Genomic DNA, 56,811 nt, shown 5'->3' on the forward strand with positions numbered 1-56,811 from the left:
TTAGTGGTGCAGGAAGCGTTAGAAACGATGTCCTGACCTTCGTATTTGTCAAAGTTAGCGCCTTTAACAAACATCGGAGTGTTATCTTTGGACGGACCAGTCAGAACCACTTTTTTCGCGCCAGCAGTGATGTGCTTACGAGCGGTTTCATCTGTCAGGAACAGGCCAGTAGCTTCAGCTACTACGTCAACACCAACTTCGTCCCATTTCAGGTTAGCCGGATCACGTTCAGCGGTAACACGGATTTTTTTACCGTTTACGATCAGATGACCGTCTTTCACTTCAACGGTACCGTTGAAACGGCCGTGAGTGGAGTCATATTTCAGCATGTAAGCCATGTAGTCAGCGTCTAACAGGTCGTTGATTGCAACGATCTCGATGTCAGAGCGTTCTTGAGCAGCACGGAAAACAATGCGACCGATACGGCCAAAACCGTTGATACCTACTTTGATAGTCATATATTCCACCAGCTATTTGTTAGTGAATAAAAGGTTGCCTGTAAAATTACAAAAACCTTACGCAGCGTCAAGCGGAATCGTGTCAATCATTGCGACAAATCAATCTGCTGCTTAAGCTTTGCGCAACTGACTCGCCTCACTCTTCCTTTGGGCTTGAAACCACATGGGGTCGGCGGCCCGAATTTTAAAGGGCAATCAAGATAAAAACGTGATTGTGATCACGAATTGCAGGCTGCCATTTCGCACGGATCAAGTTTAGAACAAAAGTTCGCACTCTGGTGTTAATGTTTTGTTAGAATCTGTCTCGCGATGTGAGTTTAGATAAAGCGAGATGTGAGCAAATGGCTAATCAACCTTCTCCAGAAGAACTAAAAAAAAATTTAACCGAAATGCAGTTCTACGTGACGCAGAATCACGGGACAGAACCGCCATTTACCGGGCGTTTGCTGCACAACAAGCGTGACGGCATCTACCACTGTTTGGTCTGCGACAAACCGCTATTTCGTTCCGAGACAAAATATGACTCTGGCTGCGGCTGGCCCAGCTTTTACGAGCCTGTCAGCGCAGAGGCTATCCGTTACATTAAAGATACTTCACACGGCATGCAGCGCATTGAAATCCGCTGTGGTAACTGTGATGCGCACCTGGGACACGTCTTCCCGGATGGTCCGCAACCTACCGGTGAACGTTACTGCGTTAACTCTGCCTCTTTGAACTTCACCGATGGTGAAAACGGTGAGCAGACCAAAGGCTGAAGAAACGATTCAGCAAATTATTCTACGGAGAGTGGATTTAACATGAATCTTGATGAGATGATCAACAGCATGACGCCGGAAGTTTATCAGCGCTTATCAACTGCCGTTGAACTCGGAAAATGGCCGGATGGCGTGGCGCTAACGGCAGAACAAAAAGAGAACTGCTTACAGCTGGTGATGTTATGGCAGGCGCGAAACAATATTGACGCGCAGCATATGACGATTGATACCAATGGTGAGATGGTGATGAAGAGTAAGCAGCAGTTGAAAGTGGAGTTTGGTATTACGCCCGAACCCATTGCGACGTTTAAATCCTGATTACTCAGGCCCGGCAAACATCTATGTCGGGCCCGCAGTTGAAGTTATTTCTTGTTCATCATCGCCTTCAGATCGGCGAACGGATTATATTTCGCTTCGCCCACCGCTTTCTGCGCATCTTCGCCTGCAACCACCGTTGAACCATACTGGTCCGCTTCCGTATATTTGGAATGTTCGTGATCGTGGCAGTACAGGCACAACATTTCCCAGTTGCTACCATCTTCCGGGTTATTGGAGTGATCATGATCGATATGGTGTACCGTCAATTCGCGCAAATTTGAATATACGAACTCACGGGAACAACGTCCGCAGACCCAGGGGAAGAGTTTAAGCGCCTTTTCCCGGTAACCGACTTCCAGACGGGCGTAATTTTTAGGGATAAAAGCCATAAAGCTCATGCCTCCAGTAGAAAATGAAAAGCTGCGCCAAAAGCTGGCGCAGCAGAATGCGATAATCATAACCTATTGTGTCAGGCGTTGGGATCAGTGTTTGATGCCTAACGAATCGGCTAACTGCTTAGCCAACTGGTTTTGGTCATCCGCACCGTATTCCCAGAACATGGCGCCTCCCAGCCCCTTGCTCTTGATATAGTCAGCCTTGATCGCTACCGAGCGCGGGTTTTCATAAGAGAGGGCAAAGAGCGCGTTTCCCTCCACAGACTGCACTGACAGCCACGGTACTTTTGCTTCATCATCCCAATGCTGGCTAAAGCGCTTCTGCGGATCGTTGATCAATTTCGCCACGATATCGTTGTACTTCACATAGGTATCTTTGCTCAGATCGATGCCCAGTGATTTGAACAATTCAATTTGCGCGGGCTCGAAATAGGGCTGGGTAACAGGATTTTTCTGTGCGTCAGGTTTGCTCCAGTCAATGCCTGGCTCAACAGCGCGTTTCGGTACGCGACCATAAAAACCAATGCCCAGGTTCATCTGACTCGCTTTTAGACCGGCAGCAAGATAGTTGTTGACCACAAAATCAGCGCTGTACTTATCCGCCGCGGCGACTGTCGGCCATTGTGTCGAATCGTACAGGTTCGAGTTGAAATACTGCGTACCGTAAGCCATGTCATAGGTCATCAGGTTTATGTAGTCGAGCGATGGCGCAATGGCTTTCACATCCACCCAGCTTTTCGGGCTTTCCGCATTTGCGCCCACGGCGATGGTCAGTAGTTTTTTATGCCCCAATGCGGCGCGGAGCTCTTTTAACAGCGCGGTAAAGTTAGCTCGGTCGGCCGGTTGACTTTCGACCAGTCCCCAGGCGCCGTTGACCGGATATTCCCAGTCGAGGTCGATGCCATCAAGGCCATATTTCGCAATTATCTCCTGAGCAGACTGAATAAACACCGCGCGCGATTCTTTCGTTGCTGCCGCGCCGGAGAATCCACGAGCCCCCCAACCACCGACGGAAAGCAATACTTTCAGGTTCGGATTCTGTTTACGCAGCTGTGGAATTTTCAGTAAATCATCCTGCACTTTCGGTGAAAGCCAAATCTGATGCAGCTTACTGGCGTCTTTTAAGGCGTCATTGGTCTCGTCTTTTTCGTTGTTGTAGACAAGGCCAAACGAATAGTTGAGATGGGTTATCTGACGAACATCCAGTTTATTGATGTCACCACCAGGACCGGCAGTGACGTCGCCGCCACCATTGAAGTAGCCAACTGACATCAGTGAACTGGCGGAAACAACGCTGGCGCAAAGCAGGGGTAATGCTGCCAACAAAGGCAATAGTTTCATCGGTGTTCCTCTTTGACATTTAAACAAGCAAACACGCCACGGAAATGGCGTGGCGAAAAAAACAGCACCTGCAGGTTAACAGTTTCATAACAGGAAAAATGCGAAGGTGTTCACGTCATGTTGGCGAAGCGGCAAACCATTTCTGGTAGGTTGTATCGGTTGGGGCAAACATTACTGAGTGTTGACGCAAGTCCCTTTTCTGGCCTACAGATTTGCATACATGCACAAATTCAATAGGCCGGATAAGGCGTTTTAAAGTATTAGCGATGGGTTTCCAGCCAGTCATCAAGCGTATACAGCGTTGCGCCCGCTGCGGCCATTTCCATAAACGCCTCTGCACTGTCCTGGGGTTGAATATTGACGCCACGGCAGCCGTCGGTAATAACGCTGACGGTATAACCAAGATCGAGCGCATCCAGAACGGTGAATTTAACGCAATAGTCGCTAGCCAGACCCATGATAATAAGCTCAGCAATACGGTGTTCGAGCAGCCAGGCGTTCAGCGCGGTTGCCTGACGACGACCGTTATCAAAAAATGCACTGTAACTGTCGACCAGCGGGTTCTCGCCTTTGGTGAAGGTTTTCGCTATTGCACGCTGGTTCAGCAGCGGATGCAGGGCCGCCCCTTCGCTGTTTTGCACGCAATGATCGGGCCAGAACGTTTGCGCCAGACCATCCAGTTGTCCCTGACTGTAGGGGGCGACCTGATGCTGGCTGGCAAAACTACCGTGATTAGCCGGATGCCAGTCCAGACTGGCAACAACCGTGTCGCCGCGTAGGGCGCACCAGTCAATCAGACGGTTGGCAATCTCGATTGTGCTGTCGCCTTGCGGAACAGCGAGAGCGCCGCCGGCACAAAAGTCATTTTGTAAATCGACCAACAGTAAGGCTCGGGCCATGGGCATAGACTCCTTTATTCGTCCGGGGTGAGCTCGCCGCGCAGATTTTGCGTCATTGCTTCACGAATGCTCTGCACATCCAGTCCCTGACTGAGTAAATAATGCAATTTGGTGAGCGTGGCTTCGACGGTCATATCCGCGCCGCCAATCACGCCAGCGTGGGCGAGGGCATTACCCGTCGCATAGCCACCCATGTTTACCTTGCCGGACATACACTGGGTCAGGTTCACCACCACAATGCCCCGCGAGCTCGCATCTTCAAGTTCTTGCAGAAACTCTTTATTTTGCGGTGCATTGCCCACGCCGTAGGAGCGCAAAATTAACGCTTTTACCGGCTGGCGCAGGAAGTTACGCACCACATCAGCGGAGATACCTGGGTAAATGGTGACTACGCCAATCGGTTGTGGAGTAATAGGATGAACAATCAGTTCACCTGCGCCGTGCGGTGCTGGCGGAGTTCCCAGTCGACGGATGTGGATCCCGGCTTCCAGTAGCGGCGCAAGGTTGGGTGAGGCAAAGGCGTCAAAGCCATCGGCGTGCGCTTTAGTGGTACGGTTGCCGCGAAACAGTCGATTGTTGAAAAACAGGGTTACTTCATTAATCGGATAATTTGCCGCAACGTACAGCGCGTTGAGCAGATTGATTTGCCCGTCTGAACGTAGCTCTGCCAGCGGAATTTGTGACCCTGTCACAATGACCGGTTTACCCAGGTTCTCCAACATAAAAGAGAGCGCCGAAGCCGTAAACGCCATGGTGTCGGTGCCGTGCAGAATGACAAAACCATCGTAATCGTAGTAGTGTGCTTTAATGTCTTCCGCAATATGCTGCCAGTCTTCCGGCGTCATGTCGGAGGAATCCATCAACGGGACGTATTCGTGGATGGTGAAGTCTGGCATCTCCGGGCGGTGGAATTCAGGCATCAATGCCAGTTGACGCTGGAGATGACCAGAAACAGGAATATAACCCTGTTCTGAGCGCTGCATACCAATGGTGCCGCCGGTATAGGCAACGTAAATCGATTTCTTTTGCATGACTTTTCTTCTGTCTCAATGAAAACCCCTCTTCATCCCGAAGAGGGGGCAATTGTTAGCGAACGTTGGCGCAGGTCAGGCAAAACGCATATCGGTTTTGCGGATCGTTAAACGCGGCCAGCTTATCGCTTTCCGCTTTAACTGCACTGGCCGCAGAAGCAAGCGGCGCCGGGAGCATGGCCTGAATAGCTTCGGGCAGCATGGCGCGAACGGAGCCTGACATGCTGTCCATTACCATATCGACGAATGTCGGTTCATCCTGATAATACGCAATGTGCCACTGTTTCAGCTTGGCAAGCTCAGCCGCTTTCGCGATGGCGTCGTCAAAATCACCGAGGCTGTCTACCAGTCCGTTGGCTTTCGCATCCTGACCGGTCCAGACGTGACCCTGCGCGATTTTGTCAATCTGCTCAGGGGTTGTCTTACGTGCATCCGCGACCAGCGTGATAAAGCGCTTATAGCCATTTTCAATGCTCAATTGCATCATTTGCTGCACTTCAGGCGGTAACGCTTTGGTGATGGAGATATCCGCCAGCGGGGAAGTGGCCACGCCATCGGTATGTACACCAATGGAATCCAGGCTGTTTTCTACGGTGTTGATCACACCAAAGATCCCGATTGAACCGGTCAACGTGCTGGGGTTTGCCACAATGTAACTGGCTGGGGTGGAGATCCAGTAGCCACCGGAGGCCGCCATGCCGCCCATGGACACGACAACCGGTTTACCCGCCGCTTTTGCCGCAGCCAGCTCAGCACGAATGACTTCCGAGGCGCTGACGCTGCCGCCAGGACTGTTCACGCGCAGTACAATAGCTTTCACTTTCGGATCGAGACGTGCTTCGCGGATTTGTGCGGCAGTGGTGTCGCCCCCCACATTTCCTGGGGTTTCTTCACCGTCCATAATCGCGCCGTTCGCGAAGATAACGCCAATGCTGTCTCCGGTATCCGCCGGTGTTTTCAGCGAATAATCGTAATAGCTGACGGCGCGATAGTTTTTATCCGCTTTGCTCCAGCCAAACTGTTTGGTCAGCATTTTTTCGACTTCGGCGCTGGAGGCGAGTGCATCCACCAGTTTGTTATCGAGCGCATATTTCGCCGTATCTCCATCGACCTTCGTCAAACCGTCCAGCATCGCCTGTGCGCCTGGGAACACCTGCTGAGCTGGGATCTGGCGGTTGGCGGCGACCGTGTCGAGATAGTTCTGCCACAGCTCGCCGATCCAACGACTGTCGGCTTCACGCGCGGCAGGAGACATATCATCGCGGATAAACGGCTCTACGGCAGACTTATAGGTCCCGACGCGGAATACGTGCGTGGAAACTTTCAGCTTATCGAGCAGGGACTTGTAGTACAGACCGTTGGTGGCAAAGCCGTGCAGATCAACGGAACCCTGCGGAGAGAGGTAAATTTTGTTAGCAAAACTGGCGAGGTAATACTGCCCCTGGCTGAAGTTATCGCCCACGGCAAAGACCGGTTTACCGCTGTCGCGGAATTCCCGCAGTGCTTTGCCGATATACTGCATGGAAGGCTGGTCTGCCCCGGCAAAATTTTTCAGATCCATCACGATGCCGGTGATGTTGCGATCATCTTTTGCCTGGCGAATCGTATTCACGATATCGAACAGGGAGTTTTCCTGCAGACGATCGGAACTGGCGCCAAACAGCTGACGACCAATAACGCTTAAACGACTGGTGCTCGAAGGCTTATCGACAATCACCCCAGAGATATCCAGCAGCAGCGCGCCTCGCTCAGCGTGTTCGCTGGTGTTGCTGCTGCTGACCTGCATCCAGATGCCCACGCCAACCAGCACCAAAAAGATGAAGAACAGGTTAAGCACAAATTCACGGACGAAATTGAGTAATCGCCATGTCCATTTAAAAAATCCGGCAATAAATTGCCACAGGGTTCGCATGTATTCTCCCTACCAATTAACAACACGCCACCCCGAAATCCCGGAGAAAGGCGATAAGATGAGGCTATCGTAATGACCCGACAGGCACTTGTCAGCAGGAATCACCGCCTGTGCTGTAACAAAATCCGCTCACGTGTTAATTTTGTGAACAAATTTCATTGTTGGAGTTAAGCAAATGGATGCACTCGAATTACTTATGACCCGTCGTAGCGCCTCTCGTCTCGTCGAACCGGCCCCGGCAGGAGAGCAACTGCAAAATATTCTGCGCGCGGGAATGCGCGCGCCGGACCACAAAACGCTGCAACCGTGGCAATTCTTTGTCATTGAGGGCGAAGGGCGTGAACGCTTTGCCGCCGTGCTTGAAAAAGGCGCTATTGCATCTGGCAGCGATGAGAAGGCCCAGGAAAAAGCGCGCAGCGCGCCGTTTCGCGCACCGCTGATTATTACCGTGGTGGCGAAATGTGAAGCAAACGACAAGGTTCCGCTATGGGAACAGGAAATGTCTGCCGGTTGTGCGGTGATGGCCATGCAGATGGCTGCCATTGCCCAGGGCTTTGGCGGTATCTGGCGCAGTGGCGCATTAACCGAAAGTGAGGTCGTCCGCGAAGCGTTTGACTGTCGCCCACAGGATAAAATCGTCGGTTTTCTCTATCTGGGCACACCACAGTTGAAAGCATCCACGACGATTACCCTTGCCGATCCGAGCGCATTCGTCCGTTATTTCTGATATCAACGGCAAAACTGTCTGGATTATGAGCAAAGGCACCCGAATTCAGACAGTCACTCTTACCACATCATGGAATGAGCGCTACCATATCCGGATTGCAATGACAGGAGATGTCCATGAGCGAGCAAGCTATTCGTTTAACGCAATACAGCCACGGAGCCGGTTGCGGTTGTAAAATTTCCCCAAAAGTGCTGGAAACCATCCTGCACAGCGAGCAGGCGAAGTTTGTTGATCCAAACTTACTGGTGGGTAATGAAACCCGCGACGACGCGGCTGTATACGATCTGGGAAACGGCACCAGCGTAATCAGCACCACCGATTTCTTTATGCCGATTGTCGATAATCCGTTTGATTTTGGCCGCATCGCCGCCACCAACGCCATCAGCGATATTTTCGCCATGGGCGGCAAACCGATTATGGCAATTGCTATCCTGGGCTGGCCGCTTGATAAGTTGGCGCCGGAAATTGCCCGCGAAGTAACCGAAGGCGGACGCTTTGCCTGCCGTCAGGCGGGTATCGCGCTGGCGGGGGGGCACTCTATCGATGCGCCTGAGCCTATCTTTGGTCTTGCGGTAACCGGCGTTGTTCCAACTGAGCGCGTGAAGAAAAACAGCACCGCCGAGGCGGGATGCAAGCTGTTTTTGACCAAGCCTCTGGGTATTGGTGTCCTGACCACCGCAGAGAAAAAATCGCTGCTGAAGGACGAGCACAAAGGGCTGGCGACGGAAGTGATGTGCCGGATGAACATTGCCGGGGCGGCATTTGCCGATATCGACGGCGTGAAAGCCATGACCGACGTTACCGGTTTTGGGCTGCTGGGGCATCTGAGCGAGATGTGTCAGGGGGCCGGCGTTCAGGCGCAGATCGTCTACCAGGCTATTCCTAAGCTACCAGGTGTTGAAGAATACATCGCGCAGGGCGCGGTGCCGGGCGGTACCCAGCGTAACTTTGCCAGCTACGGACACCTGATGGGTGAAATGCCGCAGTCGGTTCGCGATCTGCTCTGCGATCCGCAAACTTCCGGTGGTCTGCTGTTAGCGGTAACGCCGGAAGCTGAAGCCGAAGTTAAAGCGGCAGCGGCGCAGTTTGGCATCGACCTCACCGCGATTGGTGAGTTAGTGGAAGCTCGTGGCGGTCGCGCCATGGTTGAGATCCGTTAACTCGATGCGATTGTTTATTGCCGAAAAACCGAGTCTGGCGCGCGCTATCGCCGATGTGCTGCCGAAGCCGCATCGCAAAGGTGACGGTTTTATCGAATGCGGAAACGGGCAAGTGGTGACCTGGTGTATTGGTCACCTGCTTGAACAGGCGCAGCCAGATGCCTACGACAGTCGTTATGCTCGCTGGAGTCTGGTTGATCTGCCGATTGTCCCGGAAAAGTGGCAACTGCAGCCGCGTCCCTCGGTGACCAAACAGCTCAACGTTATTAAGCGATTTTTGCATGAGGCCAGTGAAGTCATTCACGCAGGTGACCCCGATCGTGAAGGACAACTGCTGGTGGATGAAGTGCTGGATTACCTGCAACTGGCCCCTGAAAAGCGCCAGCAGGTGCAACGCTGCCTGATTAACGACCTCAACCCGCAGGCCGTCGAGCGGGCGATTGAGCGTCTGCGCGCCAACAGTGAGTTCATCCCCCTTTGCGTGTCGGCACTGGCGCGAGCGCGGGCGGACTGGCTGTACGGTATCAACATGACGCGCGCTTATACCATTCTGGGGCGTAACGCGGGCTATCAGGGCGTACTTTCGGTCGGGCGCGTGCAAACGCCGGTGCTCGGACTGGTTGTGCGTCGCGATGAAGAGATTGAAAACTTCGTTGCCAAAGACTTCTTCGAGGTAAAGGCGCATATCGTGACGCCCGCCGATGAGCGGTTTACCGCTATCTGGCAGCCGAGCGAAGCGTGTGAGCCGTATCAGGATGAAGAAGGGCGCTTGCTAAACCGCACGTTGGCTGAACACGTGGTAAACCGCATTAACGGTCAGCCGGCGATCGTCACCAGCTATAACGATAAACGGGAATCAGAATCCGCGCCGCTGCCGTTTTCGCTGTCGGCGTTGCAGATTGAAGCGGCGAAACGCTTTGGCTTAAGTGCGCAAAACGTTCTGGATATCTGCCAGAAGCTGTATGAAACCCATAAACTGATCACCTATCCGCGTTCGGATAGCCGTTATCTGCCGGAAGAACACTTTGCCGGACGTCACGCGGTGCTGAACGCGATTAGCGTCCATGCGCCGGATCTGCTTCCGCAACCGGCGGTCAATCCCGATACGCGAAACCGCTGTTGGGATGATAAAAAAGTGGATGCGCACCACGCCATCATTCCAACAGCGCGCAGTTCGTCCATCAACCTGAACGATAATGAAGCGAAGATATACAACCTGATTGCCCGTCAATATCTGATGCAGTTTTGCGCGGATGCGGTATTCAGGAAGTGCGTTATTGAGCTGGATATCGCGAAAGGTAAGTTTGTCGCCAAAGCCCGTTTTCTGGCAGAGGCCGGATGGCGTACGCTGCTTGGCAACAAAGAGCGCGACGAAGATAACGACGGGACGCCGCTGCCGGTGGTGGCAAAAGACGACGAGCTGCTGTGCGAAAAAGGCGAAGTGGTTGAACGACAGACTCAGCCTCCGCGGCACTTTACCGATGCCACGCTGCTGTCAGCGATGACCGGAATCGCGCGCTTTGTGCAGGATAAAGATCTGAAAAAGATCCTGCGCGCAACGGACGGACTGGGAACGGAAGCGACGCGCGCCGGGATTATCGAGCTGCTGTTTAAGCGTGGTTTCCTGGTGAAGAAGGGGCGCTATATCCATTCTACCGATGCCGGAAAAGCGCTGTTTCATTCGCTGCCTGAAATGGCGACGCGCCCGGATATGACCGCGCACTGGGAATCTATCCTGACCCAAATCAGCGAAAAGCAGTGTCGATATCAGGATTTCATGCAGCCGCTGGTGGGGACGCTGTATCAGCTAATCGATCAGGCGCGCAGCACGCCGGTACGACGCTTCCGTGGTATTGCCGCACCGGGTAGTAGTGGTGGTGACAAGAAAAAGAGCGCGCCGCGTAAACGCACGGCGAAAAAAAGCCCGCCATCTGAAGAGGCGGGCCTGTAATGCGCTCTTAGGCTGGATAAGGCATGTGTGCCGCATCAAGCCTACGGGAACAACAGATCTGAATTAAATCACACCCTGGCCCAACATCGCGTCGGCAACTTTCACGAATCCCGCGATGTTGGCGCCACGTACGTAGTTGGTTTGCTTGCTTTCGCCGCCGTACTCGACGCAGGCATGGTGAATATCCAGCATGATGTGGTGCAGGCGTGCATCCACTTTCTCCGCTTTCCAGCCCAGACGTGCGGCGTTCTGCGCCATTTCCAGACCGGATGTCGCTACGCCTCCCGCGTTGGCCGCTTTACCCGGCGCGAACAATACACCCGCTTCCAGGAACAGATCGGTGGCCTCGATGGTGGTAGGCATGTTTGCCCCTTCGGCGACAGCCTTCACGCCGTTGGCGATCAGCACGCGTGCCGCATCGACATCAAGTTCGTTCTGGGTGGCGCACGGCAGGGCGATATCCACCGGAACCGACCACGGCTGTTGGCCTTCCAGATAGGTCAAGCCAAATTCGCGGGCGTAATCCGCCACGCGGCCGTCGCGGCTGTCTTTGATCGCGCACAGACGCGCCAGTTTTTCTTTGGTAAATCCGCTTTCGTCGACCACGGTACCGCTGGAATCGGAGGCTGTGACTACTCGCGCGCCAAACTCCATGGCTTTCTCAATGGCGAATTGCGCCACGTTACCGGAACCAGAGACGGCCACGCGCATGCCTTCAAAGCCCAGGCCATGGCGTTTGAGCATCGCTTCGGTGAAGTACACCAGACCGTAGCCGGTAGCTTCCGGGCGAATCAGGCTGCCGCCGAAAGAGAGACCTTTACCGGTAAAGACGCAGGCGCTGTTGTTGGACAGTTTTTTCATCATCCCGGCCATAAAGCCGACTTCACGACCGCCTACGCCGATATCGCCCGCCGGAACATCGGTATCGGGCCCTAAATGGCGGAACAGTTCGGTCATCAGCGCCTGGCAGAAACGCATGATTTCGCCTTCGCTTTTACCTTTCGGATCGAAATCGCTCCCGCCTTTACCCCCGCCCATTGGCAGCGTGGTGAGGGCGTTTTTAAATGTTTGCTCGAAGCCAAGGAATTTCAGGATCGACAGGTTCACGGAAGGGTGGAAACGCATTCCGCCTTTGTATGGGCCAATGGCGGAGCTAAACTGCACGCGCCACGCGCGGTTGACCTGCACCTGATTGCGATCGTCCAGCCAGACGACGCGGAACTGGATCACGCGCTCCGGTTCAACCAGACGTTCCAGCAACGACATCTGACGATAACGCGGGTTTTGCTCAAGGAAGGGCCACAGTGTCGTCATTACCTCACGAACGGCTTGCGCGAACTCGGTCTGATTCGGGTCGCGCTTTTGCACATGGTTAAGGAATGACTCCAGAGAACGTGTCTGATCCATAGATATAAGTACCTCTTATGTATTGATATGGTTATATTTTTGATTTTTGTGTTAAGTGTTTTGCAGTTTTTGACTATAACATCAGCAGTGTGACGGGACGCAAGAAAAAATTAACCGCGCTAAGTAAATTAATATTGCGGCGTGGGTCATAACCAAAAGCGATGATGGCAAGGGCTAAAGTTTCTGCCGGTTTATACCGTTATACTGAGCATAACTGTCAGTCAAAAAGGAAAGAATATGCGCCGTATAATCATGGCAGGAGCGTTGGCACTGGTGTCCAGCGCGACGCTGGCAAATCAGCTTTATCGCCCGGACGTGCAGGTGAATGTCCCACCGGAGGTGTTCAGTTCCAGCGGTCAGCGGGCGCAACCCTGTAGTCAGTGCTGTATTTATCAGGATCAAAACTACTCAGAAGGGGCGGTGATTAAAGCGGATGGCGTTTTGCTTCAGTGCCAGCGCGATGATAAAACGATCAGCACGAATCCGCTGGTCTGGCGTCGCGTAAAAGGATAAACGCTTCTAATAGCGGGATATCGGCAGGCGCCAGCGGATAACGCAGCGCCTCTTCGGGTGAACACCAGACGATATCCTGATGTTCATACACTTTCAGCTCCCCCTGATATGACGGTACATGCCAGGCATGTAAGTGAATGAGTCGGCCTGAAACCTCGCGTTGATGGCTGGCAATGTAGCGCCCAACGACCGCCTCGATGCCCAACTCTTCACGCAGTTCACGGACCAGCGCCTTTGGCTGACTTTCCCCCGGCTCAACCTTACCGCCAGCAAACTCCCACATACCTGACTGATCCGCATGCTCCGGGCGTTGAGCCAGTAAAATTTTGCCATCACGTTCAATGATAGCGGCGACCACGTCGAGGGTTTTCATTATATTCATCAAGATCTAACGGTAGAAAATGACATACTATCGTTATCTTTGTTTTATCTAAAGTATTCAGGAGCCACCGTTGAACGATCCTCAGTCGTGGGTAAAACCGTTAACGCGTATCCCTTCCAGTTTGCAACCGCTTGTTGCTACGCAGAAAAAACATTATGGCGATGTGCTGCATCCCACGCGCTGGTGGGGGCGGATGCCGTTCCTGTTCTGGCTGGTGGCGCTGTTTGTCGGGTATCTGGAGCGTAAAAAGGCGCGCCTGTCGCCGGTGATGCGCGCGCTGTTGATGACCCGCGTTTCTCAGGTGTGCCACTGCGCTTTCTGCGTTGACGCCAACAGTTTACGGCTGGCTGAACGCTGCGGCGCGCTGGATAAAGTCTTACAGGTTGCCAACTGGCAAGAATCAACGCTATTTAGCGCAGAAGAACGTGTAGGGCTGGCCTATGCTGATGCGGTCACCGCAACGCCACCACAGGTTGACGATGCGCTGAAAGCGCAGATGAAGCAATATTTTACCGATGACGCCATTACTGAAATGACCGCGCTGATTGCGTTTCAAAATCTCTCGGCGCGTTTTAATGCCGCTCTCGATATTCCCTCCCAGGGACTGTGCGACAGTTTTAAAGGACGCCCGCATGCTTGACCGCCATCTTCATCCGCGATTAAAACCGCTTTTGCATCGCTGCGTGGGCATCATTGATCAACCGGCGATTACCCCGGACGGACTTACGCTGGTCGGTTTTGCTATTGGCGTGCTGGCGTTGCCATTTCTGGCGTTAGGCTGGTATATGGCGGCGCTGGTGGCCATTGTACTCAATCGGCTGTTTGACGGGCTGGATGGGGCGCTGGCACGGCGCAGAGGGCTAACGGACGCGGGAGGATTTCTCGATATCTCGCTCGATTTTCTGTTTTACGCCTTAGTGCCGTTTGGTTTTATTCTTGCTGCGCCGGCGCAAAATGCGCTGGCAGGCGGTTGGCTGTTGTTCGCGTTTATTGGCACCGGCAGCAGCTTTCTGGCCTTCGCCGCGCTGGCGGCAAAGCATCAGATTGATAACCCCGGTTATGCGCATAAATCGTTTTATTATCTGGGCGGACTGACCGAAGGAACCGAGACGATTTTGCTGTTTGTGTTGGGATGTCTGTTCCCGGAATATTTTGCCGTAATGGCGTGGGTCTTTGGCGCGCTGTGCTGGATGACGACGTTCACCCGGATCTGGAGCGGATATCTGACGCTGAAAGCGGTCCAGCGTCCGGAGTGACGTAGTGCGTTGCCGGATGCGCTTCGCTTATTCGGCCTACAACGATGGTTTATGTAGGCTGGGTAAAGCGTTCTCGCTGCATCCGGCAACAATGACAATCTTACTTGCTGGCGTCCGGACCCCGTTCACCGCTGGCGATCGGGTTTTTCGGAGAGCTGCTCCACTCATACCAGCCACCGTCGTAGACGGAGACGTTTTTCCAGCCCATTGCGCGGGCATACATAAACGTTTCCGAAGCACGCCAGCCGGTACCACAATAGAATGAGACCTGTTGCTCTGGCAGGATATTCCATTGCTTCCACATGGCGGCGATGTCATCGGCGCTGCGCATGGTGCCATCCGGATTATGGAAATCTTCCATGTGGGTGGAGTCGCTGCCTGCATGGCCCCAACGCGCCCCTGCGATCTCACCTTTTGGCTTAATGTAGCTATAGCCGCTGGTCGTACCGATAAATTCCGGCCATGAACGAATGCTCACCAAAGACGCATCCTGGCGATGCAGCAGACCGCGAGCCTGTTCCATATCCAGCATCAGTTGCGGTTGGGCAGGGATCGTCACGCCGAAATCAGGTTCAGGCTTCACCGTTGGTGCAGTACCGCGTTCGACCGGTAAACCTGAGTCAGACCAGGTCTGCCAGCCGCCGTCGAGCAGACGAACATCTTTCACACCTGCATACAGCATAATTTGCGCCACGCGCGCGGCGGCGTAGACATCGCGGCCGTATAAAATCACCGTGGTGTCGTGGCGGATGCCGTGTTTCGCCAGCATCGCTTTGAGCTGCGCGTCGGACACTTTATTCCACAGCGGTTCGCTTTCGACTTCGTTGGTATCAATATAGCCCGCGCCAGGGATATGGCTGAGCAGATACAACTTCGGCGCGCCCCAGGCGGCTTCAATCACTTTCCAGTCACCGGCCGGTTTGGCGGTTACCTCTTTACCCTGCTGAAGGTCGTGCAGCCACTGCGGGTAAACCAACTGTTCGAAGTGCGGCAGACGTTGCAGGCGGGCAGGGTCCGTAAGCGCATCGCTGAGGGTTGAGATAGCGTTAAAGCCGACTTTCTGCAGGCGGGATTTGACGGCCTGCATGTCAGTATCGCTGCCATACAATGCCACCGGCGCGTCGGTTTTCAGGTGATGTGCCTTAACCCAGGCGCTGAGTTGTTCATCATTCATCTTGTCGAGCCAGGCGGCAGACAGGTTCAGTGCGGAAGGCTCGTGTCCTGAAGGACCATTAAGCGATTGCGGCCAGCCGTTGTAAAAAGCGCTCTGACGGGTATCGATCGCCGCGCCTTGCTTTTGCTGTAACTGGTTGAGGGTGAGCGTCTGTGCTGTTTCAGCAGCCCAGGAAGAAGCGCAAGCGAGCCCTAAAGCCAGTGCCAGCGCGGTCATTTGAGAAACACGTTTCATCGAATAGCCCGACGTTGAAAAAGAGGACGACATTCTGTGCCGCCAGTTAAGTAAAAACCTTGCGTTAACGCAGCATATCGCCACATTCACGCCCAGTTTTCCATCTGTAATACGCGACCTGCTGGCGGAACGTCCTGCGCATCGTGGGTAACCTGGACCACCGGAATACCCAGTTTACGTACTTCGGTGAAGACCCACTGGCGAAAGGTATCGCGCAGCGACGCATCCAGCCTGCTAAAGGGTTCATCGAGTAACAGCGCCTGGGGTTGCGCCAGCAGCGCGCGAAGCAGGGCGACACGCGAGCGTTGCCCGCCGGAGAGCGAAGCCGGATCGCGTGAATAAAATCCTGCCAGGCCCGCGCGTGCGAGGGCGCTTTCCACCGCATGGCGTCTGGCGGGACCTTGCACGCTGGCGGGTAAGGCCAGCAGTAAATTCTGCCCAACGCTGAAATGGTCAAACAGCAGCGCATCCTGAAACAGAATGCCAATCTGGCGCTGCGCAGTAGGCAGTGTGTCTACGCGCTGTTCGTTGAGCCACAGTTCGCCTGACGCCTGAAACTGAGGAGACAACGCCCCGATCATCCATGAAAATAGCGAAGACTTACCGCTGCCGGAAGGTCCCATAATGGTGACAATGTCACTTTTATTAACCTGGAAATTAACGTCCTTCAGTAGCGCTGTCGTACCCTGGTACAACGAAACGCTTTGTACAATGAGCATTAGCGGAGTCCTTGTCGAAAGCGGCCAATCCACGCAGCGAGAAACGCCGCCAGTGCGAAAATTATAAGCGGTAACAGAAGCTGCCATAGCGCCTGGGTTGCCAGAATGGCGGTGCTACCGCCGCTGCTTAATGCCACCGCTTCGGTGGTCAGCGTGGGATAGCGCCCGGCGCCTAACCACAGCGTCGGCATATACTGGGCGATACTGACTGAGAACCCTACCGCGAAGGCAACCAGCGCCGGGCGCGCCAGCTGCGGACATTTTACTTGCCAGAATATGCGGCCCCGGGTCCAACCCAGCGTTTGCGCAATCAAAATCAACCGTGGGTCAATGCGTTGCCACGCCGGTTTGAGCACAAACAGCATCCATGGCATCACCCACAGCAGGTGTCCCCAGACAATGGTTATCATCAGCCCATCCTGTCCGGCATATAACGCCAACAGATACTGTCCAGTTACCAGCGGCAGCGCAGGCAAAATGAGCGGTAGCCAGACCCAACGGTGTCCGGTTTGCGGACCCCATTCCAGCCAGGCAAAAAGTATCAGCAGCGCCAGCACGCTGGAGATAAGCCCCAGTTGCAGGCTAGTGCTGAGCGCCTCGCTATTTAGCGACGAATAGCTGGCGATCAGCGCCAGAACCAGCGCGCACACCACACCGCCAAAGGGCAAAAGTTGTACCAGCGAACGTCCGATTGTACAGGATGAAAAACGCAGGCGTTCCCCGTTTACTGCGGGAATAGTGCGTTGCCAGGCGCGCCAGAGCAGATACCCCGCCAGCGCGATGATGAGTAGCAGCAGTACCAGCAGCAGGCTGGCGAGTGCTCCTTTAGCCTGTTGCTCGGCATCGCCCTGACTGAGCCATTGCCAGCTCAACACGGCAAGCGTTGGTGGGTTTCCGGGACCAAGGACGATTGCTACATCCACTACCGAGAGCGACCAGGCGACGATCGCCAGCATGGCTTTGCCTAACACGGGGGCGAGAGAGGGCAGAACCAGCCAGTTCAGGCATTGCAGTCGGCTGTAACCCAGCGAATCCAGGACGATAACCTGCTGCGAAAGCTGTTTTTCACTCAGCAGAGCTGAGAGGATCCATAACAAAAAGGCACTCTCTTTTACCGCCAGCGTCACGCCAAGCCCAATGCCGTAGCGGTCAGGCTGGGAGCTGAGAAACGGGATCCATTGCCAGAGCATGCCGCCTTCGGCAAAAACCAACAGCACGCTGGTGGCGAAGGCAACATGTGGAATCGCCAGCAGCCACGGAAGACGCGTGCACAGACGCGCCCAGCCTGCGCCGGGCCATAAGGCGAGGATCGCCAGCAGGGCGATGATCAGCGCGCCGCCAGCCGCGAGGCTTACGGAAACCAGCGTTGCCAGTAACGCCTGCGGGAGTTGAGGATCGCTAAATAGCGCCAACCAGTGTCTGGTGTTCAGCGCCGGCGTTATCAGAGAAAAAGCCGCTGGCGCCAGCGGCAGATAAACGCCCGCCATGATGGCCCAGAGTAGCAGAATTAATGTGTACCGTAGCGGCGTAGCCATTCTTGTTCCAGAGCGTTTACCCATGCAGCATGCGGTTCTGGCAGTACGGCAGGGAGCCCTTGTGGGATCCGCGCCAGCAGCGCATTACGCTGGTCGACAGGCAATTTTTGTGGATCAAGCACCGAAGGATCTCCCCAGACTGACGGGTCGGCTTTACGCAGCTGCGCTTCGGGTGAAAGCAGGAAATTTGCCACGACTTTCGCTCCGGCGCTGGCACGCGCATTCGCTGGAATGGTGACAAAATGCACGTTGCCGAGCATGCCCTGTGAGAAACCAAAACTATAGCTGCTTTTGGGTAATTCACCGCTGGCCACTTTTTGCTGCGCGTGGGCAGGATTAAAGGTCATTGATAAACGCAGGGTGCCACCGTTGAGCAGCGCATCCATTCGCGCGGGCGTGGGCGGAAAATCTTTACCTTCGCGCCACAGGGCAGGATGCAAAGCATCAAGGTAATGCCACAATGGAGCGGTAACGTCGGCGAATGTGGACGCATTGGGCGCTATTTTCAGCGCCTGCGGCTTGTTGGTGAGCGAAATTAACAACTGCTCAAGAAAAGCCGTTCCAGTAAAGTCTGGCGGACGCGGATAGGTCACCGTGCCAGGGTGCGCCTGGGCAAACTCAAGCAGTGCCTGCGGGGATTGCGGCGGCTGCGCGGTGAGATCGTGCCTGGTAATAAATGTGAGCTGTGCGCCGCCCCACGGTGATTCAGCCCCCTCCGTTGGAATGGAAAAGTCTTCATTCACCGGTTTCTGGGTATCAACATAGCGCCAGTTAGGCAGCGTTTGTGCCCACTGGGTCTGTAGCAGCCCGGCTTCTTTCAGCGTGCGGAAATTTTCGCCGTTCACCCACAGTAAATCGACCGAGCCACCGGTTTTTCGCCCGGATGCCGCTTCCGTCTGGATACGTTTTACGGCGTCGGCGGCATCCGCCAGGCGTACGATTTTCAGGTTAATGGCATAGTGTGTTTTCATCTCGCCGCTAACCCAGTCGAGATACTGGTTAACTGCGTTGTCGCCACCCCAGGCGTTGAACCACACCGTCTGACCGCGGGCGTCATTTTTGATTTGCTGCCAACTGGTGTCCTCGGCGAAAGCCGCCAGCGGAGAGAGCAGCAAACTCAGGCACAATAAGCAGTAACGCATAATATCTCCCTTGCTAAAAATGGGGGGAAAGACTCAGGTCTTTTTCCGTTGATGCTCAAGATAAAGGCTTTTGGCAACGGCAATCACCACGCTCAGAGCGAACAGGATGAACAGGCCGGTAACAAACCAAAATGTGCCGCCGGTTAACAGGCTACCAGCCCATGAATAGACGATAGTGGCCGGTAACTGACCGATGCCGGTGGCGATGAAGAAATGGCGAAAACGAATCGAGGTCAGGCCTGCTGCGTAGCTTACCGGGTCGAACGGCACAAAAGGTAACAGGCGACAGACAAGAATTGTGTGCTTGCCATAGCGCTCGAAAAAAGTGTCCATGTTGTTCAGCACCGTTTTTCCGGTCAGTTTTTCCACGGCGCTGCGACCTAAAACGCGGGCAATAAAAAAGCACAGCGCCGCGCCTGCCATCGCGCTGCTCCAGGACAGAACGCCGCCCCAAAATGCGCCAAACAGCGAGGCGTTGGCAAAGGTGATCACAAAGGCGGGAAGCGGCGCGACGATGGCCTGTAAGATCATCAGGAAGAACGACACGACCGCCGCCTGGGTTCCGTAAGAACGAATGAAGTTCTCAAGAGCATGCTGATCGAGCGTGGTAAATGCCGCCAGGCTGGCGTGAAGAAAATCACTCACGCCAGGTATCCACGCCCACGCCATCAGGGCGAGCAGCAGCAGGGCAAGCAAGCTTATACGGTAATAGCGTGTCCGCCGCGCTTTATTCATCTTGATCATTTACCCGCGTACTCGTGACCGGGCGCCGGATCGACATGTTTATGCCGCGCCCAGGCTTTGGCGGCCTGAACGAGGACGAATAGCGCCAGCCCCGCAACGCTGAGTTTACCGATAAATGCCCAGCTAATCCCTTCGCTGGCCAGTTCGTGCGACATCAGCGTATAGATAAAGATGCCGGGTAAGGTGGTTAGCGCAGATATCACGGTAAATGACCAGAACGGAATGGCCGTCAGCCCATAGGCATAGTTTTGAATGTTATAGGGGAACAGTGGCACGAGCCGGGTCAGGATCAGAAAGTCTACTCCGCTATGGGCAATGCCTTTTTCGATAGCCTGAAACGTTGCAGTGTGGCCAACGTATTTCAGCAGTAATTCCCGGCCAAGCCAGCGAGCCAGCATAAATGACAGCGCCGAAGCCATGGTTGCCGCCACTAACGAGATAAGCGTCCCTGTCACCGGGCCAAACAGCACACCGCCGACGATCACCAGGATGCTGCCTGGGATCAGACACAGCGCGGCAACTATAAACAGCAGGATATAAAGGGTATAGCCGAACAGGCCGCTTTGGCGGATGACATCTTGTAAATGATGGAAATTGGTGATCAGATCGGTCAGACCGTAATGATGGAAAACTCCCGCCAGAACGCAGAACAATACCGCAACAATTAGCAGCCGGTATTCTGCGTTATGCGAACTTCTTTTTCATGGGGGTTCTCCTGTAAAACCGAGTGCAATGCGGCGTTTTCGTCAGCGAAAAGTGCGCGCGAAGATATAATAAATTTCCGGCCGCAACAATGTATTACCGTGGCTTTATTGATTTTGCACAGAATAAACAGACTCTCCAGGCCAGGCCCGGAGAGTGAAAATACGCAGACGATCAGACGCGGAATTTAGCCCATACAGGCGCATGGTCGGACGGCTTTTCCATGCTGCGGATTTCATAGTCGATGCCGGTTTCTTCGCAGCGCTCCGCCAGCGGTTTGCTCGCCAGCAGCAGATCGATACGCAGGCCACGGTTATCATCAAAGCCTTTTGAGCGGTAATCAAACCACGAGAACTGGTCGTTCTTTTCAGGCCAGGCGTGACGGTAGGTATCTACCAGGCCCCAGCCCAGCAGACGCTCCATCCACTCGCGCTCTTCTGGCAGGAAGGAACATTTGCCGGTACGCAGCCAGCGTTTACGGTTCTCTTCGCCAATACCGATATCGAGGTCGGTTGGGCTGATATTCATATCGCCCATGATCAATACCGGATTGTCGCGCTTCAGTTCAGTCTCCAGGTAGTTTTGTAGGTTCTGATAAAACGCGGCTTTGGCCGGGAACTTGGTTTCATGGTCACGGCTTTCGCCCTGCGGGAAATAGCCGTTAATCACCGTGATGTTGCCCAGAGGCGACGGAATTTCCGCCATGATGATACGACGCTGCGCTTCTTCGCCATCACCCGGGAAGCCACGACGCACCGCAATCGGCGTTTCTTTCGTTAATAGTGCTACGCCGTAGTGGCCTTTCTGACCGTGATAAAAGACGTTATAACCCAGCTTTGCTACCTCTTCGAGAGGGAACATATCGTCGTGGACTTTTGTCTCCTGTAAGCCAATAACATCCGGTTGGTGTTTTTCGACAATGGCTGCCAGTTGATGGGGACGGGCACGCAGGCCGTTGATATTAAAAGAGACAAATTTCATAGTCGCTGCCACTTTGCAAGATGAATAGTGCAAGGATGGTAGCAGAATTTCTGCAGGCTGACTGCTTCTTGTCACCTGATTCCAACAATGATTGCTAATGGTGTTAACGATGGAGCAAAAACTGCACCGTTTTGGCGCGTAGCGCGTCGGAATAGAGCAATAATTTCCGATAAATTTCGTATACGATCACAATTCCAGAATTATATTTGGCGACTGAATAAAATTGCGTTTTTTCCTCTGTTTAGTCATCTGGTACGCAAACATATTCACTTTATATGCACATACAGTGAATATCGTCAGGTTGTAACTCGTTGATATTCCGTCACCGCCCTCCGTTTATGCACTTTTTTCGCTGGCTGGCACGAAGCCTGCAATCTACATTTACACCGCAAACACTATATTTATTAACATATAAATAACCTTTTATTTACCGTTGAGGTCGCTATGTCTCTGTCAATTACGCGTGAAAATTTTGATGAATGGATGATGCCCGTATACGCTCCGGCCCCTTTTATTCCGGTGCGTGGCGAAGGTTCACGTCTGTGGGATCAGCAGGGTAAAGAGTATATCGATTTCGCGGGAGGCATTGCGGTTAACGCGCTGGGTCATGCACATCCGGCATTGCGCGAGGCATTAAACGACCAGGCGAGCAAATTCTGGCATACGGGAAATGGCTACACCAACGAGCCGGTGCTGCGCCTGGCGAAAAAGCTGATTGATGCCACTTTTGCCGAGCGTATTTTCTTCTGTAACTCTGGCGCAGAAGCTAACGAAGCGGCATTAAAACTGGCACGTAAATATGCCCACGATCGTTTTGGTAGCCAGAAGAGCGGCATTGTGGCGTTTAAAAATGCTTTCCATGGTCGCACGCTGTTTACCGTCAGTGCCGGAGGACAGCCCGCCTATTCACAGGACTTCGCGCCGCTGCCGCCGGATATCCGCCATGCCGTGTATAACGATCTCGACTCTGCCAGCCAACTGATTGATGACAACACCTGTGCGGTTATTGTGGAGCCGGTGCAGGGGGAAGGCGGCGTAGTGCCGGCAACAAACGCCTTTTTGCAGGGGCTGCGTGAATTATGCGATCGCCATAATGCGCTGTTGATTTTTGATGAAGTTCAGACCGGAGTTGGTCGTACCGGCGAACTGTATGCCTACATGCACTACGGCGTTACGCCGGACCTGCTGACGACAGCGAAAGCGCTGGGCGGCGGTTTCCCCATCGGCGCACTGCTGGTGACAGAGCGTTGCGCCAGTGTGATGACGGTCGGTACGCACGGTACAACCTACGGCGGAAACCCGCTGGCTACTGCGGTGGCGGGAAAACTGCTGGAAATTGTTAACACGCCGGAAGTGCTTAACGGAGTGAAACAGCGCCACGACTGGTTTGTGGAGCGTATTAACGCCATTAACGAACGTTTTGGACTGTTTAGTGAAATTCGTGGACTCGGACTGCTGATTGGCTGTGTGCTAAACGCGGAATTTGCCGGGAAAGCAAAACTCATCTCGCAAGAAGCGGCCGTTGCCGGAGTGATGGTGCTGATTGCTGGCGCTAATGTGGTGCGGTTTGCGCCAGCGTTAAACGTCAGCGAAGAAGAAATCGCCACCGGACTGGATCGCTTTGCGCTGGCCTGCGAACGCATTAAAGCAGGAGGTTCATCATGATGGTGATTCGTCCCATTGAACGCGCTGATATCACCGCGCTGATGCAGCTTGCCAGTAAGACCGGCGGCGGGTTGACATCGCTACCGGCGAATGAAGCTACGCTGATGGCGCGTATCGAACGTTCGCTACAAACCTGGCGCGGTGAGTTGCCCAAAAGTGAGCAGGGATATGTGTTTGTGCTTGAAGACAGCGCCAGCGGAACCGTGGCAGGGATTTGCGCCATTGAGGTGGCGGTGGGGCTTAACGATCCCTGGTACAACTACCGGGTCGGTACACTGGTGCACGCCTCGAAAGAGCTGAACGTGTATAACGCGCTGCCGACACTGTTTCTGAGTAACGATCACACGGGCAGTAGCGAACTTTGTTCTCTGTTTCTCGATCCGGACTGGCGTAAAGAAGGCAACGGCTATTTGTTGTCGAAGTCGCGCTTTATGTTTATGGCGGCCTTTCGTGACCGGTTCAATGAGAAGGTCGTGGCCGAGATGCGCGGCGTGATCGATGAACACGGCTACTCTCCGTTTTGGCAAAGCCTCGGCAAACGTTTTTTCTCAATGGAGTTCAGCCGGGCGGATTTTCTCTGCGGAACCGGGCAAAAAGCCTTTATTGCTGAACTGATGCCTAAGCATCCGATTTATACCCATTTCCTGTCTGACGAAGCGCAAAGCGTGATTGGTCAGGTGCATCCGCAAACGGCTCCTGCGCGGGCGGTGCTGGAGAAAGAAGGATTTCGCTACCGCAACTACGTCGATATTTTCGACGGCGGACCGACCCTGGAGTGCGATATTGACCGGGTACGGGCTATCCGTAAGAGCAGGCTGGTGGAGGTGGCTGAAGGGCAGCCTGCGCCGGGCGACTATCCTGCTTGTCTGGTTGCCAATGAAAATTATCAAAACTTCCGCGTCATGTTGGTTCGTGCCGACCCGGATACTCAGCGTCTGGTGCTGACGGCGGCGCAACTGGACGCCCTGAAATGTCACGCGGGCGACCATGTACGTTTTGTGCGTCTTTGTGCAGAGGAGAAAACAGCATGACATTATGGATAAACGGCGACTGGGTGACGGGGCTGGGCGAGCGTCGGGTGAAAACCAATCCCGTAAGCGGTGATGTGCTGTGGCAGGGGAATGATGCCGATGCAGCACAGGTGGCGCAGGCGTGCCGGGCCGCGCGCGCAGCCTTTGCCAGTTGGGCTAAACAGCCCTTTGGCGCACGCCAGGCCATTGTTGAAAAATTTGCCTCATTGCTGGAAAGCAATAAAGCCGAACTCACACAGATTATCGCCCGGGAAACCGGCAAACCCCGTTGGGAAGCCGCTACGGAACTGACGGCGATGATCAATAAAATTGCCATCTCCGTGAAAGCCTGGCATGCGCGTACTGGAGAGCATCACAGCGAATTACCGGATGGCGCAGCGACGTTGCGCCATCGCCCGCACGGCGTGCTGGCGGTTTTTGGCCCGTATAACTTCCCTGGCCATTTACCCAATGGTCATATTGTTCCGGCACTGCTGGCAGGCAACACATTGATTTTCAAACCCAGCGAGCTGACGCCGTGGACCGGTGAAGCCGTGACAAAGCTGTGGGAGCAGGCGGGATTGCCGCCGGGTGTGCTGAACCTGGTGCAGGGCGGTCGCGATACGGGGCAGGCGCTGAGCGGGCAGGACGATCTCGATGGCCTGCTGTTTACCGGCAGTGCCAATACTGGTTATCAACTGCATCGACAGCTATCCGGCCAGCCGGAAAAAATCCTCGCTCTGGAGATGGGGGGCAACAACCCGCTGATTATTGAGAACCCGGAAGATATTGATGCCGCAGTGCATCTGACTATTCAATCCGCGTTTGTCACCGCCGGACAGCGTTGTACCTGCGCCCGTCGCCTGTTAGTTAAAAAAGGCGCGCAGGGGGATGCGTTCCTGACGCGTCTGGTGGACGTCAGCCAGCGTTTAATGCCCGGCAACTGGGATGCAGAACCGCAGCCATTTATTGGCGGGCTGATTTCCGAACAGGCCGCGCGGCATGTCTATGATGCCTGGCAGCGTCTGGAGTCGTTAGGAGGCCGGACGCTGTTAGCGCCACGTCTGGTGCAAGCCGGAACGTCACTGCTCACCCCAGGGATCATCGAACTGACCGGGGCAGCGAACGTACCCGATGAAGAGGTCTTTGGACCGCTGCTTGGCGTCTGGCGTTATGACAGCTTTGATGACGCAATTCGTATGGCGAACAACACCCGCTTTGGATTGTCGTGTGGGTTGGTTTCCCCCGATCGCAGCCAGTTTGATCAACTGCTGCTTGAGGCGCGGGCCGGGATCGTCAACTGGAATAAGCCGTTAACCGGCGCGGCGAGTACAGCGCCGTTTGGCGGCGTTGGCGCTTCCGGGAACCATCGCGCCAGCGCGTGGTATGCCGCAGATTATTGCGCCTGGCCGATGGCAAGTCTGGAATCACCGGCCCTAACGCTGCCAACGACGCTTAGCCCCGGCCTGGATTTTTCTCGCGAGGATAAGCTATGAAAGCCCGTGAGGTAAATTTTGATGGTCTGGTGGGGCTGACCCACCACTATGCGGGGCTGTCATTTGGTAATGAGGCCTCAACCAAACATCGTTTTCAGGTATCGAACCCGCGTCTGGCGGCGAAGCAGGGTCTGCTAAAGATGAAAGCGCTGGCGGATGCGGGATTTCCCCAGGCGGTGATCCCGCCTCATGAGCGGCCGTATATTCCGGTGCTGCGTCAGTTGGGCTTTACCGGCCGCGACGAACAGATACTGGAGAACGTGGCGCGTCAGGCGCCTCACTGGCTCTCCAGCGCCAGCTCCGCATCGTCTATGTGGGTGGCGAATGCGGCAACGGTCTGCCCTTCAGCCGATGCGCTGGACGGGAAAGTGCATCTGACGGTGGCGAATCTGAATAATAAGTTTCACCGTTCGCTGGAAGCGCCGACCACCGAAGCGTTGCTACGGGCGATTTTCCGTGATGAGAATAGTTTTACGGTCCACGGTGCGTTACCCCAGGTTGCGCTATTCGGTGATGAAGGTGCGGCAAACCATAACCGCCTCGGCGGGGATTACGGCGACCCTGGCGTACAGCTGTTTGTTTACGGTCGTGAAGAAGGGAATGCGTCCCATCCGAAGCGCTATCCGGCGAGGCAATCCCGTGAGGCCAGCGAGGCGGTCGCCCGACTGAATCAGGTTAACCCGCATCAGCGCATTTTTGCCCAACAAAACCCGGACGTTATCGATCTTGGCGTGTTTCATAACGATGTGATTGCGGTGTCGAATCGCCAGGTACTGTTTTGTCATCAGCTGGCGTTTGCCAGACAGCAGGCGTTGTTCGAGCAGTTACGCAGTCAGGTGGCAGGTTTTACCCCGCTGGAAGTCCCGGCTGCGGAAGTGTCGGTGCAGGATGCGGTGACCACCTATCTGTTTAACAGCCAGCTATTGAGCCGTGATGACGGTTCGATGATGCTGGTCCTGCCGCAGGAGTGTCGGGAGCATGCGGGCGTGTGGCGGTATTTGAACCGTCTGCTCGAGGAAGACAATCCGATCGATGACCTGCAGGTATTCGATCTGCGTGAAAGTATGTCCAACGGCGGCGGTCCGGCATGTCTGCGCCTGAGAGTGGTGCTTACGCCACAGGAGCTGCAGGCCGTAAATCCGGCGGTTATCATGAACGATAATCTGTTTAACACGCTGAATAATTGGATCGACCGTTACTATCGCGATCGTCTTACCGCCGCCGACCTTGCCGACCCGCAGCTGTTACGTGAGGGGCGTGAAGCGCTGGATACGTTGACGCAATTGCTCAACCTCGGCTCTGTGTATCCCTTCCAGCAGGAGAGGACCAGCCATGGATAATTTTCTGGCCCAGACGCTGGCAGGGATAACCCCCGAGACAACCGAGGGCACAGCTCGCGGCTTTTCCTGGCAGTGGATTGGTCACGGAATTCTGGAGCTGACGCCGGACACTCCGGCGGAATATTCGCTGGTGCTGTCTGCGGGGATCCACGGCAATGAAACGGCCCCTGTAGAGATACTTGATTCAATTCTCTCCAGGCTGTTTAGCGGTGAACTAACGCTCACATGGCGGCTGCTGGTGATTCTGGGGAACCCGCAGGCGCTGGCGGCGGGACAACGTTATTGTCATAGCGACCTGAACCGTATGTTTGGCGGCCGTTGGCAGATTTTTGCCGCGAGCGAAGAAACGCACCGAGCCCATCAGCTTGAGCTGTGTCTGGAGGATTTTTATTCGCAGGCGAAAGAGCCAGTCCGCTGGCATCTGGATCTGCACACCGCGATTCGCGGCTCGCAGCATCTGCGCTTTGGCGTGTTGCCACAACGCAACGTTGCCTGGGACGAAGATTTTTTGGGATGGCTGGGAGAGGCAGGGCTGGAGGCGCTGGTTTTCCATCAGACACCTGGCGGCACGTTCACCCATTTTAGCGCTGAACATTTTGGCGCGCTGGCCTGCACGCTGGAACTGGGTAAAGCGCTGCCGTTTGGACAAAACGATCTGACTCAGTTTGCGCAGACGGCAGATGCGCTGGCGAAGCTGCTAAAGGGCGAGCGAATGTCACCGGGAGAAACATCTCCGCTGCGTTACCGCGTGGTGTCGCAAATCACGCGGCGTAGCGACGATTTCATTCTTCACATGGATAACCAGACGCTCAACTTTACCCCTTTTACAGAGGGCACCTTGCTGGCGCAGGACGGTGATGAACGTTTTACCGTCACCCATGATGTTGAATACGTTCTTTTTCCAAATCCAAACGTGGCCTGTGGTTTACGTGCAGGATTGATGCTCGAAAAATTGTGACAAATATATATGCCCTTTTGGTTTATCCCTAAGGGCTTATTTTTGCGTGCTGTTTTTATTTATTACGGATTATTCCTGGTGAATTGCTTTCTTAATAATCAGGGATGAGGTATAGTTCTTCATAATCCCTTCAAAATCATCCTGTTGTAATTTTTTATTGCAACTCTGCGCAATTTATTCTTTTTTTCTCCATAATTGATGAAAGTTTGTTTTTTACACTTTCATTGTTTTACCGTTGCTCTGATTAATTGACGCTTAAGCCGGTAAAGTTAATCTCGTCAACACGACATCACATTGCATAAGAGTCGCATGAGTGTCGTAAAAATAACTGAAAGAAAGGATAGAAATTATGCGTAAACTGACTGCTCTGTTTGTTGCCTCTACCCTGGCGCTGGGCGCTGCTAACCTGGCCCACGCCGCTGACACGACAACAGCTGCGCCAGCTGATGCCAAACCAATGATGCACCACAACGGTAAGTTTGCCCCGCATCACGACATGATGTTTAAAGACCTGAACCTGACCGATGCGCAGAAACAGCAGATTCGCGAGATCATGAAAGGTCAGCGTGATCAGATGAAACGTCCGCCGCTGGAAGAGCGCCGCGCAATGCACGACATCATTGCCAGCGATAGCTTCGATAAAGCGAAAGCGGAAGCGCAGATTGCGAAGATGGAAGAACAGCGCAAAGCCAACATGCTGGCGCACATGGAAACTCAGAACAAGATTTACAACATTCTGACCCCGGAACAGAAAAAGCAGTTTAATGCCAATTTTGAGAAGCGTCTGACAGAACGTGCCGCGCAGAAGGGTAAAATGCCGCAAGCTGCTGAGTAATCGTTCAGCGTCTACACTATATCATTCACGCTGTGTGTGCTGATTGCCGCACAGTGTGAAACCAAACTCAAGACCGCCGCTCTTGTCCACAACACGTTTAACGAGGTGGGCAGGATCGGCGGTTTTTTCTTTGCTGCCTCTTGCACCGCGCTTGTGACACGTTATTCTCCTGAAGCCCGCGAAAATTCCACCTGGAGGGCGCGTTGTTCTTTTTTGCAAAACACCGGGTTCATCGCTAAGGCAAATCAACTCTGCTGCCGATAACAATAATCTGCAGAGTGAACATAACAATGATGATTTATGGCTGCCTGTTTACGGTGGGCTGCCGTGCTGCGCCTTTCTGGAGGGATGATGGAATACTTTGATATCCGCAAAATGCCGGTCAATCTGTGGCGAAATGGTGCGGGAGAAACGCGTGAGATTTGCTGTTTTCCGCCAGCAACACGAGATTTTCACTGGCGGGCGAGTATCGCCTCCATCGCAGCGAATGGAGAGTTTTCTCTTTTTCCCGGCGTAGAACGCGTGATTACCCTGCTGGAAGGTGGAGAAGTGACGCTGGAAGAGCCGAACACCTTCACACATACCCTGAAACAGCATCAGCCTTTTACCTTTGCCGGTGACAAGGTGGTAAAAGCGAAGCTGACGGAAGGGCAGATGTCGATGGATTTTAATATCATGACCCGACGTGATGTCTGCCAGGCAAAAGTCAGAGTTGCCGATCGCACCTTTACGACCTTTGGTTCGCGCGGCGGCGTAGTGTTTGTTATCAGCGGAGCCTGGCAACTGGGTGATAAGTTGTTGACCGTCGATCAGGGTGCAAGCTGGCACGACGGTAAACACACGTTACGACTGCTGGAGCGCGAGGGGAAACTGCTGTTCAGCGAGATCAACTGGATGCCGGGGCATTCTCCGGACTCAGTTCAATAATGTCATATTGACCAGACAGAATAGGCCGGCAGAGAATTTTGTAGCCATCTTGATCAAAGCCGGCCGGCATTCGCGCCAGTGTAGCTGCCTCATCCAGCGTTGAAACGGCTCCCAGCCACAGCCAGTTATTGATGATATGGTACTGCGTCATTTCAGCGCGGGTTTCCTGCAGCGCAATGGCATTGCTCCACGGCCAGCAGATTACGCGCACTCTTTCCAGGGCTTCTACCAGACGCACATGATGCGCTTCAGGGCTTTCTTTCCCACAGCAGGCTCCGGCGCAGCGTTTAAGCGCGGAGCGAAAACAGGCGCGCCCGTGGCTGAGGGGTTCCAGTCCCAACAGGCCGTAGCACAGCTGTTGTTCATCGGCGAGGCTTTGCAGCGTCTGTAGCGCCGCGCGGCGGTTGGCAAACAGGCCAAACAGATTGGGGGCATGGGAGAAATCAATATCTCGTGCGTAGACCACCTGAACCGTTCGGTCGGTAAGCTGCAAGGCACACAGCTGGCGATTGCGTCGCAGCCGTTTGTTAAACAGGGGCTGCTGTTCTTTGATAAGCCGCGCTTCCAGCAGCAGGGCGCCAATTTCTCCGGCCGTACAAATCCAGCTAATGCGCCTGGCCTGACGCAGCATACTCGCTTCGTCTGCGGTACGCAGATGCGCCAGCACACGGCTGCGAATATTGACACTTTTACCAATATAAAGCGGCATGGTGTCGCTATCACTGTGAAACAGATAGACGCCTGGCGCGGTGGGAAGCGCACTCAAAAACGGGCGCAGGTGCTCGGGATATTCATAGATTGCCGCTGCCTCAAATGTCAGACGAGGGGCTGATTGACGCTGTACCACTGTTGACTCCAGATGCTGGTTATTCATCCAGTGTAGCAGTTTGAGGGCGATTAAAAAAGCGGCATGAGATTCAGCAGGCTAATGCCAGATAGGGCCAATCCTGGCGCTACCCGGCATTTTGAAGGGAAAAGGATTACGCTTTTTTCCAGAAATCATCAAACACGGTGATCGGTGTGCGACGTTTATGCTCAGTTTTCACGTACCAGCCTTCAATTTTTTTTGCGACGTCGGCATCCAGCGTTTTTCCTTCCAGATAGTCGTCGATGTTGTCGTAAGTGACGCCCAGTGCGGCTTCATCCGGCAGAGAAGGGCGATCGTCCTCGAGGTCAGCAGTTGGTGCTTTCTTATATAAGTGCTCCGGGCACCCCAGCGCGGCGAGCAGTTGTTTGCCCTGGCGCTTGTTCAGACGAAATAGTGGGTTAATGTCGGTACCGCCATCGCCGTACTTAGTGAAAAATCCGGTGATGGCTTCTGCAGCATGATCGGTACCCACGACAACCCCGCTGGTCATGCCGGCGATACTGTATTGTGCCTTCATACGTTCACGGGCTTTTTCATTGCCGCGCACAAAATCGCTCAGTTCAATACCCGCTCCACGCAGGGCCTGCTCGCTGGCCAGCACCGCGCCCTTAATATTGACGGTCAGTACGCGGTCCGGTTGAATAAAGGCGATGGCATCCTGGCAGTCCTGCTCATCGGCCTGAACACCATACGGTAGGCGTACGGCAATAAACTGCAGTGCGTCATTACCCGTTTCTTTTCGCAGCTCGGTGATCGCCATCTGGCACAGTTTTCCCGCGAGCGTTGAGTCCTGTCCGCCGCTAATTCCCAACACCAGCGATTTCAGAAAGGGGTAGGTCTGCAGATACGATTTCAGGAAATCCACGCTGCGGCGAATTTCTTCTTCTGCATCGATGTGCGGTTTTGCGCCAAGCGCCTGGATTATCTCTTGCTGCAGAGTCATTTAACCCCCTCCGAAAAATAAAATGATCAAAAAAATGATGTGTTAAAGCTAACGCGTTGAGGCCCAAACGACAAGGGATGCGAGCCTGATATAGCATCATTTTGTTTTAATAGAATTTTCCGAAACCACCTAAGTATCCTCTGATTGCTTGAAAAATGCGTTGTTGTGCTCCAGGCTTATATAACACGCTGAAATACAAGAGGACGGAATATGAACAAGAATCTAACAGGAATTCTGAGCGCAGCGGCTGTTTTGACTATGCTGGCAGGGTGTACGGCCTACGATCGTACGAAAGACCAATTTGTTCAGCCCGTGGTGAAAGATGTGAAGAAAGGGATGAGCCGGGCGCAGGTAGCGCAGATTGCCGGTAAACCGTCTTCCGAAGTCAGTATGATCCATGCGCGTGGGACGTGTCAGACCTACATCCTGGGTCAACGAGATGGTAAAGCTGAGACCTATTTTGTTGCTTTAGATGACACCGGACACGTGATTAACTCTGGCTACCAGACCTGCGCAGAGTACGACACCGACCCGCAGGCAGCGAAGAAGTAACAACTGTTTATTGCCTGAGCACTCGGGAAAACCGGCCACTGCGCCGGTTTTTTTATGTCACACGATCTTAATTATTGACGCGAATTATTTGCCTGAAGTGTGAGGGTGGTCATAACGCCAGGTCAAGGAGAGACAATTTAGTTGGTCAAGGAAATACCATCCGCCGGTGCAATCCCGTATACTCATTTCAGCCACCTAAAAAAGTAATTTAGCTGACGCAAGTTACCCAGAGCATGGATGCAGGTTAGGGCTTGCGGAGTGTCTGGTGACAGATAATCGCACATGAGGATCGTTTTAATGGAAAAGAAACACATTTATCTGTTTTGTTCTGCGGGCATGTCGACTTCATTGTTGGTTTCGAAGATGCGTGCTCAGGCCGAAAAATACGAAGTACCGGTTATTATTGAAGCGTTTCCTGAAACGCTGGCCGGAGAAAAAGGTCCAGTGGCCGATGTTGTATTATTAGGTCCACAAATTGCTTATATGTTGCCCGAAATTCAGCGTTTGTTACCCAACAAGCCTGTGGAAGTGATTGACTCGCTGCTGTATGGCAAAGTCGATGGTTTAGGCGTGCTTAAGGCTGCGGTTGCAGCAATTAAAAAAGCCGCAGCAAATTAATTATTTTATTTTAATTTTCCCGTCAAAGAGTTATTTCATTAACATTCACCGTAATTATTAATTGCGGTATTTAAGGGTATTTTTCTATGAGTAACGCTATTGCTTCACTTGAAAAGGTACTCCTTCCTTTTGCTGTAAAAATTGGAAAGCAGCCACACGTTAATGCAATCAAAAACGGTTTTATTCGTTTAATGCCGTTAACCCTCGCTGGGGCCATGTTTGTATTAATCAATAACGTTTTCCTGAGCTTTGGGGAGGGGTCGTTTTTTTATTCAATGGGCATTCGACTTGATGCTTCAACTATTGAAACGCTGAATAGTTTGAAAGGCATTGGTGGAAACGTCTATAACGGTACGCTGGGTATCATGTCATTGATGGCGCCGTTCTTTATCGGTATGGCGCTGGCAGAAGAACGCAAAGTCGACTCACTGGCTGCCGGGCTGTTATCCGTCGCCGCATTTATGACCGTAACGCCATATAGCGTGGGTGAAGCCTATGCCGTTGGCGCGAACTGGCTCGGCGGTGCCAATATTATTTCCGGTATTATTATCGGCCTCGCGGTCGCGGAAATGTTCACCTTTGTGGTCCGTCGCAATTGGGTAATTAAATTACCCGATAGCGTACCGACATCCGTGTCGCGCTCTTTCTCTGCGCTGATTCCTGGCTTCCTTATCCTCTCCATTATGGGGATCATCGCCTGGGCATTGAACACCTGGGGTACGAACTTCCACCAGATCATCATGGATTCCATTTCAACTCCGCTGGCATCGCTGGGCAGCGTGGTGGGTTGGGCCTACGTGATTTTTGTTCCGCTGCTGTGGTTCTTCGGTATTCACGGTTCACTGGCGCTGACCGCGCTGGACAGCGGTATCATGACGCCATGGGCGCTGGAAAACATCTCCATTTACCAACAGTTTGGTTCCGTAGACGCCGCGCTGGAAGCTGGAAAGACCTTCCACGTCTGGGCGAAACCGATGCTCGACTCCTATATTTTCCTCGGGGGTAGCGGGGCTACGCTGGGTCTGATTATCGCTATCTTCCTGGCATCGCGTCGTCCGGATTATCGTCAGGTTGCTAAACTGGCACTGCCGTCAGGCCTGTTCCAGATTAACGAACCTATCCTGTTCGGTCTGCCGATCATCATGAACCCGGTGATGTTTATCCCGTTCATTCTGGTGCAGCCGATTCTGGCGGCGATTACGCTGGCAGCTTATTACTCCGGCATTATTCCACCGATTACCAACATCGCACCGTGGACCATGCCAACCGGTTTGGGCGCGTTCTTTAACACCAACGGTAGCGTCGCTGCTCTGCTGGTCGCGCTGTTCAACCTCGGTATCGCCACGCTGGTTTACCTGCCGTTCGTGGTGGTAGCCAACAAAGCGCAGAACGTTATTGATCAAGAAGAAAGCGAAGAAGATATCGCTAACGCATTGAAATTCTAAATTTAATCCGGCATGGCTTCACGGTCATGCCGGACTGAACCAGAGGAAAAAAGTATGTTGGATATCGAGAACATCGTCGACACGCAGTCAGAAGCAGAAGAACTCGAAGAAGTGGTGATGGGTCTCATCATCAACTCCGGTCAGGCGCGTAGCCTGGCGTACGGCGCGCTCAAAATGGCCAAGCAAGGCGATTTCGAGTCAGCTAAGGCTATGATGGACCAGTCCCGTCTGGCGCTGAACGAAGCGCACCTCGTGCAAACGAAACTGATTGAAGGCGATCAGGGCGAAGGTAAAATGAAAGTTAGCCTGGTGCTGGTTCATGCTCAGGACCATCTGATGACATCAATGCTGGCGCGTGAGCTGGTGACTGAACTGATTGAGCTTCACGAAAAGCTGAAATAGCGAGGAGTGCATAATGCAGCTACAGATTAACGCACCGGAAATCAAAACCGTCTATGAACAGCAGCTGTTTAATGGCAAAAATTTCCATGTGTTCATCTATAACAAAACTGAGAGCATCAGCGGGCTGCATCAGCATGACTACTACGAATTTACCCTGGTTTTAACCGGGCGCTATTATCAGGAAATCAACGGTAAACGCGTATTGCTCGAACGCGGGGACTTTGTTTTTATTCCATTGGGATCGCACCACCAGAGTTTTTATGATTTTGGGGCGACAAGGATCCTGAACGTCGGTATCAGTAAACGCTTTTTTGAACAGCACTACCACCCGCTGCTGCCATTTTGTTTCGTTGCATCGCAGGTCTATCGGGCGAATAATTCGTTTCTCACTTACATTGAAACGGTTATTGCATCACTAAACTTTCGCGAGAGCGGACTGGATGAATTTGTAGAAGTGGTCACCTTCTATATTATTAACCGGTTGCGCCATCATCGCGAAGAGCAGGTGCTGGATGATATTCCGCAGTGGCTTAAAACCACCGTGGAGACCATGCATGACAAACGGCAGTTTAGCGAGAATGCGCTGGAAAACATGGTACACCTGTCCGCGAAATCCCAGGAGTATCTGACCCGCGCAACCCAGCGTTATTACAGCAAAACGCCGATGCAGATCATTAATGAAATCCGCATTAACTTTGCTAAAAAACAGCTGGAAATGACTAACTATTCTGTAACGGATATTGCTTACGAATCTGGCTACAGTAGTCCAAGTCTGTTTATTAAAACGTTTAAAAAGCTGACGTCATTTACACCTAATAGCTATCGTAAGAAATTAACTGAATTTAATCAGTAGATATTATTTGCCAATAACCCATTTTTTATAGCTTGCCCAAAATAGCGTCGGGACAGCCACGCTATACCTGACAAACGGGTTGAGCATAATACACGTCAGTGTTTTGACACTGAAGGGAGAAAGTATGAGCCAGAAATTAAAAGTCGTCACTATCGGTGGCGGGAGCAGCTACACCCCTGAGTTACTTGAAGGCTTTATTAAGCGCTATCATGAATTACCGGTTTCTGAATTGTGGCTGGTTGATGTCGACGATGGAAAAGAGAAGCTGGACATTATTTTTGACCTTTGCCAGCGCATGATCGATAAAGCTGGCGTGCCGATGAAGTTGTTTAAAACGCTGGACCGCCGTGAAGCGCTGAAAGATGCTGATTTCGTTACCACCCAGTTGCGCGTAGGGCAACTGAAAGCCCGCGAAAAGGATGAACGCATTCCGCTGAGCCACGGGTATCTGGGGCAGGAAACCAACGGCGCTGGTGGGCTGTTCAAAGGTCTGCGTACTATTCCGGTTATCTTTGATATTGTCAAAGATGTGGAAGAACTGTGCCCGAATGCGTGGGTGATTAACTTTACTAACCCGGCCGGGATGGTGACGGAAGCGGTCTATCGCCATACGAATTTTAAGAAATTCATCGGTGTATGTAATATTCCTGTCGGCATGAAAATGTTCATTAGCGATGTGCTGGCGCTGAAAGAGAGCGATGACTTATCCATCGATCTGTTCGGTCTGAACCATATGGTCTTTATTAAAGACGTACTGGTGAATGGTAAATCACGCTTTGATGAACTGTTGGATGGCGTGGCTTCAGGTCAACTGAAAGCCTCCACCGTGAAGAACATCTTCGATCTGCCGTTCAGTGAAGGGTTGATTCGCTCGCTGAAGCTGCTGCCGTGCTCATATTTGCTCTATTACTTCAAGCCAAAAGAGATGCTGGCGATTGAAATGGGTGAATACTATAAGGGCGGCGCTCGCGCTCAGGTGGTACAGAAAGTGGAGAAACAACTGTTTGATCTCTACAAAAACCCGGATTTGAACGTGAAACCGAAAGAGCTGGAACAGCGCGGTGGAGCCTATTACTCCGATGCGGCCTGTGAAGTGATCAACGCCATCTACAACGACAAACAGACCGAGCACTATGTCAACGTTCCACATCATGGGCATGTTGACAATATCCCGGCGGACTGGGCGGTTGAGATGACCTGTACACTGGGACGCAACGGCGCCACGCCGCACCCACGTATTACCCATTTTGATGAGAAAGTGCTCGGCCTTATCTATACCATAAAAGGCTTTGAAGTCGCGGCGAGCAATGCGGCACTGAGCGGTGAGCTGAATGATGTGCTGCTGGCGTTGAACCTGAGTCCGCTGGTGCATTCTGACAGCGATGCCGAGATTCTGGCGCGTGAGCTGATTCTGGCGCATGAAAAATGGCTGCCAAACTTCGCCGGGTGTATCGAGAAACTCAAAAGCGAACAACACTAACTGAGGTCGGCTATGGAACGCGTACTGATTGTAAATGCGGATGATTTTGGCCTGAGTAAAGGACAAAACTACGGCATTGTTGAAGCCTGCCGCAATGGCGTGGTCACCTCGACAACCGCACTGGTTAATGGCGCAGCCATTGACCATGCGGTACAGCTGAGTCGCGATATACCTGAACTTGCCGTTGGGATGCATTTTGTTCTGACGCTGGGCAGGCCGTTGACGGCAATGCCAGGCCTTACTCGTGACGGGTTACTGGGAAAATGGATCTGGCAGATGGCTGAAGAAGACACCTTGCCGTTGGATGAAATTTCTCAGGAACTGGCCGCGCAGTATCAGCGTTTTATTGACCTGTTCGGGCGGGAGCCAACGCATCTGGATAGCCATCACCATGTGCATATGTTCCCGCAGATTTTCCCTATCGTGGCCGGGTTTGCTGCCCAACGGGGGATTGCGTTACGGATCGATCGTCAGGCGGTATTCCAGGCGTCTGACTTTCCGCAGACGTTACGGACTTCCCAGGGATTCAGCAGCGAGTTTTATGGCGAAGCGATTTCTGAAGCCCTGTTTTTGCAAACGCTTGACGCGTCAGCAGACCGGGGAGAGTCCTCGCTGGAAGTGATGTGTCATCCGGCCTTTATCGATGACATTATTCGTCAAAGTGCCTACTGTTACCCCCGCTTAACTGAGCTCGACGTGCTGACGTCTCCGTCACTGAAATATGCTATTGCGGAACGCGGTTATCGTCTTGGCAGTTTTCTGAACATCTAACTCCTGAGTTTGCGGCGCATAATGCGCCGCATTTTTTTAGGCAGGGATCGTGTCGATTTTTCCGGCGCGTGACCAGACGCGGTGCGCAGTCATTAGCGTCAGCAGGGTATCCATAAACTGTGCGTCTGCACTGTCTGCCTCCACCACGCCTTCTTCTCCTTCAGTTTTGATATCCAACGTTGCTTTAAACTGACGCGCATCGCCAGCCAGTGCGATAGGTTTTAAGTGCTTATACGCTTCGAGTAAGTAATATCGGGCATCACCGTTCATAGCGATATCTGCGATATTGCCACACGGAACGATAACCGCATCGACGGTCAGCGATGGTGAACCCGCAAAGGTACCGGCGATTGTCAGGACGGAACCATCATCGGCAATCACATTACCCATTCGGGAATAGAGCAGTTTGGCGTGAACGCCTTTGGCCTGTAAGGCTTGCATGATGGCAAGCAGGTCGCCCGATTTCACCTGGTCATTAAGTAGAATGGCGACCATGCGGCCCTTAATCTCACCTTGCGCACCCGCATATAAACTGAGTGACGGCGCACTTTTCAAACCATTGACGTTAGCCGGTGGGGCGATTTTGGCCTGTTCCTCGGTTAGCTCAAAACCGAGGTTATCGGCAACCGCCTCGGCGAGGGCTGTATCAATATGGGCTAACTGTTCGACCACTCTTTCCCGAATATAGGGGCGCGTAACTTTGCTGAGTTCGAAGCTGAATCCGCCGATAATATGCTGCTGTTCAATTGGCGTCTGACTTAGCCAGAACAGGCGAGGGTGCGCATAGTATTCGCCAAAAGAGGGGCTACGTTCGCGGATTTTGTTTCCTTCAATCCGTTCCTGATACGATTCAAATCCACCGCGTTTTGGCCCCGGCGGCGTTTCACGCGGCCAGTTATCATTGATGGAATTTGGTTCATAGTTGGCAGGGTTGGTATCGATGTCCATACGATGCATGCCGTCACGCTGGAAATTATGGTACGGGCAGGTCGGGCGATTAATCGGGATTTCATGGAAGTTGGGCCCGCCCAGGCGACTGATCTGGGTATCGGTATACGAAAACAAGCGGCCTTGCAGCAAGGGATCGTTGGTAAAATCGATACCAGGGACGATGTGTCCGGGATGAAAAGCGACTTGTTCATTTTCGGCGAAGAAATTATCCGGATTACGATTCAGCACCATTTTACCGACGCGTTGCACCGGAACCAGCTCTTCCGGGATCAGCTTGGTCGGGTCGAGCAGGTCAAAATCGAACTTGAATTCGTCTTCTTCAGGAATGAGCTGCAGCCCCAGTTCGTATTCCGGATAATCGCCTGCTTCAATAGCTTCCCACAGATCGCGGCGATGAAAATCGGGATCACGACCGGTAAGTTTTTGCGCTTCATCCCATACCAGCGAAGCTTTGCCCGCCAGCGGTTTCCAGTGAAAACGGACAAAGGTGGCTTTCCCTTGCGCATTTATCAACCGGAACGTGTGAATGCCAAAGCCTTCCATCGTGCGATAGCTGCGTGGAATACCCCGGTCGGACATCGCCCATATAACGTTGTGCAACGTTTCTGGCTGTAACGAGACATAATCCCAAAAGGTATCGTGGGCGCTTTGACCCTGTGGGATAGCCCAATGCGGTTCCGGTTTTACCGCATGAACGAAATCCGGGAATTTATGGGCATCCTGAATGAAGAAGACTGGCGTGTTGTTTCCCACCAGATCGAAAATGCCCTCCTCAGTATAAAATTTGGTCGCAAATCCTCGAATATCTCTGACCGTATCCGCTGAGCCTGCGCCGCCCTGAACCGTAGAGAAACGGACAAAAACCGGGGTGATTTTATTTTCATCACTCAGAAAGTCCGCTTTCGTTGTCGCGCTGAGGCTGGCATAGGGCTGAAAGTAACCATGAGCAGCAGAACCTCGGGCATGTACGATCCGCTCCGGGATGCGTTCGTGATCAAAATGGGTGATTTTTTCCCGCAGGATAAAGTCTTCCAGCAGAGTTGGCCCACGGTTTCCTGCGCGCAGAGAGTTTTGATCGTCCGCGATGCGCACTCCCTGATTGGTTGTCAGAGCAAAATCTTCGCTGCCTTTACGAAAACTTTCCAGCGCGTTGAGTTTGTCACTTCTGGTGTCAGGCGCTTTTAAGCTGCCGGACGTAGTGGGCTGCATGCCTGGTGGCGTGGGTTCAGGTGTTGGCCGATGTGAACCGTCTGCTGGCGCCAGTGAGTCAAGTCCTGGCTGGGATTCGCTGGCATCATGAACCGGCGCTGAGTGATGGAGTGGGTGCTTATCATTCTGTGACATTAAACTCGTCTCCTGTTTTCATCGCTTAAAGGTCGTTGTTGCCGTCAAAAGCTTTAACTATAGACCACTTGCTCAGTGGTGCAGGAACTGACCGAGGGCGTAAAGCGCGATGAACCAGGCAAACAGCGCACGCAAGGCAGGACGTCAGGAGGCAAAATCGGCTAAGATAGCCGTTTTCTGATTTTTAGAATTAGTCTTTAGTGAAGCAACTGATTATGAAACCTCTTCGCCAACAAAATCGTCCGGTAATTAGCTATGTTCCTCGCGTGGAGCCAGCCCCACCAGAGCATGCAGTTAAAATGGATGCGTTTCGTGACGTATGGATACTGCGCGGAAAATATGTCGCTTTTGTCTTAATAGGGGAGGCGTTTCAGCGTTCACCTGCATTTACGGTCCCGGAATCAGCGCAACGCTGGGCTAATCAGGTTCGCCAGGAAAATGAACTGAGCGATTAATGGATATAAAAAAACCGCCGGAGCATGACACTCCGGCGGTTTTTTTTGTTTTTCAGTCTAACAGACTTAGCGATGCGCCAGTTCGGCGTTATCGTCGCTGTCCAGAATTGTTTTATCGGTCTGTTTCAGCCATTGGCTGGTCAGCGTACCGGCTGTCATAGAACCGCTCACGTTCAGCGCGGTACGACCCATATCGATCAGCGGCTCAACGGAAATCAGCAGCGCAACCAGCGTTACCGGCAGACCCATAGCTGGCAGGACGATCAGCGCGGCAAACGTTGCACCGCCACCCACACCCGCAACCCCTGCGGAACTGACGGTGACGATACCGACCAGCGTCGCAATCCACATCGGGTCCAGCGGGTTGATCCCGACGGTCGGGGCGACCATTACTGCCAGCATTGCCGGGTACAGCCCTGCACAACCGTTCTGGCCAATGGTGGCGCCAAAGGAGGCGGCAAAAGAGGCGATGGATTCAGGCACGCCCAGACGACGGGTTTGCGCTTCAACGTTCAGCGGAATTGAGGCTGCGCTGGAACGGCTGGTGAAGGCGAAAGTCAGCACCGGCCACACCTTGCGGAAGTATTTCAGCGGGCTAACGCCGTTAACACCCAACAGGATCCCGTGTACCACAAACATAATGCCCAGACCGAGATAAGAGGCCACGACGAAGCTACCCAGCTTGATGATGTCCTGCAGGTTGGAGCCCGCAACCACTTTGGTCATCAGCGCCAGAACACCGTATGGCGTCAACTGCATCACCAAACGAACCAGCTTCATCACCCAGCTTTGCAGGGTATCGATAGCAACCAGCACACGCTCGCCTTTCGGCGCATCATCTTTCAGCAGCTTCAGTGCGGCAACACCGAGGAATGCCGCGAAGATAACCACGCTGATAATCGACGTCGGGTTAGCTCCGGTCAGATCGGCAAACGGGTTTTTCGGGATAAACGACAACACCAGTTGTGGAACGCTGAGGTCAGCTACTTTGCCAACATAGTTGGTTTCAATCGCGTTCAGACGAGCGGTTTCGGCCCCGCCTTGCACCAGACCTTCTGCGGTCAGGCCGAACAGGTTGGTCACCAGAACCCCTACCAGCGCGGCAATCAGCGTAGTAAACAGCAGCGTACCGATGGTCAGGAAGCTGATTTTACCTAACTGAGAGGCGTTGTGCAGACGCGCAACGGCGCTGAGAATAGACGCAAACACCAGCGGCATGACAATCATCTGCAGCAGTTGGACGTAACCGTTGCCGACAATGTTGAACCACTGTACGGAATCTTTAAGAACCTGGCTGTCGGAACCATAAATGGTGTGCAGGGCGAGGCCAAACACCACACCCATGACCAGACCGACCAGTACTTTTTTTGCCAGACTCCACTGCTTGTGACGGGCTTGCGCCAGCACGAACAGCAGCACTACGAACACGATAATGTTCGCGATTAATGGATAGTTCATCCCCGTTCTCCTGATCTTATTATGCGTATCACCGTGTGACGGTGATTCTGTTGGCGCAAGATTAGCAGAACTGTGACTTGCCTCTTATATTCAAATGGAATTGTTTATGCCAAAAATAACTTTATGGCTGATTTATTAGTCAACCTGGTGCGTTATAAAACGATTAAACTGCATTTGCAGCGTATTTATCATCTGTGATGACCAGCGCACCGCACTGTTCTCTTGTACGGTCTGCGGCATCCAGATTGCCCACGCGAACAGCGCCATGCACAGAAACCGCTCCAGTTGGTTGCCTTTTTGCGGCACGAGGATAGGCAGACGAAAACGCCAGCGGCAGGGCCAAAGCAGGGGGACGCCCGCCGGGGTCAACATGTCGGCCAGAATGTGGCTGAGATAACCGAGAACCATACCTTGTAAGGCATCAGCCGGAATTATCCAGGTATCAGGGACTTTCAGGTAAAACGTGGCCAGCAGGGCAAAAACCGCCAGCAGGCTATGCGTAAACCCGCGATGACCAAATGCCCGGGCAATGGGCTTTGATACCCACTTCAGACGCTGCCCCAGCAGGGATTTGGGATGATCGATATCCGGCAGTAAGCACGTCAAAATGGCTGAAGGAACAATATGCCACCAGTCACCCTGCGCAAGAACGGGCGTTAGCTCGGCATTCTTGGCAAATACCGCACAGGCAATAGAAAAAAGAAGGTGACCTTCCGCCGTCATGATAAAACCCAATAAACTGTCGATTCATACAGTATAGGGGTTTTATACAGTAGGCGGAAGAGGTGACGTTGTAACCCTTTGTCACAAGTGCGCCTTTATCGCGCCAGCCAACCGCCATCCACGGCCTGCGTATAGCCATGTATATAGTCCGAGGCAGCACTTGCGAGGAACACGACCGGACCTTTCAGATCATCAGGCGTGCCCCAGCGTCCGGCAGGCGGGCAATGCGATCATTGCCCGTCGCAGGATTAGCCGCGCAGGTGAGCGGCAGTGAGTTCGGTGAGCGAGGCCAGTTTGACGTCGGCCAGAACGAAGCGAGGATCGTCCTGATTTTCATGCGCAGGTACTACGATGGAACACATACGGGCGGCTTTCGAAGCAATCATGCCGTTCACCGAGTCTTCCAGTGCTACGCAGTTTATAGGGTCAATGCCCAGTTTCGCCGCGCAATCGAGATAAACCTGCGGGTGCGGTTTGCTGTAGGGCAGTTTTTCCGCAGAAGCCAGTGCGTCGAAGCTGCTGCGCAGATCAAACATGGTTAGCACTTTTTCCAGCATATGCAGCGGCGAGGCGGATGCCAGTCCTACTTTCAACCCCTGAGATTTACACAATGCCACGGCCTCACGCACGCCCGGCAGCAGTGGTTTTGTTTCTTCAACTAACGCAATTGCGCGGGTAATGATGCGCTCGGTTACTTCCTGACGTGAGGGACCGTTCCACGGTTGCTGCGCAAACCACAAATCAACCACCATGTCGATGCGTAAGCCAAGTGTATCGGGAAGTTCATGGCGGCGGGAGATATCAACGCCTAAACTTGCTATCACATCCAGTTCGGCCTGATCCCAAAGCGGTTCAGAATCGACCAGTAATCCATCCATATCGAAAATTGCAGCAAGAATTTGACGCGGGGTTGACATCACAACCTCTCCTTTACGGGTGATAAAAGGGATTAAGAGCCAGCCTGGACGGGCTCTGAGCGTTCATTATGGCTAATTCAGCAGTATACCGCCTTTAAAGATCAGGCGAAAACGATAATCAACGGGTAAACTTAGGCCAAAATGACACGTCTTAATCAAGGGGAACTCATGACGTATCAACAAGCTGGACGCATTGCCATCTTGAAAAGGCTGGTGGGATGGGTGATTTTCATTCCCGCGCTGATTTCAACCCTGGTTTCAGTACTGAAGTTTATGTATGCGCACAGCGAAAAGCAGGAAGGGATTAACGCGGTCATGCTCGATTTTGCTCATGTGATGATCGACATGATGCGCGTGAACACACCTTTTCTTAACGTGTTTTGGTATAACTCGCCGACGCCCGATTTTCAAAGTGGACTGAATCTCGTTTTTTGGCTGATTTTCATTCTGATTTTTATCGGTCTGGCGTTGCAGGATTCAGGCGCCAGAATGAGCCGTCAGGCGCGTTATTTACGCGAGGGCGTTGAGGATCAGTTGATTCTGGAACAGGCAAAGGGCAGTGAAGGGTTATCACGCGAGCAACTTGAGTCGCGTATTGTGGTACCGCACCATACGATCTTTTTACAAATTTTTCCGCTCTATATTTTGCCGGTGATCGTTATCGTGATTGGCTACTTCTTCTTTTCATTACTGGGCTTTTTGTAACTGCTGCACTATCAGGCCTGACGCGTTGCGAAACGCCAGGCCAGATAAGCAACGTGCGACTTTGCTAAGCCGCCAGTAACCTGTCCAGCGCTTTCTGCGCCACGACCAGATGCTGTCCCCCGAACAGAATAGCCCTGTTCAGCAGCGTATAGAGCTGGTAGACAGGCTGTCTGTCGAGAAAATCCAATGGTAGCGGAGAAACAGACTGATAACCGTCATAGAGTTGCGGCGGCTGATCGGTATGTAACGGCAGCATTGCCAGGTCACACTCTCTGTCCCCCCAGTAGCAGGCAGGGTCAAAGATGTACGGGCCGTTCGGGCCAAGGGCGCAGTTCCCGGACCACAAATCACCATGCAGAAGAGATGGCTGCGGCTGATGGGAAGAGAGACGCTGCTGAACATGCTCGACAATGGCGTCGATATTGCCAAACGCAATGCCTTTTTCAGCGGCGAGTTCCAACTGCCAGCCAATACGCTGCTCGGCAAAAAAGGTTGACCAGCGACGTTGCCAGGTGTTGGGCTGCGGCGTGGTAGAGAGCGCATTATCGAAGTCGAGCCCAAACTGCGGCTGATCGCTCCATTCATGCAAATGCGCCAACTGTTGGCCGAGGATAAACGCGTTGTGCGCATCAAGCGGACGGGGAGGGAGGAAATCCATCACCAGAAAGCTGTAATCTCTGTCTGCGCCTACCGCCCAGACTTTCGGTACAGATACGGTTTGACTGCGAGAAAGTAGCTCCAGCTGATCGGCTTCCGCCGTAAAGCCGGTTAACAGCTCTCTTTCATCGCATTTAACGAAAAAATCGCGCCCCGCATAGCGTAAATGCCATGCGGCGTGGATCTCTCCGCCGGGCAGTTCGTTACGCAGTTCGATTTCGCCTTCACCTAATTGCTCGCTTAAAAGACGACTGATAGCCTGCCACATGATGTCTCTCCCCATGTTGTCTGCCAGATCATAAGGTTAGCGCAAGAATGCGGTTAAAAAACACGAACTGACGCACACCACGGACGCGTCATCGCTGGAAAGGCACTTAATGTGTGTCGTTCTTCTTCACCTCGCATAGTTGTGAAGACGCCTGATCGCACATGATTCACTGCTTTGTAATCACGTGATTTTTTATCATAGACGTATAACACCCATGCCGACAGTTTTACGGGGAAATCCCCTTGTATCTAAACAAGGGGAAGCCGTTATTACTGAGCCAGATACGCGTATATTTTTTGCGTATCGTCTAAAGCGCACAGACGCGTACCCTGATTCAGGGTGGCGGCGCTACCTGCGGCGACACCGTAACGAACAATATCTGCAAAAGGTGCGCTCTCCGCCAGTTTAAGCGTCATGGCCCCGACCATACTGTCGCCCGCGCCTACGGTACTTTGACTCTTCACCGGTGGCGGAACCACCTGGACACAGGTTTCACGATCAACGCCTAGCGCTCCTTGTGGTCCAAGCGAGACCACTACGCGATGCGCTTTTCCGCTTTGCACGATTTCTTGTGCGGCGTTGCGCACATCATCGGGCTGCGTGAGTTCGCGATTCACCAGCGCGCTCAGTTCTTTGAGGTTGGGTTTGACCAGTTCGATATTGCCGATGGTTAATGCTGCTGCCAGCGCTTCGCCAGAACTATCGACGATACAGCGAATCCCTTGTTTTTGTGCTGTGGTAATGAGCCGGGTCAGCTTCTCAAGCTGTACGCCAGGCGGCAAACTGCCGCTGATAACCAACAGTGCGCCAGACTCAATTTCCAGCACCTGATCCTGAAGTTGGTAGAACTCATCATCGGTGAGCGCAGCGCCTGGCATGACGAAGCGATACTGTTCGCCGCTGGACTCAACGTGGACATGGAGATTTTGTCGGGTCCAGTCTTTAGCTTCGACGGTGGATACGGGAACACTTTCGTCGGCGAGCAAAGCAACAAGATGCTCTCCGGTGGCGCCACCCGCAGGGAAGATGGCCGTAGCGGTGCCGCCAAGATGGGCAATTGCGCGAGCGACGTTGATGCCGCCGCCGCCGGGTTCAAAAACCGGCGAGGTACAGCGAAGCTTACCTTCCGGGTAGATTTGCGGCGTGATTGTTGCGCTATCGAGAGAGGGCGCAAGTGTTAACGTATAGATACGTACCATCTTTACCTCCTGTTAGGCTGTCCTCAGTCTGGCACTTAACCTCCCGAAAGTGAAGTAATTAACAACATGATTTTTCATATCTTTATTTAAAATAATCGCGTTAAAGATATATAAATAAAAAAACGGTTTAGGAACGCTCTTATTCAAAAAATGAAATAAGAATTTATTGCTATGTTATTCGAGTCTTTTTATAATTTGTTACCTTTCAAGGGTCTTTTGTCATTGATCCATATGAAAGTTTCCGAGACCGTTATGGTCTCTTTTTTTGTTGTACGGACTCTTAATAAATGAAGCTTTTGAAGACAGTGCCCGCAGCGTTACTGCTGACGGGTGGCCTGCTTGCGTCAATGCAGGCTGCCGCCGATGATTCCGTTTTTACTGTCATGGATGACCCTTCCAGCGCGAAAAAACCCTTTGAAGGTAACCTGAACGCGGGATATCTCGCCCAGTCAGGCAACACAAAAAGTTCTTCTTTAACTGCAGACACCACCATGACCTGGTACGGTCAAACTACGGCGTGGTCTTTGTGGGGAAATGCCAGCAATACCTCCTCAAATGATGAGCGTTCATCGGAGAAATATGCCGTAGGTGGTCGTAGTCGTTACAACATGACCGACTATGATTATCTCTTTGGGCAGGCAAGCTGGCTGACCGATCGTTACAACGGCTATCGCGAGCGTGACGTGCTGACCGCAGGTTATGGTCGTCAGTTCCTCAACGGACCAGTGCACAGCTTCCGTTTTGAATTTGGTCCTGGTGTGCGCTATGACGAGCACACGGATGGCACCACCGAAACACAGCCGCTGGGCTATGCGTCCGGGGCCTATGCGTGGCAGATGACGGACAATACTAAGTTTACGCAAGGTGTGTCGGTATTTGGTGCTGACGATACAACGCTCAATTCTGAAACGGCCTTGAACGTTGCCATCAACGAACACTTTGGGTTAAAGGTGGCTTACAACGTTACCTGGAACTCTGAACCACCGGCAACAGCGCCGGAGCATACCGATCGTCGTACTACTGTGTCACTCGGCTATCGTATGTAATGACAAGCCGGGTCAAATAATTGGCCCGGCTTTTCTCAATTAACGTTAAATTTATTTAATATTAAATCTGTGTTTTATTTTTAATACTTATCAATAACGCGCTATTTTCAGACGAATTCGATTTAATTGATAAATACAACGGAACCGGAACAGCGTGTGCCAGTATTTTAACCCCAGATCATCGCAGCCCAACGTAGCATCAGCATTGCCGCACAAATAACGAGCAGTATCACAACCATCTTCCAGTGTTTCTTCGCAAAGCGATTTGTTGGCATTGTCCTTTTCCTGCTCAGGTTAGATAACTTTATACAAGTGTAACAAAAACGTCAGGGTGTCAGTGAATTGATTTACATCATAGAGTGCGCGTTGATTGTTGCTTTGATCGGCTCGTAATGCCGTGTACACTGTCAAACGGTGTTATCAAAAAGCGGGTGTAGGTCCAGTGTAGCCATTAAGGCGACCAGTGACATATTTCGCAGAGTGAAGCGGGAATCAGCCCACACCTTTTTGATGATTTTAAATATTGAATCTTTGTATGTGATCTTACGTGTGGGTCACCACTGCAAATAAGGATATAACATGCCTGTTATTACTCTTCCTGATGGCAGCCAACGCCATTACGACCACGCTGTAAGCCCCATGGATGTTGCGCTGGACATCGGTCCAGGTCTGGCGAAAGCCACTATTGCTGGCCGTGTTGACGGTGAGCTGGTAGATGCTTCCGATCTGATTGAGCATGATGCGAAGCTCTCCATCATCACCGCGAAGGATGAAGAAGGTCTGGAGATCATTCGTCACTCCTGCGCGCACCTGTTAGGGCACGCGATCAAACAACTCTGGCCGCACACCAAAATGGCGATCGGACCGGTTGTTGATAACGGTTTTTACTACGATATCGATCTTGACCGTACGCTAACCCAGGAAGATGTCGACGCGCTCGAGAAGCGGATGCACGAGCTCGCTGAGAAAAACTACGATGTCATTAAGAAGAAAGTCAGCTGGTACGAAGCGCGTGAAACCTTCGTGAAGCGTGGCGAGACCTATAAAGTCTCCATTCTTGATGAAAACATTGCCCATGATGACAAGCCTGGCTTGTACCATCATGAAGAATATGTCGATATGTGCCGTGGCCCGCACGTGCCGAACATGCGTTTCTGTCATCACTTCAAACTGATGAAGACCGCTGGGGCATACTGGCGTGGCGACAGCAATAACAAGATGCTGCAGCGTATTTATGGTACTGCGTGGGCCGATAAAAAAGCCCTGAGTGCCTACCTGCAACGTCTGGAAGAAGCGGCCAAACGCGACCACCGTAAAATCGGTAAGCAGCTTGACCTGTATCATATGCAGGAAGAAGCGCCGGGTATGGTGTTCTGGCACAATGATGGCTGGACAATCTTCCGTGAACTGGAAGTCTTTGTTCGCTCAAAACTGAAAGAATACCAGTATCAGGAAGTTAAAGGTCCGTTCATGATGGACCGCGTGCTGTGGGAAAAAACAGGTCACTGGGATAACTACAAAGATGCGATGTTCACGACCTCCTCTGAGAACCGTGAATACTGCATTAAGCCCATGAACTGCCCGGGCCACGTGCAGATCTTCAATCAGGGTCTGAAATCCTATCGTGATCTGCCGTTGCGTATGGCCGAGTTTGGTAGCTGCCACCGTAATGAGCCGTCAGGCGCGCTGCATGGCCTGATGCGCGTTCGTGGCTTCACTCAGGATGATGCACATATCTTCTGTACAGAAGAGCAGATCCGTGATGAAGTTAACGCTTGCATTCGTATGGTCTACGATATGTATAGCACTTTTGGCTTCGAGAAAATCGTCGTCAAACTGTCCACTCGCCCCGAAAAACGTATCGGTAGCGATGAAATGTGGGACCGTGCTGAAGCAGACCTGGCCGTTGCGCTGGAAGAAAACAACATCCCGTTTGAGTACCAACTGGGTGAGGGCGCATTCTACGGTCCGAAAATTGAATTTACCCTGTATGACTGCCTCGATCGTGCATGGCAGTGCGGTACTGTACAGCTGGACTTCTCTCTGCCGTCCCGTTTAAGCGCCTCTTATGTTGGCGAAAACAACGAGCGTCAGGTGCCGGTTATGATTCACCGCGCAATTCTTGGGTCGATGGAACGTTTCATCGGTATCCTGACCGAAGAGTTCGCTGGCTTCTTCCCGACCTGGCTTGCGCCAGTTCAGGTTGTCGTCATGAACATCACCGATTCACAGTCTGAATACGTCAACGAATTAACGCAGAAACTACAAAATGCGGGTATTCGTGTAAAAGCAGACTTGAGAAATGAGAAGATTGGCTTTAAAATCCGCGAGCACACTTTACGTCGTGTCCCTTACATGTTGGTCTGTGGCGACAAAGAGGTAGAAGCAGGCAAAGTTGCCGTGCGCACCCGTCGTGGCAAAGACTTGGGCAGCCTGGACGTAAATGAAGTGATTGAGAAGCTGCAACAAGAGATTCGCAGCCGCAGTCTTCAACAACTGGAGGAATAAGGTATTAAAGGCGGAAAACGAGTTCAAACGGCACGTCCGAATCGTATCAATGGCGAGATTCGCGCCCTGGAAGTTCGCTTAACAGGTCTGGAAGGCGAAGCTTTGGGTATTGTGAGTCTGAGAGAAGCGATCGAAAAAGCTGAAGAAGCTGGAGTAGATTTAGTTGAAATCAGCCCTAACGCCGAACCGCCAGTTTGTCGTATTATGGACTACGGCAAGTTCCTTTATGAAAAGAGTAAGTCTTCTAAGGAACAGAAGAAAAAGCAAAAAGTTATCCAGGTTAAGGAAATTAAATTCCGTCCTGGCACCGACGATGGCGATTACCAGGTAAAACTCCGCAGCCTGGTACGCTTTCTGGAAGATGGCGATAAGGCTAAGATCACGCTGCGTTTTCGCGGTCGTGAGATGGCCCACCAACAGATCGGTATGGAAGTGCTCAACCGCGTCCGTGACGATCTGAGTGAACTGGCAGTAGTCGAATCCTTCCCTACGAAGATCGAAGGCCGCCAGATGATCATGGTGCTCGCTCCTAAGAAGAAACAGTAAGGCCTTCAAGTAGCAATGTCTGTGGAGCCTGCGGGTTCCACAGCCGTTGTTCGCCTACGTTTCGTTTATTAACAATGCGAAGTGGAAGTTATTAAAATGCCAAAAATTAAGACCGTACGCGGTGCTGCTAAGCGCTTCAAAAAAACCGGTGGTGGTGGATTTAAGCGTAAGCACGCAAACCTGCGTCATATTCTGACCAAAAAATCTACTAAGCGTAAACGTCACCTGCGTCCAAAAGGCCTCGTTTCTAAAGGCGATCTGGGTCTGGTTATCGCGTGCCTGCCGTACGCATAAGCCGTTAACGTTTAATTAATTTTTTTACTAAGAATATAGATACAGGAGAGCACATATGGCTCGCGTAAAACGTGGTGTAGTTGCCCGTGCACGTCACAAGAAAATTTTGAAACAAGCTAAAGGCTACTACGGTGCGCGTTCTCGCGTATACCGCGTTGCCTTCCAGGCTGTTATCAAAGCTGGTCAGTACGCTTATCGTGACCGTCGTCAGAAAAAGCGTCAGTTCCGTCAACTGTGGATTGCGCGTATCAACGCAGCAGCACGTCAGAACGGTATTTCTTACAGCAAATTCATCAACGGCCTGAAAAAAGCCTCTGTTGAAATCGACCGTAAGATCCTGGCTGACATCGCAGTATTCGACAAAGTAGCGTTCACCGCTCTGGTCGAAAAAGCGAAAGCAGCTCTGGCATAAGCCGGTGAAAAGAGGGAGCCTGGCTCCCTCTCTTTTATTTGTAGTGCAATCAATTGGTTGACAATTTATCCGTAAGCCTTTTCAATAAAGGTTGTTCGGTTTTTACCACACAAGGTAACGCAAGCATGAATGCTGCTATTTTCCGCTTCTTCTTTTACTTTAGCACCTGAACTCAGGAGGCTTGCGCGTGAAAGAAGAAACGGAAAACAGCGCCTAAAAGCCTCCCTGGTGGAGGCTTTTTTTATACACGTTATCCTTCAGGCTGCCTCTGCATTGGCTGCAGTCGCTTCCCCCAGTCTCGTACGTGTGTACGCTCCTGAGGATTAGCGCTCTACTGCTGCCTTGACTCAGCCAGAATGATTTTGTGTATATACGAGCGACTAGTGAATATCGCAACATAACGAGGAAAACCATGTCACATCTCGCAGAGCTGGTTGCCAGTGCAACGGCCGCCATTAACCAGGCTTCAGATGTTGCCGCGTTAGACAATGTCCGCGTCGAATATTTGGGCAAGAAAGGGCACCTGACCCTTCAGATGACTACCCTGCGTGAACTGCCGGCAGAAGAGCGCCCGGCAGCAGGTGCGGTGATAAACGAAGCCAAAGAGCAGGTTCAGCAAGCGCTGAACGCGCGTAAAGCCGAATTAGAAAATGCCGCGCTGAATGCTCGTCTGGCTGAAGAAACGATCGATATCTCCTTGCCTGGGCGTCGTATCGAAAACGGCGGTTTGCATCCGGTAACGCGGACTATCGATCGCATTGAAAGTTTCTTTGGTGAGCTGGGCTTTACCGTGGCGACCGGTCCGGAAATCGAAGATGACTATCATAACTTCGATGCGCTGAATATTCCTGGCCATCACCCGGCGCGCGCTGACCACGACACTTTCTGGTTTGATGCGACGCGTCTGCTGCGCACGCAGACTTCCGGCGTGCAGATCCGCACCATGAAAGAAAAACAGCCGCCGATCCGTATTATCGCTCCGGGCCGCGTATATCGTAACGACTACGATCAGACGCACACCCCAATGTTCCATCAGATGGAAGGGCTGATTGTTGATACCAACATCAACTTCACCAACCTGAAAGGCACGCTGCATGATTTCCTGCGCAACTTCTTTGAAGAAGACCTGCAGGTTCGTTTCCGTCCTTCCTACTTCCCGTTCACCGAACCTTCTGCGGAAGTCGATGTGATGGGTAAAAATGGCAAATGGCTGGAAGTATTGGGTTGCGGAATGGTTCACCCGAACGTGCTGCGTAACGTCGGTATCGATCCGGAAATCTACTCTGGCTTTGCATTCGGTATGGGTATGGAGCGTCTGACCATGCTGCGTTACGGCGTAACCGATCTGCGTTCTTTCTTCGAAAACGATCTGCGTTTCCTCAAACAGTTTAAATAAAGGCAGGATAAAACAATGAAATTCAGTGAACTGTGGTTACGCGAATGGGTAAACCCGGCGATTGATAGCGATGCGTTGTCAAACCAAATCACGATGGCGGGTCTGGAAGTTGACGGTGTGGATCCTGTTTCTGGCGCGTTCAACGGCGTTGTAGTGGGTGAAGTGGTTGAGTGCGCTCAGCATCCTAACGCTGACAAACTGCGCGTCACCAAGGTGAATGTCGGCGGCGACCGCCTGCTGGATATCGTCTGCGGTGCGCCAAACTGCCGTCAAGGTTTGAAAGTGGCTGTAGCAACCGTTGGTGCCGTTCTGCCGGGCGATTTCAAAATCAAAGCCGCGAAACTGCGCGGTGAGCCGTCTGAAGGCATGCTGTGCTCGTTCTCCGAGCTGGGTATTTCCGACGATCACAACGGTATTATCGAACTGCCTGTCGATGCACCAATTGGTACCGATATCCGTGAATACCTGAAACTTGACGATAATACTATCGAAATCAGCGTCACTCCGAACCGCGCCGACTGCTTAGGCATTATCGGTGTGGCACGTGATGTAGCTGTATTGAACAAAGCCCCTCTGGTTGAGCCGGAAATAGCGCCAGTAGCCGCAACCATTAACGACGTCCTGCCGATTCAGGTCGACGCGGTGGAAGCCTGTCCACGCTATTTGGGCCGCGTGGTGAAAGGCATTAACGTTAAAGCGCCAACCCCGCTGTGGATGAAAGAAAAACTGCGTCGTTGCGGCATCCGCTCGATCGATGCCGTGGTTGACGTGACTAACTATGTGCTGCTCGAATTGGGCCAGCCGATGCACGCATTCGACAAAGACCGCATTGAAGGCGGGATTGTTGTCCGCATGGCAAAAGAAGGTGAAACCCTGGTATTGCTGGACGGCAGTGAAGCGAAGCTGAATGCGGATACGCTGGTGATTGCGGACCATAACAAAGCGCTGGCAATGGGCGGCATCTTTGGTGGCGAGCACTCCGGTGTGAATGATGAAACGCAAAACGTCCTGCTGGAATGCGCGTTCTTCAGCCCGCTGTCTATTACCGGTCGCGCACGTCGTCACGGTCTGCACACCGATGCCTCTCACCGCTATGAGCGTGGTGTCGATCCGGCGCTGCAACATAAAGCCATGGAACGTGCTACGCGCTTGCTGATTGATATCTGCGGCGGCGAAGCGGGTCCAATCATTGACGTGACGAACGAAGCCTCGCTGCCAAAACGCGCAACCATTACGCTTCGCCGTAGCAAACTGGATCGTCTGATCGGACACCATATTGCAGATGAGCAGGTGAGCGATATTCTGCGCCGTCTGGGTTGTGATGTCACGGAAGGGCAAGATGAGTGGAAAGCGGTAGCGCCGAGCTGGCGTTTCGATATGGAGATCGAAGAAGACCTGGTCGAAGAAGTCGCCCGTGTATACGGTTATGACAATATCCCGAATACGCCAATTCAGGCGGGTCTTATCATGGGTACGCATCGTGAAGCGGATTTGTCGCTGAAACGCGTAAAAACCATGCTGAATGACAAAGGCTACCAGGAAGTTATTACCTACAGCTTTGTCGACCCGAAAGTCCAGGCGCTGCTGCACCCGGGTGAAGAAGCGCTGCTGCTGCCAAGCCCAATCTCGATTGATATGTCGGCAATGCGTTTATCCCTGTGGACCGGCTTGCTGTCTACGGTAGTGTACAACCAGAATCGTCAGCAAAACCGCGTGCGTATTTTCGAAACGGGTTTACGTTTCGTACCGGACACGCAGGCTAATCTCGGGATCCGTCAGGATCTGATGCTGGCGGGCGCGATCTGCGGTAACCGTCATGATGAACACTGGAATCTGGCAAAAGAGACCGTTGATTTCTATGATCTGAAAGGCGATCTGGAAGCGGTTCTCGACCTGACCGGCAAGCTGGCGGATATTCAATTCAAAGCTGAAGCGAATCCAGCACTGCATCCGGGGCAGTCTGCGGCGATTTATCTGAAAGGTGAACGCATTGGTTTCATTGGGGTTGTTCATCCTGAACTGGAACGTAAACTGGATCTGAACGGTCGCACTCTGGTGTTTGAACTGGAGTGGAACAAGCTCGCAGACCGCGTGGTGCCTCAGGCGCGTGAAGTTTCTCGCTTCCCGGCGAACCGTCGCGACATCGCGGTCGTTGTGGCAGAAAACGTTCCCGCTGCGGATATTTTATCCGAATGTAAGAAAGTTGGCGTAAATCAGGTAGTTGGCGTAAACTTGTTTGACGTGTACCGCGGTAAGGGTGTTGCGGAGGGTTATAAGAGCCTCGCTATCAGCCTGATCCTTCAGGATACCAGCCGTACACTTGAAGAAGAGGAGATTGCCGCTACCGTCGCCAAATGTGTAGAGGCATTAAAAGAGCGATTCCAGGCATCATTGAGGGATTGAACCTATGGCGCTTACAAAAGCTGAAATGTCAGAATATCTGTTTGATAAGCTTGGGCTTAGCAAGCGGGATGCCAAAGAACTGGTCGAGCTGTTTTTCGAAGAGATCCGTCGTGCTCTGGAAAATGGTGAGCAGGTAAAACTCTCTGGTTTTGGTAACTTCGATCTGCGTGATAAGAATCAACGTCCGGGCCGTAATCCGAAAACGGGCGAAGATATTCCCATTACAGCACGGCGCGTGGTGACCTTCAGACCCGGACAGAAGTTAAAAAGCCGGGTTGAAAACGCAACGCCGAAAGAAGAGTAATCTGAACTAACTAAAAAGGCCGCGAATGCGGCCTTTTTTATTAGTGGGCCAGAAGGAAAAACAGCCCGGTCAGTGCTGCGCTCAGCAGGTTAGACAACGTGCCCGCCAGGATCACTTTAAGCCCCATTTTAGCAATGAAACTTTTTTTCCCCGGCACAATCCCCCCCAGTACGCCAATCAATGCGGCAGGAGAGGACAAATTGGCAAACCCAGCCAGCGCCATGATCGTTATTATCTGCGAATATTCCGACAGTTGGTCTTTCATTGGAATAAAGCTGGTATACGCGACGAACTCATTCAACACCAATTTTTGACCTAACAGGCTGCCAATTTGCAAGACTTCGTTAGCGGGAATGCCCAACAGCCAGGCAACCGGAGCAAAGAGGTAACTAAAGATAAATTGTAGCGTGACGTTACCATAGCCGAAAAAGCTACAAAACCAGCCCAACAAGCCGTTCACCATAGCAATTAATGCAATCAGTGCCAGAAGCATTGCCCCCACGTTAGCGGCGAGCTTCAGCCCGATAGTCGCGCCATTTGTAGCCGCTTCAACGATGTTGATAGGCTTTTCATCTTGACCAAGCATATCGCCTGACACGTCGGCAGTGTTTTCGGGTTCCGTTTCTGGAAACAGCATTTTCGCCATTAACAGACCGCCTGGCGCTGACATAAAAGAGGCGGCTACCAGATAGCGAATTTCGATCCCCATACTGGCATAGCCAACCAGCACTGAGCCTGCGATAGAGGCCACACCACCTGTCATGAGTGCAAACAGTTCTGAGCGCGTCATGCGTGGCGCATAAGGCTTCATCAGGACGAAGACGTCAGTATTGCCCGCAAAAATATTGGCCGTTGCAGCCATGGATTCTGCCGGGCTGGTGCGTAGCAGTTTATGGATACCCGTACCGATGAGACGGATAATCCACTGCATGATGCCCAGGTAGTACAGCACGGAGAACAATGCTGACATAAAAATGATAATCGGCAGAACATGCACGGCAAATACAAACCCCATTTTGAACTGTCCGAGATTCCCGAAGAGAAAGTTAATCCCTTCCGACGAATAGTTCAGCATGCCTGACAGACTGTTTGATATGGCGAGTAAGATTTTTTCCCCTAAGGGGACATACAGGATAAATGCAGCAAAAAGAGCCTGGATTGCAAAGGCGCCGCCAACGGTGCGAAACCGGATAGCTTTGCGATTTTCTGAACATAGCCAGGCAACGAGTAACAGGACAACAATGCCAAGTATGACGATGAGTATCTGCATGGTTTATCCCTCATCGGCATCAATGATGCTACGGAAAAGATCTTTAAAGAGAGCAT

At 52.6% G+C, this 56,811-nt stretch carries 59 protein-coding genes, 1 pseudogene and 1 other annotated feature (2 of these 61 only partly in view); of the genes and pseudogenes, 33 read left to right on the forward strand and 27 right to left on the reverse strand.

The genetic code is table 11. The features are described 5' to 3' along the window. Positions 1-458, reverse strand: partial view of a glyceraldehyde-3-phosphate dehydrogenase gene (gene gapA / locus OGV75_RS14860; protein WP_003030697.1) — the 5' end (the start) only. The gene continues 538 nt to the left of window position 1, outside the view; 458 of the gene's 996 nt are visible here — the first part of the coding sequence; its start codon is at positions 456-458; the stop codon falls past the left edge of the window. A 341-nt stretch (positions 459-799) separates the two neighbouring features. On the opposite strand from gapA, the gene msrB reads away from it, so the two are divergent. Together msrB and OGV75_RS14870 are read left to right on the forward strand one after the other, a co-directional pair. Further along, a complete protein-coding gene (gene msrB / locus OGV75_RS14865) occupies positions 800-1,213 on the forward strand; it encodes a peptide-methionine (R)-S-oxide reductase MsrB (protein ID WP_016152816.1) in 414 nt (137 codons plus the stop codon). A 42-nt stretch (positions 1,214-1,255) separates the two neighbouring features. Further along, complete coding sequence (locus OGV75_RS14870) at positions 1,256-1,531, forward strand: YeaC family protein (RefSeq protein WP_016152817.1); 276 nt, start codon at positions 1,256-1,258, stop codon at positions 1,529-1,531. 44 nt (positions 1,532-1,575) lie between these two features. On the opposite strand, the gene yajD is transcribed toward OGV75_RS14870, so the two are convergent. The 5 genes from yajD to sppA form a co-directional block, all read right to left on the reverse strand. Continuing rightward, positions 1,576-1,920 carry an HNH nuclease YajD gene (gene yajD / locus OGV75_RS14875; RefSeq protein ID WP_003832478.1) on the reverse strand — a complete coding sequence of 115 codons (345 nt, stop codon included), beginning with the start codon at positions 1,918-1,920 and terminating at the stop codon, positions 1,576-1,578. 93 nt (positions 1,921-2,013) lie between these two features. Further along, positions 2,014-3,267 (reverse strand): chitinase ChiD, encoded by a 1,254-nt coding sequence (gene chiD / locus OGV75_RS14880; protein ID WP_286480838.1) that lies wholly within the window; start codon positions 3,265-3,267, stop codon positions 2,014-2,016. Between the two features lie 260 nt (positions 3,268-3,527). Beyond that, positions 3,528-4,166, reverse strand: a complete 639-nt coding sequence (gene pncA, locus OGV75_RS14885) for a bifunctional nicotinamidase/pyrazinamidase (protein WP_046275890.1) — start codon at positions 4,164-4,166, stop codon at positions 3,528-3,530. 14 nt (positions 4,167-4,180) lie between these two features. After that, positions 4,181-5,197 carry an asparaginase gene (ansA, locus tag OGV75_RS14890; RefSeq protein WP_286480839.1) on the reverse strand — a complete coding sequence of 339 codons (1,017 nt, stop codon included), beginning with the start codon at positions 5,195-5,197 and terminating at the stop codon, positions 4,181-4,183. 55 nt (positions 5,198-5,252) lie between these two features. Further along, entirely contained in the window at positions 5,253-7,109 is a 1,857-nt protein-coding gene (gene sppA / locus OGV75_RS14895) for a signal peptide peptidase SppA (RefSeq protein WP_286480840.1), read from the reverse strand. A gap of 175 nt (positions 7,110-7,284) precedes the next feature. Here sppA and OGV75_RS14900 point away from each other — a divergent pair, with 175 nt between their 5' ends. The 3 genes from OGV75_RS14900 to topB all read left to right on the forward strand — a co-directional run bounded on the left by OGV75_RS14900 (position 7,285) and on the right by topB (position 10,947). Next, on the forward strand, positions 7,285-7,836 hold the full coding sequence (locus OGV75_RS14900) for an NAD(P)H nitroreductase (protein WP_016152830.1): 552 nt from the start codon (positions 7,285-7,287) through the stop codon (positions 7,834-7,836). A 116-nt stretch (positions 7,837-7,952) separates the two neighbouring features. Further along, entirely contained in the window at positions 7,953-8,996 is a 1,044-nt protein-coding gene (gene selD, locus OGV75_RS14905) for a selenide, water dikinase SelD (protein WP_016152831.1), read from the forward strand. A 4-nt stretch (positions 8,997-9,000) separates the two neighbouring features. Further along, positions 9,001-10,947: a DNA topoisomerase III gene (gene topB / locus OGV75_RS14910; protein WP_019076618.1), complete on the forward strand. Its 1,947-nt coding sequence runs from the start codon at positions 9,001-9,003 to the stop codon at positions 10,945-10,947. 63 nt (positions 10,948-11,010) lie between these two features. Here the strand turns inward: topB and gdhA are convergent, their stop codons facing one another. Then, the gene (gene gdhA, locus OGV75_RS14915) at positions 11,011-12,354 is read right to left on the reverse strand and encodes an NADP-specific glutamate dehydrogenase (RefSeq protein WP_016152833.1); all 1,344 of its coding nucleotides are present in this window, start codon (positions 12,352-12,354) and stop codon (positions 11,011-11,013) included. 237 nt (positions 12,355-12,591) lie between these two features. Between gdhA and OGV75_RS14920 the strand changes: the two genes are divergently transcribed. Further along, complete coding sequence (locus OGV75_RS14920; RefSeq protein ID WP_016152834.1) at positions 12,592-12,867, forward strand: YnjH family protein; 276 nt, start codon at positions 12,592-12,594, stop codon at positions 12,865-12,867. Here OGV75_RS14920 and OGV75_RS14925 read toward each other — a convergent pair. After that, the gene (locus OGV75_RS14925; protein ID WP_104652143.1) at positions 12,827-13,240 is read right to left on the reverse strand and encodes a pyrimidine (deoxy)nucleoside triphosphate diphosphatase; all 414 of its coding nucleotides are present in this window, start codon (positions 13,238-13,240) and stop codon (positions 12,827-12,829) included. The two genes, OGV75_RS14920 and OGV75_RS14925, sit on opposite strands and share 41 nt — an antisense overlap. Before the next feature lie 79 nt (positions 13,241-13,319). Here OGV75_RS14925 and OGV75_RS14930 point away from each other — a divergent pair, with 79 nt between their 5' ends. Both OGV75_RS14930 and OGV75_RS14935 read left to right on the forward strand, forming a co-directional pair. After that, positions 13,320-13,889, forward strand: a complete 570-nt coding sequence (locus tag OGV75_RS14930) for a carboxymuconolactone decarboxylase family protein (RefSeq protein ID WP_047417903.1) — start codon at positions 13,320-13,322, stop codon at positions 13,887-13,889. Next, positions 13,882-14,505 (forward strand): CDP-alcohol phosphatidyltransferase family protein, encoded by a 624-nt coding sequence (locus tag OGV75_RS14935; RefSeq protein WP_137352125.1) that lies wholly within the window; start codon positions 13,882-13,884, stop codon positions 14,503-14,505. Before OGV75_RS14930 ends, OGV75_RS14935 begins: the two co-directional genes overlap by 8 nt. 100 nt (positions 14,506-14,605) lie before the next feature. On the opposite strand, the gene OGV75_RS14940 is transcribed toward OGV75_RS14935, so the two are convergent. The 7 genes from OGV75_RS14940 to xthA form a co-directional block, all read right to left on the reverse strand. Further along, positions 14,606-15,913 carry a sulfurtransferase gene (locus OGV75_RS14940; protein ID WP_047418447.1) on the reverse strand — a complete coding sequence of 436 codons (1,308 nt, stop codon included), beginning with the start codon at positions 15,911-15,913 and terminating at the stop codon, positions 14,606-14,608. Positions 15,914-15,999: 86 nt separating this feature from the next. Next, the gene (locus tag OGV75_RS14945) at positions 16,000-16,632 is read right to left on the reverse strand and encodes an ATP-binding cassette domain-containing protein (protein WP_286480842.1); all 633 of its coding nucleotides are present in this window, start codon (positions 16,630-16,632) and stop codon (positions 16,000-16,002) included. Beyond that, positions 16,632-18,167 carry an ABC transporter permease family protein gene (locus tag OGV75_RS14950; protein ID WP_286480843.1) on the reverse strand — a complete coding sequence of 512 codons (1,536 nt, stop codon included), beginning with the start codon at positions 18,165-18,167 and terminating at the stop codon, positions 16,632-16,634. The genes OGV75_RS14945 and OGV75_RS14950 overlap by 1 nt, the downstream gene beginning before the upstream one ends. Then, positions 18,140-19,309, reverse strand: coding sequence for an ABC transporter substrate-binding protein (locus OGV75_RS14955; protein WP_286480844.1), 1,170 nt, complete (start codon positions 19,307-19,309; stop codon positions 18,140-18,142). Before OGV75_RS14955 ends, OGV75_RS14950 begins: the two co-directional genes overlap by 28 nt. Positions 19,310-19,342: 33 nt before the next feature. Next, entirely contained in the window at positions 19,343-20,053 is a 711-nt protein-coding gene (locus OGV75_RS14960) for a TVP38/TMEM64 family protein (protein WP_047358611.1), read from the reverse strand. After that, a complete protein-coding gene (locus tag OGV75_RS14965) occupies positions 20,050-20,706 on the reverse strand; it encodes a TVP38/TMEM64 family protein (protein ID WP_016156322.1) in 657 nt (218 codons plus the stop codon). The genes OGV75_RS14960 and OGV75_RS14965 overlap by 4 nt, the downstream gene beginning before the upstream one ends. A gap of 223 nt (positions 20,707-20,929) precedes the next feature. Then, positions 20,930-21,736 carry an exodeoxyribonuclease III gene (gene xthA / locus OGV75_RS14970; protein WP_286480845.1) on the reverse strand — a complete coding sequence of 269 codons (807 nt, stop codon included), beginning with the start codon at positions 21,734-21,736 and terminating at the stop codon, positions 20,930-20,932. A 444-nt stretch (positions 21,737-22,180) separates the two neighbouring features. Between xthA and astC the strand changes: the two genes are divergently transcribed. The 7 genes from astC (at position 22,181) to ves (ending at position 29,967) form a co-directional block, all read left to right on the forward strand. Beyond that, the gene (astC, locus tag OGV75_RS14975; protein ID WP_137379888.1) at positions 22,181-23,401 is read left to right on the forward strand and encodes a succinylornithine/acetylornithine transaminase; all 1,221 of its coding nucleotides are present in this window, start codon (positions 22,181-22,183) and stop codon (positions 23,399-23,401) included. Continuing rightward, positions 23,398-24,432, forward strand: coding sequence for an arginine N-succinyltransferase (astA, locus tag OGV75_RS14980; RefSeq protein ID WP_016152846.1), 1,035 nt, complete (start codon positions 23,398-23,400; stop codon positions 24,430-24,432). The genes astC and astA overlap by 4 nt, the downstream gene beginning before the upstream one ends. Continuing rightward, the gene (astD, locus tag OGV75_RS14985) at positions 24,429-25,907 is read left to right on the forward strand and encodes a succinylglutamate-semialdehyde dehydrogenase (RefSeq protein ID WP_049271264.1); all 1,479 of its coding nucleotides are present in this window, start codon (positions 24,429-24,431) and stop codon (positions 25,905-25,907) included. Before astA ends, astD begins: the two co-directional genes overlap by 4 nt. Continuing rightward, positions 25,904-27,247: an N-succinylarginine dihydrolase gene (gene astB / locus OGV75_RS14990; RefSeq protein ID WP_080858707.1), complete on the forward strand. Its 1,344-nt coding sequence runs from the start codon at positions 25,904-25,906 to the stop codon at positions 27,245-27,247. The genes astD and astB overlap by 4 nt, the downstream gene beginning before the upstream one ends. Next, positions 27,240-28,205 (forward strand): succinylglutamate desuccinylase, encoded by a 966-nt coding sequence (astE, locus tag OGV75_RS14995; RefSeq protein WP_286480846.1) that lies wholly within the window; start codon positions 27,240-27,242, stop codon positions 28,203-28,205. The genes astB and astE overlap by 8 nt, the downstream gene beginning before the upstream one ends. A 349-nt stretch (positions 28,206-28,554) precedes the next feature. Then, a complete protein-coding gene (gene spy, locus OGV75_RS15000) occupies positions 28,555-29,040 on the forward strand; it encodes an ATP-independent periplasmic protein-refolding chaperone Spy (RefSeq protein WP_003030629.1) in 486 nt (161 codons plus the stop codon). Positions 29,041-29,391: 351 nt separating this feature from the next. Beyond that, entirely contained in the window at positions 29,392-29,967 is a 576-nt protein-coding gene (gene ves / locus OGV75_RS15005) for an environmental stress-induced protein Ves (protein WP_016152850.1), read from the forward strand. Here ves and cho read toward each other — a convergent pair. Both cho and nadE read right to left on the reverse strand, forming a co-directional pair. Further along, on the reverse strand, positions 29,927-30,814 hold the full coding sequence (gene cho, locus OGV75_RS15010) for an excinuclease Cho (protein WP_196093927.1): 888 nt from the start codon (positions 30,812-30,814) through the stop codon (positions 29,927-29,929). The two genes, ves and cho, sit on opposite strands and share 41 nt — an antisense overlap. Positions 30,815-30,947: 133 nt before the next feature. Then, positions 30,948-31,778 carry an NAD(+) synthase gene (gene nadE / locus OGV75_RS15015; RefSeq protein WP_286480847.1) on the reverse strand — a complete coding sequence of 277 codons (831 nt, stop codon included), beginning with the start codon at positions 31,776-31,778 and terminating at the stop codon, positions 30,948-30,950. A 210-nt stretch (positions 31,779-31,988) separates the two neighbouring features. Here nadE and osmE point away from each other — a divergent pair, with 210 nt between their 5' ends. The 7 genes from osmE to chbG all read left to right on the forward strand — a co-directional run bounded on the left by osmE (position 31,989) and on the right by chbG (position 37,899). Next, entirely contained in the window at positions 31,989-32,330 is a 342-nt protein-coding gene (gene osmE, locus OGV75_RS15020) for an osmotically-inducible lipoprotein OsmE (protein WP_003030621.1), read from the forward strand. Between the two features lie 297 nt (positions 32,331-32,627). Then, a complete protein-coding gene (gene chbB / locus OGV75_RS15025) occupies positions 32,628-32,948 on the forward strand; it encodes a PTS N,N'-diacetylchitobiose transporter subunit IIB (protein ID WP_003832547.1) in 321 nt (106 codons plus the stop codon). 86 nt (positions 32,949-33,034) lie between these two features. Beyond that, a complete protein-coding gene (chbC, locus tag OGV75_RS15030) occupies positions 33,035-34,393 on the forward strand; it encodes a PTS N,N'-diacetylchitobiose transporter subunit IIC (RefSeq protein WP_003030619.1) in 1,359 nt (452 codons plus the stop codon). 54 nt (positions 34,394-34,447) lie between these two features. Then, entirely contained in the window at positions 34,448-34,795 is a 348-nt protein-coding gene (gene chbA / locus OGV75_RS15035; protein WP_003030618.1) for a PTS N,N'-diacetylchitobiose transporter subunit IIA, read from the forward strand. A gap of 10 nt (positions 34,796-34,805) precedes the next feature. Next, positions 34,806-35,648 (forward strand): transcriptional regulator ChbR, encoded by an 843-nt coding sequence (gene chbR, locus OGV75_RS15040; protein WP_085951046.1) that lies wholly within the window; start codon positions 34,806-34,808, stop codon positions 35,646-35,648. 124 nt (positions 35,649-35,772) lie between these two features. Further along, positions 35,773-37,128, forward strand: a complete 1,356-nt coding sequence (locus tag OGV75_RS15045; RefSeq protein ID WP_016152854.1) for a 6-phospho-beta-glucosidase — start codon at positions 35,773-35,775, stop codon at positions 37,126-37,128. A gap of 12 nt (positions 37,129-37,140) precedes the next feature. Then, a complete protein-coding gene (gene chbG / locus OGV75_RS15050; protein WP_065554665.1) occupies positions 37,141-37,899 on the forward strand; it encodes a chitin disaccharide deacetylase in 759 nt (252 codons plus the stop codon). 36 nt (positions 37,900-37,935) lie between these two features. Here chbG and katE read toward each other — a convergent pair whose 3' ends face one another. Next, positions 37,936-40,194, reverse strand: coding sequence for a catalase HPII (gene katE, locus OGV75_RS15055; RefSeq protein ID WP_286480848.1), 2,259 nt, complete (start codon positions 40,192-40,194; stop codon positions 37,936-37,938). 209 nt (positions 40,195-40,403) lie between these two features. Between katE and cedA the strand changes: the two genes are divergently transcribed. Continuing rightward, positions 40,404-40,649 (forward strand): cell division activator CedA, encoded by a 246-nt coding sequence (gene cedA / locus OGV75_RS15060; RefSeq protein ID WP_369707928.1) that lies wholly within the window; start codon positions 40,404-40,406, stop codon positions 40,647-40,649. Between the two features lie 66 nt (positions 40,650-40,715). Here the strand turns inward: cedA and tcyP are convergent, their stop codons facing one another. From tcyP to hxpB, 4 genes and pseudogenes are all read right to left on the reverse strand, one after another. Further along, the gene (tcyP, locus tag OGV75_RS15065; RefSeq protein ID WP_019078417.1) at positions 40,716-42,107 is read right to left on the reverse strand and encodes a cystine/sulfocysteine:cation symporter; all 1,392 of its coding nucleotides are present in this window, start codon (positions 42,105-42,107) and stop codon (positions 40,716-40,718) included. A 135-nt stretch (positions 42,108-42,242) separates the two neighbouring features. Next, positions 42,243-42,842, reverse strand: coding sequence for a metal-dependent hydrolase (locus tag OGV75_RS15070; protein ID WP_087121839.1), 600 nt, complete (start codon positions 42,840-42,842; stop codon positions 42,243-42,245). Between the two features lie 83 nt (positions 42,843-42,925). Continuing rightward, positions 42,926-43,048, reverse strand: a pseudogene (locus tag OGV75_RS15075) (SDR family oxidoreductase); the annotation flags it as partial. A gap of 30 nt (positions 43,049-43,078) precedes the next feature. Then, on the reverse strand, positions 43,079-43,747 hold the full coding sequence (gene hxpB, locus OGV75_RS15080) for a hexitol phosphatase HxpB (protein WP_095715553.1): 669 nt from the start codon (positions 43,745-43,747) through the stop codon (positions 43,079-43,081). Positions 43,748-43,915: 168 nt separating this feature from the next. Here hxpB and OGV75_RS15085 point away from each other — a divergent pair, with 168 nt between their 5' ends. Next, a complete protein-coding gene (locus tag OGV75_RS15085) occupies positions 43,916-44,452 on the forward strand; it encodes a YniB family protein (RefSeq protein WP_019076635.1) in 537 nt (178 codons plus the stop codon). Between the two features lie 64 nt (positions 44,453-44,516). Here OGV75_RS15085 and OGV75_RS15090 read toward each other — a convergent pair whose 3' ends face one another. Together OGV75_RS15090 and pfkB are read right to left on the reverse strand one after the other, a co-directional pair. Further along, positions 44,517-45,377, reverse strand: coding sequence for a fructosamine kinase family protein (locus OGV75_RS15090; protein ID WP_016152861.1), 861 nt, complete (start codon positions 45,375-45,377; stop codon positions 44,517-44,519). 269 nt (positions 45,378-45,646) lie between these two features. Beyond that, positions 45,647-46,576, reverse strand: a complete 930-nt coding sequence (gene pfkB, locus OGV75_RS15095) for a 6-phosphofructokinase II (RefSeq protein WP_075847327.1) — start codon at positions 46,574-46,576, stop codon at positions 45,647-45,649. Between the two features lie 287 nt (positions 46,577-46,863). On the opposite strand from pfkB, the gene OGV75_RS15100 reads away from it, so the two are divergent. Then, the gene (locus OGV75_RS15100) at positions 46,864-47,622 is read left to right on the forward strand and encodes a DUF481 domain-containing protein (RefSeq protein ID WP_016152863.1); all 759 of its coding nucleotides are present in this window, start codon (positions 46,864-46,866) and stop codon (positions 47,620-47,622) included. Positions 47,623-47,789: 167 nt separating this feature from the next. Here OGV75_RS15100 and yniD read toward each other — a convergent pair whose 3' ends face one another. Beyond that, positions 47,790-47,897 carry a small membrane protein YniD gene (gene yniD, locus OGV75_RS15105; RefSeq protein WP_003030590.1) on the reverse strand — a complete coding sequence of 36 codons (108 nt, stop codon included), beginning with the start codon at positions 47,895-47,897 and terminating at the stop codon, positions 47,790-47,792. Between the two features lie 304 nt (positions 47,898-48,201). Here yniD and thrS point away from each other — a divergent pair, with 304 nt between their 5' ends. From thrS to ihfA, 8 genes are all read left to right on the forward strand, one after another. Beyond that, complete coding sequence (thrS, locus tag OGV75_RS15110) at positions 48,202-50,130, forward strand: threonine--tRNA ligase (RefSeq protein WP_016152864.1); 1,929 nt, start codon at positions 48,202-48,204, stop codon at positions 50,128-50,130. 3 nt (positions 50,131-50,133) lie between these two features. Next, positions 50,134-50,676 carry a translation initiation factor IF-3 gene (gene infC / locus OGV75_RS15115; RefSeq protein WP_048997935.1) on the forward strand — a complete coding sequence of 181 codons (543 nt, stop codon included), beginning with the start codon at positions 50,134-50,136 and terminating at the stop codon, positions 50,674-50,676. 96 nt (positions 50,677-50,772) lie between these two features. Beyond that, positions 50,773-50,970, forward strand: coding sequence for a 50S ribosomal protein L35 (rpmI, locus tag OGV75_RS15120; RefSeq protein WP_003030583.1), 198 nt, complete (start codon positions 50,773-50,775; stop codon positions 50,968-50,970). Between the two features lie 55 nt (positions 50,971-51,025). Next, a complete protein-coding gene (gene rplT, locus OGV75_RS15125; protein ID WP_003030578.1) occupies positions 51,026-51,382 on the forward strand; it encodes a 50S ribosomal protein L20 in 357 nt (118 codons plus the stop codon). 120 nt (positions 51,383-51,502) lie between these two features. Further along, positions 51,503-51,627: a sequence feature (Phe leader region), on the forward strand. Beyond that, on the forward strand, positions 51,508-51,552 hold the full coding sequence (gene pheM / locus OGV75_RS15130) for a pheST operon leader peptide PheM (RefSeq protein WP_001386830.1): 45 nt from the start codon (positions 51,508-51,510) through the stop codon (positions 51,550-51,552). Its footprint overlaps the feature before it by 45 nt. Before the next feature lie 167 nt (positions 51,628-51,794). Beyond that, entirely contained in the window at positions 51,795-52,778 is a 984-nt protein-coding gene (gene pheS, locus OGV75_RS15135) for a phenylalanine--tRNA ligase subunit alpha (RefSeq protein WP_016152865.1), read from the forward strand. 15 nt (positions 52,779-52,793) lie between these two features. Continuing rightward, the gene (pheT, locus tag OGV75_RS15140; protein WP_065554668.1) at positions 52,794-55,181 is read left to right on the forward strand and encodes a phenylalanine--tRNA ligase subunit beta; all 2,388 of its coding nucleotides are present in this window, start codon (positions 52,794-52,796) and stop codon (positions 55,179-55,181) included. 4 nt (positions 55,182-55,185) lie between these two features. Continuing rightward, entirely contained in the window at positions 55,186-55,485 is a 300-nt protein-coding gene (ihfA, locus tag OGV75_RS15145; protein WP_003030571.1) for an integration host factor subunit alpha, read from the forward strand. Between the two features lie 40 nt (positions 55,486-55,525). Here ihfA and OGV75_RS15150 read toward each other — a convergent pair whose 3' ends face one another. Together OGV75_RS15150 and OGV75_RS15155 are read right to left on the reverse strand one after the other, a co-directional pair. Next, positions 55,526-56,755 carry a NupC/NupG family nucleoside CNT transporter gene (locus OGV75_RS15150; RefSeq protein ID WP_016152867.1) on the reverse strand — a complete coding sequence of 410 codons (1,230 nt, stop codon included), beginning with the start codon at positions 56,753-56,755 and terminating at the stop codon, positions 55,526-55,528. A gap of 3 nt (positions 56,756-56,758) precedes the next feature. Continuing rightward, a protein-coding gene (locus OGV75_RS15155) for a nucleoside hydrolase (RefSeq protein WP_286480849.1) crosses the window boundary here: on the reverse strand, positions 56,759-56,811 show its 3' portion. The gene runs 910 nt beyond the window's last position; the window shows 53 of its 963 coding nt (coding positions 911-963); the start codon falls outside the window, past its right edge; the stop codon is at positions 56,759-56,761.

The sequence above is a fragment of the Citrobacter sp. Cb028 genome (genome assembly GCF_030336705.1).
In the GTDB taxonomy this organism is placed as follows: domain Bacteria; phylum Pseudomonadota; class Gammaproteobacteria; order Enterobacterales; family Enterobacteriaceae; genus Citrobacter; species Citrobacter braakii.

Coding starts and splice junctions, on each gene's coding strand:
- msrB (WP_016152816.1), top strand. CDS start 800: ATGGCTAATCAACCTTCTCCAGAAGAACTAAAAAAAAATTTAACCGAA.
- OGV75_RS14870 (WP_016152817.1), top strand. CDS start 1,256: ATGAATCTTGATGAGATGATCAACAGCATGACGCCGGAAGTTTATCAG.
- yajD (WP_003832478.1), bottom strand. CDS start 1,920: ATGGCTTTTATCCCTAAAAATTACGCCCGTCTGGAAGTCGGTTACCGG.
- chiD (WP_286480838.1), bottom strand. CDS start 3,267: ATGAAACTATTGCCTTTGTTGGCAGCATTACCCCTGCTTTGCGCCAGC.
- pncA (WP_046275890.1), bottom strand. CDS start 4,166: ATGGCCCGAGCCTTACTGTTGGTCGATTTACAAAATGACTTTTGTGCC.
- ansA (WP_286480839.1), bottom strand. CDS start 5,197: ATGCAAAAGAAATCGATTTACGTTGCCTATACCGGCGGCACCATTGGT.
- sppA (WP_286480840.1), bottom strand. CDS start 7,109: ATGCGAACCCTGTGGCAATTTATTGCCGGATTTTTTAAATGGACATGG.
- OGV75_RS14900 (WP_016152830.1), top strand. CDS start 7,285: ATGGATGCACTCGAATTACTTATGACCCGTCGTAGCGCCTCTCGTCTC.
- selD (WP_016152831.1), top strand. CDS start 7,953: ATGAGCGAGCAAGCTATTCGTTTAACGCAATACAGCCACGGAGCCGGT.
- topB (WP_019076618.1), top strand. CDS start 9,001: ATGCGATTGTTTATTGCCGAAAAACCGAGTCTGGCGCGCGCTATCGCC.
- gdhA (WP_016152833.1), bottom strand. CDS start 12,354: ATGGATCAGACACGTTCTCTGGAGTCATTCCTTAACCATGTGCAAAAG.
- OGV75_RS14920 (WP_016152834.1), top strand. CDS start 12,592: ATGCGCCGTATAATCATGGCAGGAGCGTTGGCACTGGTGTCCAGCGCG.
- OGV75_RS14925 (WP_104652143.1), bottom strand. CDS start 13,240: ATGAAAACCCTCGACGTGGTCGCCGCTATCATTGAACGTGATGGCAAA.
- OGV75_RS14935 (WP_137352125.1), top strand. CDS start 13,882: ATGCTTGACCGCCATCTTCATCCGCGATTAAAACCGCTTTTGCATCGC.
- OGV75_RS14940 (WP_047418447.1), bottom strand. CDS start 15,913: ATGAAACGTGTTTCTCAAATGACCGCGCTGGCACTGGCTTTAGGGCTC.
- OGV75_RS14945 (WP_286480842.1), bottom strand. CDS start 16,632: ATGCTCATTGTACAAAGCGTTTCGTTGTACCAGGGTACGACAGCGCTA.
- OGV75_RS14950 (WP_286480843.1), bottom strand. CDS start 18,167: ATGGCTACGCCGCTACGGTACACATTAATTCTGCTACTCTGGGCCATC.
- OGV75_RS14955 (WP_286480844.1), bottom strand. CDS start 19,309: ATGCGTTACTGCTTATTGTGCCTGAGTTTGCTGCTCTCTCCGCTGGCG.
- OGV75_RS14960 (WP_047358611.1), bottom strand. CDS start 20,053: ATGATCAAGATGAATAAAGCGCGGCGGACACGCTATTACCGTATAAGC.
- xthA (WP_286480845.1), bottom strand. CDS start 21,736: ATGAAATTTGTCTCTTTTAATATCAACGGCCTGCGTGCCCGTCCCCAT.
- astC (WP_137379888.1), top strand. CDS start 22,181: ATGTCTCTGTCAATTACGCGTGAAAATTTTGATGAATGGATGATGCCC.
- astA (WP_016152846.1), top strand. CDS start 23,398: ATGATGGTGATTCGTCCCATTGAACGCGCTGATATCACCGCGCTGATG.
- astD (WP_049271264.1), top strand. CDS start 24,429: ATGACATTATGGATAAACGGCGACTGGGTGACGGGGCTGGGCGAGCGT.
- astB (WP_080858707.1), top strand. CDS start 25,904: ATGAAAGCCCGTGAGGTAAATTTTGATGGTCTGGTGGGGCTGACCCAC.
- astE (WP_286480846.1), top strand. CDS start 27,240: ATGGATAATTTTCTGGCCCAGACGCTGGCAGGGATAACCCCCGAGACA.
- spy (WP_003030629.1), top strand. CDS start 28,555: ATGCGTAAACTGACTGCTCTGTTTGTTGCCTCTACCCTGGCGCTGGGC.
- ves (WP_016152850.1), top strand. CDS start 29,392: ATGGAATACTTTGATATCCGCAAAATGCCGGTCAATCTGTGGCGAAAT.
- nadE (WP_286480847.1), bottom strand. CDS start 31,778: ATGACTCTGCAGCAAGAGATAATCCAGGCGCTTGGCGCAAAACCGCAC.
- osmE (WP_003030621.1), top strand. CDS start 31,989: ATGAACAAGAATCTAACAGGAATTCTGAGCGCAGCGGCTGTTTTGACT.
- chbB (WP_003832547.1), top strand. CDS start 32,628: ATGGAAAAGAAACACATTTATCTGTTTTGTTCTGCGGGCATGTCGACT.
- chbC (WP_003030619.1), top strand. CDS start 33,035: ATGAGTAACGCTATTGCTTCACTTGAAAAGGTACTCCTTCCTTTTGCT.
- chbA (WP_003030618.1), top strand. CDS start 34,448: ATGTTGGATATCGAGAACATCGTCGACACGCAGTCAGAAGCAGAAGAA.
- OGV75_RS15045 (WP_016152854.1), top strand. CDS start 35,773: ATGAGCCAGAAATTAAAAGTCGTCACTATCGGTGGCGGGAGCAGCTAC.
- chbG (WP_065554665.1), top strand. CDS start 37,141: ATGGAACGCGTACTGATTGTAAATGCGGATGATTTTGGCCTGAGTAAA.
- katE (WP_286480848.1), bottom strand. CDS start 40,194: ATGTCACAGAATGATAAGCACCCACTCCATCACTCAGCGCCGGTTCAT.
- tcyP (WP_019078417.1), bottom strand. CDS start 42,107: ATGAACTATCCATTAATCGCGAACATTATCGTGTTCGTAGTGCTGCTG.
- hxpB (WP_095715553.1), bottom strand. CDS start 43,747: ATGTCAACCCCGCGTCAAATTCTTGCTGCAATTTTCGATATGGATGGA.
- OGV75_RS15085 (WP_019076635.1), top strand. CDS start 43,916: ATGACGTATCAACAAGCTGGACGCATTGCCATCTTGAAAAGGCTGGTG.
- OGV75_RS15090 (WP_016152861.1), bottom strand. CDS start 45,377: ATGTGGCAGGCTATCAGTCGTCTTTTAAGCGAGCAATTAGGTGAAGGC.
- pfkB (WP_075847327.1), bottom strand. CDS start 46,576: ATGGTACGTATCTATACGTTAACACTTGCGCCCTCTCTCGATAGCGCA.
- OGV75_RS15100 (WP_016152863.1), top strand. CDS start 46,864: ATGAAGCTTTTGAAGACAGTGCCCGCAGCGTTACTGCTGACGGGTGGC.
- yniD (WP_003030590.1), bottom strand. CDS start 47,897: ATGCCAACAAATCGCTTTGCGAAGAAACACTGGAAGATGGTTGTGATA.
- thrS (WP_016152864.1), top strand. CDS start 48,202: ATGCCTGTTATTACTCTTCCTGATGGCAGCCAACGCCATTACGACCAC.
- rpmI (WP_003030583.1), top strand. CDS start 50,773: ATGCCAAAAATTAAGACCGTACGCGGTGCTGCTAAGCGCTTCAAAAAA.
- rplT (WP_003030578.1), top strand. CDS start 51,026: ATGGCTCGCGTAAAACGTGGTGTAGTTGCCCGTGCACGTCACAAGAAA.
- pheS (WP_016152865.1), top strand. CDS start 51,795: ATGTCACATCTCGCAGAGCTGGTTGCCAGTGCAACGGCCGCCATTAAC.
- pheT (WP_065554668.1), top strand. CDS start 52,794: ATGAAATTCAGTGAACTGTGGTTACGCGAATGGGTAAACCCGGCGATT.
- ihfA (WP_003030571.1), top strand. CDS start 55,186: ATGGCGCTTACAAAAGCTGAAATGTCAGAATATCTGTTTGATAAGCTT.
- OGV75_RS15150 (WP_016152867.1), bottom strand. CDS start 56,755: ATGCAGATACTCATCGTCATACTTGGCATTGTTGTCCTGTTACTCGTT.